This window comes from Pseudomonas sp. 44 R 15 (genome assembly GCF_900004965.1).
Taxonomy (GTDB): Bacteria; Pseudomonadota; Gammaproteobacteria; order Pseudomonadales; family Pseudomonadaceae; genus Aquipseudomonas; species Aquipseudomonas orientalis_A.
Window position 1 is genome coordinate 1 of the sequence record NZ_CVTU01000090.1, and the last position, 57,671, is coordinate 57,671.

The window sequence follows — 57,671 nt, forward strand, 5'->3', positions numbered from 1 at the left end:
CCACATTGGACCGGGATCGACACTGACATCCTGGTCGGCCCGGATGCCGCCATCGGGGGCAAGCCCCCTCCCACATTGGACCGGGATCGACACTAACATCCTGGTCGGCCCGGAGGCCGCCATCGGGCACTAGCTCCCTCGCCACATGCCGGTGTCATATCAAAGCTGCGTAGATACCTACGCCCCATACGCCCGCATAAACAACCCCACCACCTCCCGAACATGCTCTTCGGCCGCTTCTTCGCTCAGTTGCCCCCCGCAGCCATACAGCAAACGGAAATTCGCCGTGCCTTTGAGCAGGCAAAAAAAGTGCTCCGCAGCCTTGAAGGGTTTGTCGATGCTCAGGGCGCCGCCCTGGTCAATCTTGCCGAGCAGGCGCTCCATGCCCTGCAGCATGCGCATGGGACCGGCTTCAAAAAAGATCTGTGAGAGTTTCACGTCCTGATTGCCAGTGGTCATCATCAAGCGATGCAGGTTCACCGACTCCTCACTGTTGATCAACCGATGGAAGCCCCGCGCAATGTTCAGCAACACGGTCTCCACCGGCATGCCTGCAGGCAGCTCGAAGTACATCACCGGCAATTGCTCTTCACACTTGGCCACCACCGCCGCGGTGAACAGGTTCTCCTTGTCGGTGAAGTGGCTATAGACGGTGAGTTTCGATACCCCGGCCGCAAGGGCGACGGCGTCCATGCTGGTGCTTGCGTAACCCTTGCCCAGGAACAGCGATTTGGCCGCATCGAGGATCGCCTGGCGTTTTGCCATGTCCTTGGGACGCCCGGGGCTATTGGTGTTTGCAGGATTGTCGGACATTTTCACCTTTAATACTGGACTGGCGAGTTTGGTATTAATAACATACCGGCCAGTATAATTATTCCAAGCCTCATTTGCGAAAGGTCCCACAGCATGCGCAGCACTTTCCTGCCCTTTGCGTTGCCTGTCAGTCTGATCTTCCTGTTGGCCGCGTGCGGCCATGAAGAAGCGGCCCCCACTGCTCCTCGCCCGGCCATGGTGGTGCAACCCCAGCCCCTGGCGCAGTCGGTGGACAGCTATCCCGGTGAAGTGCGCGCCCGCTATGAGCCGGATCTGGCTTTTCGCATCGCCGGCAAAGTCAGCAATCGCCTGGTGGAGGAGGGCGAGCGGGTCAAGGCCAACCAGCCCCTGGCCGAGCTCGACCCACAGGATGTACGCCTGCAACTGGAAGCCACCCGTGCCCAGGTGGCTGGCGCCGAGGCCAACCTGAGCCTGGTGCGCGCCGAGCGTGACCGCTACAAGACCCTGATGGACCGTCAGATGGTCAGCCGATCCCAGTACGACAATTCCGAAAATCTCTATCGAGCCGGTGTGGCACGCCTCAAGCAGATCAAGGCTGAGTTCGACGTGTCCAGCAACCAGGCCGGGTATGCCGTGCTGCGTGCGCCCCAGGACGGTGTCGTCGCCAAGCGTGCGGTGGAAGTGGGCCAGGTCGTCGCCGCCGGCCAAACCGTGTTCACCCTGGCCACCGATGGCGAGCGTGAAGTAGTGATCAGCCTGCCGGAGCAAGGCTTCGGCCGCTTCAAGATCGGCCAGCCGGTCTCGGTTGAGCTGTGGAGCCAGCCGGATCAACGCTTTGCCGGACGCATTCGCGAGCTGTCGCCCGCCGCCGATCCGAAGTCGCGCACCTTCGCCGCACGGGTGGCGTTCACTGGCGGCAAAGTCCCGGCAGAACTCGGGCAGAGCGCTCGGGTATTCATACCGGTTGACGGGGTGATGCCGTTGTCGGTGCCGCTGTCTGCCCTGAGTGCGGAGAACGGCGCGTCTTATGTCTGGCGTGTGGCGCCGGACAACACCCTCAAGCGCACCCCCGTGCGCATCGGCGCGTTTGGCGAAAAGAGCGTGCCGGTACTGGAAGGCCTGGCGCCCACCGACTGGGTGGTTGCGGCGGGCGTGCATGTGCTCCATGAGGGCCAGCAGGTGCGCCCGGTGGATCGCGCCAACCGCGTGGTGAATCTGGCGGCCAAGGAGTAGTCCCCGATGGGTTTCAATCTTTCCGAGTGGGCGTTGCGTAATCGCCAGATTGTACTGTTCCTGATGATCCTGCTGGCGGTCGTCGGCACCTTGTCCTACACCAAACTGGGACAAAGCGAAGACCCTCCCTTCACCTTCAAGGCCATGGTGATCAAGACCAACTGGCCAGGGGCAACCGCCCAGGAAGTGTCACGCCAGGTCACCGAGCGCATCGAGAAAAAGCTCATGGAGACCGGCGAGTACGAGCGCATCGTCTCGTTCTCGCGCCCCGGCGAGTCCCAGGTGACCTTCATCGCGCGCGACGCCATGCACTCGGCGCAGATTCCCGAGCTGTGGTACCAGGTGCGCAAGAAGATCAGCGATATCCGTCAGACCTTGCCACCGGATATCCAGGGGCCGTTTTTCAACGATGAGTTCGGCACCACGTTCGGCAATATCTACGCCTTGACCGGTGACGGTTTCGACTACGCCGTGCTCAAGGACTACGCCGACCGCATCCAGATTCAGCTGCAACGGGTGCCGGATGTGGGCAAGGTCGAGCTGCTCGGCCTGCAGGATGAGAAGATCTGGATCGAGCTGTCCAACCTCAAGCTCGCCACCCTCGGCCTGCCATTGGCCGCCGTGCAGCAAGCGTTGCAGGAGCAGAACGCGGTGTCGACCGCCGGCTTCTTTGAAACCCCGAGTGAACGGGTGCAACTGCGGGTGTCGGGCAACTTCAAGAGCGTGGAAGAGATCCGTAACTTCCCTATTCGGGTGGCGGACCGGACTTTCCGGATCGGCGATGTGGCCGATATCCACCGTGGTTTCAACGACCCACCGGCACCGCGCATGCGTTACATGGGCGCGGACGCCATCGGCCTGGCGGTGGCCATGCGTGAAGGTGGCGATATTCTGGTGCTGGGCAAGGCACTGGAGCGTGAATTCGCACGCTTGCAGAAGAACCTTCCGGCGGGCATGGAATTGCGCAAGGTTTCGGACCAGCCCGCCGCGGTGAAGACCAGTGTCGGCGAATTCGTCCAGGTGCTGGCCGAAGCCCTGGCCATCGTGTTGCTGGTGAGCTTCTTTTCCCTGGGGGTACGCACCGGCATGGTAGTGGCACTGGCGATTCCGCTGGTGCTGGCCATGACCTTTGCCACCATGTACTACCTGGGGATTGGCCTGCACAAAATTTCCCTGGGCGCCCTGGTGTTGGCCCTGGGCTTGCTGGTGGATGACGCGATCATCGCGGTGGAGATGATGGCGATCAAAATGGAGCAGGGCTACGACCGGATCAAAGCCGCAAGCTTCGCCTGGACCAGCACCGCCTTCCCCATGCTGACCGGCACGTTGATCACCGCCGCAGGCTTTTTGCCGATTGCCACCGCGCAATCGAGTACCGGCGAGTACACCCGGTCGATCTTCCAGGTGGTGACCATTGCTTTATTGGCCTCATGGGTCGCTGCGGTGGTGTTTGTACCGTACCTGGGGGAAAAGCTGCTGCCGGACCTGGCGAAAATACATGCGGCCAAGCACGGCACCGACGGTCCGGACCCCTACGGCACGCCCTTCTACCAGCGTGTAAGACGTTTGGTGCAGTGGTGTGTCCGTCGGCGCAAGACGGTTATTGTCCTGACCCTGTTGCTGTTTATCGGCTCGGTTGGGCTATTTCGTTTCGTGCCGCAACAGTTCTTCCCGGCCTCGGGTCGCCTGGAGCTGATGGTCGACCTGAAACTGGCCGAAGGCGCTTCCCTGAGCAACACCGCCGACCAGGTCAAACGCCTCGAGACCTTGCTCAAGGCACACGCAGGCATCGACAACTACGTCGCCTACGTGGGCACCGGTTCGCCGCGTTTCTACCTGCCGCTCGACCAGCAACTGCCGGCTGCCAGCTTCGCGCAGTTCGTGGTGTTGGCACACACCATCGAAGAACGCGAAAGCCTGCGCACCTGGCTGATTGAAACCCTTGACGAACAGTTTCCTGACCTGCGTTCACGCGTTACCCGCCTGGAGAATGGCCCTCCCGTGGGCTATCCGGTGCAGTTTCGCGTGACCGGCGAGCACATCGAAGAAGTTCGCGCGTTGGCGCGCAAAGTTGCGGCCAGGGTTCGCGAGAATGCCCACGTGGTCAATGTGCACCTGGACTGGGAAGAGCCGAGCAAGATCGTTTATCTGAATATCGACCAGGACCGCGCCCGGGCGCTTGGCGTAAGCACCGCCAACCTGTCGAAATTCCTGCAAAGCTCCCTGACCGGCTCCACCGTCAGCCAGTACCGGGAGGACAACGAGTTGATCGAGATTCTCCTGCGCGGCACCGTGCATGAACGCACCGAGTTGTCGCGGCTGCCAAGCCTGGCGGTACCGACCGACAACAGCAGAAGTGTGGCCCTGGCACAGATTGCAACCCTTGAGTATGGCTTTGAAGAGGGCATCATCTGGCACCGTAACCGCTTGCCGACAGTGACCGTGCGCGCCGATATCTACGGCAAGGAACAACCTGCGACCCTGGTCCAGCAGATCCTGCCGACCCTGGAGGGCGTGCGCGCCGAGTTGCCGGACGGCTATTTGCTGGAAGTCGGCGGCACGGTTGAAGACTCTGCGCGCGGACAGAACTCGGTGAAGGCCGGCGTGCCATTGTTCATCGTGGTCGTGCTGACCTTGCTGATGCTGCAACTGCGCAGTTTCTCACGCACGGCGATGGTGTTTCTGACCGCGCCCCTGGGCTTGATCGGCGTCACGTTGTTCCTGCTGGTGTTTCGTCAGCCGTTTGGTTTCGTGGCCATGCTCGGCACGATTGCCCTGTCGGGGATGATCATGCGCAACTCGGTGATATTGGTGGACCAGATCGAACAGGACATCAAGGCGGGGCTGACGCCATGGCAGGCGATCATTGAAGCGACTGTTCGGCGTTTCCGCCCGATCGTTCTGACGGCACTCGCGGCGGTGCTGGCGATGATTCCACTGTCACGCAGCGTATTCTTCGGGCCGATGGCGGTTGCAATCATGGGCGGGCTGATTGTGGCGACGGCGCTGACGCTGCTGTTTCTACCGGCGCTTTACGCGGCGTGGTTCAGGGTCAAACAGGAATGACGGTGCTTATGGCGAGGAACGTTTCTTAACGTTTCGCCACTCATGGACTACCTGATGACAGGTATTCGGTCCGACGGTCTTCACGCCGTCTGGCCGGATCTCAAATCTGATGATTCAAGGAGTAACCCATGGGACTATTCATCGGTAAGTCGTTGAGCGTTTCGGTCAACAGCAGCTTTGGTGCCGGCAACTGCGCCAAACCCAAGCCACCGGCAGATGACTGCAACGACAAATGCAAACCCAAGCCCGATTGCAATGGCGGGGGCGTAGGCGGCGCAATCAAGTTCGGCGTAAGCGTGATGCCACTGGGCGCGGTGATCTTTGGCGGGCTGGGCGCCAAGCTGTTTTAAAGGTGTGGTAAGCGCTCCCGGGCAGGTGATCCTTCCCCACCTGCTCGGGTGCACAGAGGCGTCTACAGGGCGCCGAACACTTTCTTGGCGAGGCTGGTGGCGGCCGCTGCCGGATTCTTGCGAATCGTTTCTTCCTGCTGCGCGATCATCTTGAACAAGCCGTCCAGCGCCTGTTCGGTCACGTAGTTTTCAACGTTGGCGCTTTTGGCGTCCACTGCACCAAACGCCGCCGCCTTGCCGGCCAGGGCGTTGTACTGCTGGGCCACGCCGACCTTGTCGGTTGCAGCCTTGACGATGGGCAGGAACTTGGCGCGGATCTGTTCGCGACTGCTGGTGTTCAGGTATTGGGTGGCGGAATCCTGACCACCGCTGAGGATGCCCTTGGCATCGGTCACGCTCATGTTTTTCACGGCATTGACCAGGATCGGCTGAGCCTGGGTTACGGCGGTTTCAGCCGCTTTGTTCATACTGGTTTCCAGCTGGGTGACTTGATCGCCCATGCCGAACATCTTCAGCTTGTCAGCGATCTTGCCCAGCTTGCCCGGCAGGCCGATTTTGACCTCGGGGTTGTTGCTGAAACCGCCTGGCGTGCCCAGTTGTTTCACGGCGATCTGTGCGCCCTGGGTCAAGGCATCCTTCAGCCCGCCACTGGCGTCGCCCTGGGACAGGCTGCCAAGGTCCAGCGCCATCGCGTTGGCACCCAGCAGCAGTCCGGTGAACAGGGCAGTGAGGCGAAGAGGGTTACGGAGCATGGGCGCTTCCTTATGATTGAATTCAGTGGGCTACCGCGTCGACACGCAAGCGCAGTGGCTGTGGGTCCTGGCCATTGAGCTGTACCGCATGGCGCTGCGTGGTGATGAACAGTAGCTTGCCATCCACCTCGATGCGAGCGCTGACCGAGTAGCTGTGGCCAGGCTTGACCTGCGCCGGGTCATAGCTCAGGTGAAACGGCAGCGGCACCTGGCCCTTGATCGGGCCTTTCTGTTCGGCGAGGGTCACGGCCGGGGCGTCCATCAAGGACACGTCCTGCAGGCTGACGCTCAAGGTGGCGGCAGGCGGCAACGCGATGCGTTGCAGGTAAAACACTTCGCCGTCGAGGCTGGCCTTTGGGGCGGGTGTCATGGGTTGGCAGGCTCCGAGCAGGGCCGTGAGGCCCAGGAGGATGATCTTTTTCATGGTGCAACTCCTTTTCAACGGCGCCGCAAACTTCCCGGCGCCTTGTTCAATCTAGCGGGTTTGCGCGGGGTCCACCGCTTGCTCGGCCGCGCCATCGACGCGATGCAGCGCCACCTGGCGAATCGACAGGCGAATGTCCGCCGGCAGTACGCGTTTGGCCGCGCCTTCCGCCAGTTCGCCGAGCAAGTCGCGATAGCTCAGCTTGCCGGCTTCGTCGCGGCGCAGCACATCTTGCTCCAGCAAGGTCTGGATGAAATGTCGGAAAAGGCTCTTATCGAAGAATTCCGGGGCATTGAGGCCATGCAGGATCGACAGGCGCTGGGCCATGATTGTGCACAGGTCTTCCAGCTCTTCGGCGCTGATGCTGTTCTGACCGCTGTTGAGCAACAGCGAAATCGCCATGTAGAAGCGTTGCAAGGTTTGGGCGATGCTCTTGGACAGCAGCGTCAGCAGTACAAAATGCCGCGAACTCGGCGCCGCGCGCAGATACACGCCGTTTTCAAAACGCAGCAGGCCCTGTTCGACAAAAGCCTCCAGCCACTGGTCGACCACGCCATCGAGCTCTTCCAGTGACCAGCGGATAAACAGCTCCGATTGCAGGTACGGATAGAGCGCCTGGGTATAGCGCAGGATCTGCTCGCGGCTCATCCGCGAACTGCTCTGGAAAAAGCTCGCCAGCAGCGCCGGCAGGGCGAAGATGTGCAGCACGTTGTTGCGGTAATAGGTCATCAGGACGGCATTCTGCTCATCCAGATAGACAATCTTGCCCAGGGCATCGCTTTGCTCCGACAGCAGGTCCATGTCCTTGACGTGCTTGATCAGCGCCAGACCATCGCCTTCCGGCAGGGTGGTGTGGGGTGAATAGGGCACGCGGCGCAGCAGCGCCAGGTACAAGTCCAACTGGCGGGCCATGGCTTGTTCGTCCAGGGCCAGGCGGGTGGTCGACAGCAGCGCCAACGCCACCAGGTTCACCGGGTTGACCGCGGCGGCTTCGTTGAGGTGGCGGGCCACCTTTTCGCTGAGGCGGTGGGTGGTTTCATTCAGCCATGCCGGCTTGAAGTTCGGGCCCAGTTCCTGGGCGCGCCAGTCCGGTTGCTCGTGGTCGAGAAACTCCGCCAGCTTGATCGGCTCGCCGAAGTTGACCGCCACCTGGCCGAAGCGCTGCTTGAGCGCGCCGACGACTTTGAAGATATCGAAGATCGACTCTTTCTTCTTGCTCGCACCGCGCAGTTCGCCCAGATAGGTGCGGCCTTCGAGCACGCGTTCGTAACCGATGTACACCGGCACGAACACGATGGGCATGCGCGAAGAGCGCAGGAAACTGCGCAGGGTGATGGCCAGCATCCCGGTTTTCGGCTGCAGCATGCGACCGGTGCGCGAGCGTCCGCCTTCGACGAAGTACTCCACCGGGAAGCCCTTGGTAAACAGGGTGTGCAGGTATTCGTTGAACACCGAGGTGTACAGGGGGTTGCCCTTGAAGGTACGGCGCATGAAAAACGCACCGCCACGGCGCAGCAGGCTGCCGATCACCGGCATGTTCAGGTTGATACCGGCGGCAATGTGCGGCGGGGTCAGGCCATTCTTGAACAGCAGGTAGGACAGCAGCAGATAGTCGATATGGCTGCGATGGCACGGCACGTAGATCACTTCGTAGCCTTGGGCAACCTGTTGCACGCCCTCGATGTTATTGACCTTGATGCCGTCGTAGATCTTGTTCCAGAACCAGCTCAGCACCACTTCCAGAAAACGGATCGCCGTGTAGGTGTAGTCCGAGGCGATTTCGTTGCCATAGCGCAGGGCCAGGGCCTTGGCTTTTTCCGGCGAAATCTTTTCACGCTCGGCTTCATCGGCAATCGCCTGGCGCACCAGGGGCATATTGACCAGACCCTTCACCAGGTTGCGTCGGTGCGACAGGTCGGGGCCGATCACGGCGGTCTTGAGGTTACGAAAGTGCACACGCAGGATGCGCTGGGCCATTCTTACGGTGCGTTCGTGCCCTTTATTGTGCTCGATCAATTCACGCAGGTTGATGGGCGCGGAGAATTGCACGCGGGTCTTGCGACCGAGGATCAGGATGCTCAACAACCGGCGCAGACGCCCGGTGACCGCCCAACTGTCGGCGAACAACAGCTTCCAGGGGCTGGACTCGCTTTCGGGGGATTGGCCCCAGAACACGCTGACCGGAATGATTTGTGCATTCTCTTCGGCATGTTCGCTCAGGGTGTTGACCAGGCGCGTCAGGGTGGGCGGTGCGCCGCGCTTGTCCTGGCGGCCGAGCCAGTCCGGGTCGGGCGTGAGGTAGAAGAACGCCGCGGGTTCCATCAACGGGCCCACCGAGACGGGCAGCACCGGGCGCGGCAGGCCGGCCTTGGTGCACTCGGCATCGACCACGGCCAATTCGGTCATTGAGGGCGATTGCAGGACGTAGAACACCGGTCGGCTGCGGTCCAGGTTAAGGGTTAGGGACGACTGGTTGATCGTCTCCGAGCGAACCCAGAGATACAACAGTCGGCGCAAGGTGCCAAACACCAGACGGCGGAACGGGGAGCGGGTCATAGGCGAACTGCTTCAAGTGGAAAAAACCGAGCAGGCGCTCGGGCGGGTAGTGTGCCGTATTCACCGAAAATCGGCAAAAAAGCAGCGATGTAAAGTTGAGTTGATGGTTTTTGAACCTGTCTTATACTCGGCAGTTCAACGCCAGCGACTCAATAATAAAAACCAGTGGGAGTGAACAGATGACAACGCGCGAAACCGGCAACGTGAAGTGGTTCAACGATGCAAAGGGCTACGGCTTTATACAGCGTGAAGATGGCAAGGATGTGTTCGTGCACTACCGCGCCATTCGTGGTGACGGGCACCGCTCGTTGGCCGAGGGCCAGCAGGTGGAGTATGCCGTGGTGACCGGTGAGAAAGGCTTGCAGGCCGAGGATGTGGTGGGCCTGTAAGTTCACCACTGAACCCCTGTGGGAGGGGGCTTGCCCCCGATTGCAGTGTGTCAGTCACCAGCTATATTGACTGATCCACTGCTATCGGGAGCAAGCCCCCTCCCACATTTGATTGGGTTCGCAGCTCAGGTCAGGCGGTTTTCCAAGTGATCTCTTCTTCACCGTCGGCACTGATGCGCATCCAGCGGTCAGCACTTTCCTCACCCTCTTCCTCGACCCAGGTCCCCGGTGCGCAGCGCACTTCAACGTTCAGCGCGGCAAACGCGGCGCGGGCGCAGGCGATGTCGTCGTCCCATGGGGTCTGGTCGCTTTCCAGGTACAGGCTGTTCCACTTGCCCACGGCTTTTGGCAGCCAGGTCACTGGGACGTTGCCGGCCTTGCACTTGTAGGTCTGGCCCTTCTGGACCCAGTCGGTGCATGGGCCCAGGGCCGCGCCCAGCCAGGCGGCGATGGCCTTGTGGTCGACGTCGGCGTCCTTCAGGTAAATCTCGATATCGGGTTGGCGCATGGATGTTCCTCGTTGCGGGATTCGAAAATCCATTCGCGGATGCTGAAAAAAGGTTATTGAAGCACGAAATAATCGTAGCGCATCGACACGGTGACCTGCAGCGGCTCGGCGGCTTCGATGACCTCGCTGCGCCGCTCGGCACTGGCGCGCCAGCCGTGCGGGGTCATGGCCAGCAGGTTGGCGCGGTCCCCGGGTTCGGCCAGGCTCAGGCTGAACTCAAGGGTTTCGCTGTGTGCCAGGTGCATGCCATCCGGCACCAGAGCCAGGTGTTTGTCGTCGGTGTACTCGCGCACTTCATCGTACAAGCGTTCGCGCAGCTCCATCAGATGGCCACGTGTCGGACCGACCTTCATCAGGCCGCCGCCCGGGCTGAGCAGGCGCTTGGCTTCCTGCCAGTCCAACGGGCTGAACACGCTGGCGAGAAACTGGCAACTGGCGTCGGCCAGCGGTACACGGGCCATGCTGGCGATCAACCAGGTCAGCGCCGGGTTGCGCTTGCACGCACGCTTGACCGCTTCCCTGGAAATATCCAGGGCGTAGCCGTCGGCGTGGGGCAGGGCATCGGCGATCTGCGCGGTGTAGTAACCCTCGCCACAGCCGATGTCGACCCAGCGTTGCGGTGCGCGTTCAGCGGCCAGTTCAGCCAGGCGCCTGGCCACCGGGGCGTAGTGGCCGGCGTTGAGGAAATCACGGCGTGCCTCGACCATGGCGAGGTTATCGCCTGGGTCGCGGCTGTTCTTGTGCTGCACCGGCAGCAGGTTGAGGTAACCCTGGCGTGCGCGGTCGAAACGGTGCCCGGCGGGGCAGGCCACGCCATTGTCCACCGCAGTGAGCGGGGCAGTGCAGAGGGGGCAGGCAAGCATCAGGCGAGCAACTTGATCAGGGTCTGGTAGTAGATTTCGGTCAACACATCGAGGTCGCTGGCAAGGATGCGCTCGTTGACCTGATGGATCGTCGCATTTACCGGGCCCAACTCGACCACCTGGGTGCCCAGGGTTGCAATGAAACGGCCGTCGGACGTACCGCCACTGGTGGACGCCTTGGTCTCGCGCCCGGTGATCGCCTTGATGCTGGCCGATACCGCGTCGAGCAATGCGCCCGGCTCGGTGAGAAAGGGCAGGCCCGACAGCGCCCAGTCCACATGCCAGTCCAGGCCATGTTTATCCAGAATCGCGGCGACCCGCTGCTGCAAGCCTTCCACGGTGGACTCGGTGGAGAATCGGAAGTTGAACACCGCCGTCAGGTCGCCGGGAATCACGTTGGTGGCGCCGGTGCCGGAATTGAGGTTGGAGATCTGGAAACTGGTCGGCGGGAAGAAGGTGTTGCCGTCATCCCAATGCTCGGCGGCCAGTTCAGCCAGGGCCGGCGCGGCGAGATGGATCGGGTTCTTCGCCAGGTGCGGGTAGGCCACGTGGCCCTGTACACCGCGTACCGTCAAGGTGGCGCCGAGGGAGCCGCGACGGCCGTTCTTGACCACGTCGCCCACCAGGGTGGTGCTCGACGGTTCGCCGACGATGCACCAGTCCAGGCGCTCCTTGCGCGCGGCCAGGCGCTCGATCACAGCCTTGGTGCCATGGTGCGCCGGGCCTTCTTCATCGCTGGTGATCAAAAAAGCCACCGAACCCTTGTGGTCCGGGTAATCCCTGACGAAGCGCTCCGACGCCACCAGCATTGCCGCCAGGCTGCCTTTCATGTCCGCCGCGCCACGCCCGCACAGCATGCCGTGCTCGTCGATCAGCGCGTCGAACGGGTCGTTCTGCCAGGCCTGCACCGGGCCGGTGGGGACCACGTCGGTGTGGCCGGCGAAGCACAGCACCGGGCCGTCATGTTGGCCATGGGTGGCCCAGAAGTTATCCACGTCCTCGATGCGCATCGGCTCGAGCGCGAAACCGGCGTCGCCCAGGCGCTGCATCATCAGCTTCTGGCAATCGGCATCGATCGGCGTGACCGATGGGCGACGGATCAGGTCGATGGCGAGTTGAAGGGTCGGCGAAAGGTCGGCATGGGCCGTCATGGGGAAACTCCGGAAATCGAGACAGCGACGTTCTAATGGTAGGAGCGAGCTTGCTCGCGAAAAACGCAAGGGCACCGCGTTTATTCAGGGTGCCCGCTTCATCGTTAACGATTTTCGCGAGCAAGCTCGCTCCTACAGTAATGTGTGCAAGGCGTCTAAAACGGCCGTTATCTTATAGCAAAACGGCGGCCAGAGGCCGCCGTTTAGTGCATGACGCAAGTTTTTACACCGCCGTGACAGGCTCGGCCTTCGGTGCCGGTTTGGGCAGCGACGACAGGAACGCCATGATCAACGCGGCCACATATGGCAGCGACTGCACCAGCAGCATCACCACCCAGAAGCGTATGTCATTGCTCGGCAGGCCTTGCACCAGGTAGATGCCCAAGGCTGCGCCCCACAACAGCAGCATGATGAACATTTCTTCGCGGGCCTCGGAAATCGCCACCCAGAAGCCATGGTTGTCGGCGTTTTTCGGTGTACGAAAGAACGGAATGCTGGTGGTGAAGAAACCGTACAGCACCGCCTTGGCGATGGTGTGCGACAACGCCAGGCCGGCCAGGGCCGCGCAGAATGCATCCTTGAGGTTCACCCCGACCGCACGGCGGTACAGGAAGATGATCTTGCCCACCTTGAACACGAACAGCGCCAGCGGCGGGATCGCGAAGATCAGCAACGGCGGATCGACGCGGGTCGGTACGATGATCATCGCCGCCGACCACAGCAGCGCGCCGACGGTGAAGAAGATGTTCATGCCATCGGCCACCCACGGCAGCCAGCCCGCGAGGAAGTGATAGCGCTGGCCACGGGTCAGCTCGGTGCCTTTGCCGCGCAGCAGGCTGGCGGTGTGGCGCTTGATGATCTGGATCGCACCGTAGGCCCAGCGGAAACGCTGTTTCTTGAAGTCGATAAAGGTATCCGGCATCAGGCCCTTGCCATAGCTGTCGTGGTAATACGCCGCCGACAAGCCTTTCTCGAACACGCGCAGGCCAAGTTCGGCGTCTTCACAGATGCACCAGTCGGCCCAGCCCAGTTCTTCGAGCACCGAGCGACGGGTCATGGTCATGGTGCCGTGCTGGATGATCGCGTCACGGTCGTTGCGGGTGACCATGCCGATATGGAAAAAGCCTTTGTATTCCGCGTAGCAGAGCTTCTTGAAGGTGCTTTCGTTCTGGTCGCGATAATCCTGCGGCGACTGCACCACGGCGATTTTCGGGTCGGCGAAGTGCGGCACCATGTGCTTGAGCCAATTGGGCGACACGCAGTAATCGGAGTCGATCACCGCAATCACTTCGGCGTCCTTGGCGGTGTGCGGGATCAGGTAGTTCAGCGCGCCACCCTTGAAACCGGCCAGGGGCGCGACGTGGAAGAACTTGAAGCGCGGGCCGAGGGTCTGGCAATAGTCGCGCACCGGCTCCCACACCGCCGGGTCCTTGGTGTTGTTGTCGATGATCAGGACTTCGTAGTCCGGGTAATCGAGCGCCGCGAGGGCGTCGAGGGTCTGTTTGACCATCTCCGGCGGCTCGTTGTAGCACGGCACATGGATCGACACTTTGGGTCGGTAGTCCGATTCCCCCTCGACCGGCAGGAATTCACGCCGGCGCTTGTGGGTCCACACCGCTTCGGCCAGTTCGTGGGCTTCGGTCAGCAGCACGATAAACACGCCCAGGGCGCCGAGGGCCAGGAGGATGCCGACGGTGACGCTGAACCAGGTGCTGTATTGCTGGCTGTAGTCGTAGCCGATCCACACCAGTACCGATCCGCACAGGAATGCGATAAACGTGAGAAAGGTGCGGCCACGCTGGCGCAGGGCCGAACCGTCGATCATCAACAGCGTCAGGGACAGCAGGGCCAGCACCACCGAGCCGATGGCCAGTACGCGCCATTGCGGGATGGCGACCACCGGGCCTTCAAAGTTGAATTTCTGCTGGCGCGCGGCGTTGAACACGCCCCAATAGGCGCCGGCCGAGCCTTCGTCGCTGACCTTCCAGGGCTGGTCGAAGGCTTCGATGACGAAGTAGTTGAACCCTTGCCGGTTCAGTTTGTTAACCAGTGTGCGCAGGTAAACCGCCTGGTCCGCTGGCGACGTTTCATTGCCACCGCGCATGCGCCCGTTGCTCGGCCAGCCAACCTCCGACAGCAGCAGCGGCTTTTTCGGGAACAGTTTCTTCAGATCCCTGGCGCGGTCGAGTACGTACTGGCCGGCCTTGTCCATCGGAATGAATTCCCAGAACGGCAGGATGTGCGCGGCAATCAGGTCGACGTGCTTGGCCAGTTGCGGGTTCTTTTCCCAGATGTGCCATTGCTCGGAGGTGGTCACCGGTACTTTCACGGCGGCACGCACGCGGTCGAGCAGCACGATCAGGGCTTCGGGGGTGATTTCCTCGCGGAATAACGCTTCGTTGCCGACCACCACGCGCACGACGCTGCGCGACGTGTTGGCGATCTCGATGGCGCGCTGGATCTCGCGTTCATTGCGTTCCAGGTCCGGGCTGATCCAGATACCGAGGGTCACGCGCAGGCCGAACTCTTCCGCCAGCTTGGGGATGTCCCCCAGAGTGCCATCGACCGAGTAGGTACGGATGTTGTCCGTCAGCTTGCTCATGATCGCAAGGTCCTGACGCATCTGCTCGTCGGTCGGATACTGATCTTTCTGCGGGTATTGGCCTTGTTGAAACGGCGAATAGGAAAACCCCGAGATCTGCTCGGGCCAGTTGGGAGCGGTGACCGGGCGGTTGATCAGCGCCCAGAAACCGGTGAACAGCGCGGCAATTGCCAGCACCACCACCAGGTTGAGTCCAAATTTACGCGATGCCATGGTTATGTCGGGTTCCAAAGGGTGTGGAACGAAAAGAGGTGTCGGCCTACGCCAACCGGCGCGCATCCTACACTGGCCTTTCACTGAGCGTACAGCAAGCCGAGAAAAACCGGACATTGGGCAGCGAAAGTGCATCTAAGTTCTTAACTTGTAGCTGATGGCTTAAAACTTGTCGCTGCGTAGCCCATAATGCGCGCCGGTTTTTAGGGTAATGGTCATGAGCACAGAAGATCCGCGGTTTGCAGGCGTCGCCCGCTTGTATGGCATTGAAGGCCTGGAACGCTTGAAAGCGGCCCATGTGGCGATCGTCGGTGTCGGCGGCGTGGGCTCGTGGGCGGCGGAAGCCATGGCCCGTTGCGGGGTGGGCGAGATTTCGCTGTTTGACCTGGACGACGTCTGCGTCAGCAACAGCAACCGCCAGTTGCATGCATTGGACAGCACCGTAGGCAAACCCAAGGTTGAAGTAATGGCCGAACGCCTGCGCAGCATCAACCCGGCGTGCACGGTGCATGCGGTGGCGGACTTCGTCACACGTGACACCATGGCCGAATACATCACGCCAGACATCGATTGCGTGATCGACTGCATCGACGCGGTCAATGCCAAGGCGGCGCTGATTGCCTGGTGCAAGCGCCGCAAGATCCAGATCATCACCACCGGTGGCGCCGGCGGGCAGATCGATCCGACGCTGATCCAGGTGTGCGACCTCAACCGCACCTTCAACGACCCGCTGGCCTCGAAAGTGCGCTCCACCCTGCGCCGTGACTACGGTTTCTCACGCACGGTGACCCGCCATTACAGCGTGCCGTGCGTGTTTTCCACCGAGCAACTGCGCTATCCCAAGCCGGACGGCAGCATCTGTTTGCAGAAGAGTTTTGTCGGCGATGGGGTCAAGCTTGACTGCGCGGGAGGGTTTGGCGCGGTGATGATGGTCACCGCGACATTTGGCATGGTGGCGGCGACCAAGGCGGTGGACAAGATTGTGGCAGGGGTGCGCAGACCGTCGGAGCGCATCAAGCCCGCCTAGACCTCACTACCTTGCACACATCAAAATGTGGGAGGGGGCTTGCCCCCGATAGCAGTGGGTCAGCCAACTTATCCAGTGACTGGCACTCAGCTATCGGGGGCAAGCCTCCTCCCACATTTAGTATTGCGTACGGCTTAATTCGCGCATGCGCTGCAAGACCGCATTCAAGCCATTGCTGCGCGACGGCGATAACTGGCGCGACAAGCCCAGTTGATTGAACCAGTCAGGCAGGTCAACCGCTTGCAATTGATCAGTCGACAAGCCGTTGACCCGGGCCAGCAGCAATGCCACCAGCCCACGAATCATCCGCGCCTCGCTGCTGGCGGCAAACTGCCAATGGCCGTCCTGCAAGTGGCCCACCAGCCACACCAGGCTTTCGCAGCCGTGTACCAGGTTGGCGTCGACCTTGTCTGCGTCCGCCAGCGCCGGCAGTTGCTCGCCCCATTGCATCAACAGGCGCGCACGTTGCTCCCAGCCGCCTACGGCCTGGAACGCCTCCAGTGCTGCCGTTGCGTCGGTTGGCAAGCTCATCGCAGCATGTCCAGCGCCTGGTCCAGCGCTTCAAAGAAGCGCTCCAGATCATCGGAATCGTTGTACAGCGCGAGAGACACACGAATCGCGCCCGATAGCTGCAATGTCTTGAGCAACGGCATCGCACAATGATGACCGGCACGCACGGCAATCCCCTGCTCGGTCAGCAGGTGCGCAAGGTCGGCGTTGTGCACGCCCTCGACCACAAAGCTGGCCAGTGCCACTTGCGGCGTACCCAATACGCGCACGCCATTGCGCGCTTTCAAGCCGCGCAATAAATAGTCGTGCAGCGCCGCTTCGTGGCTGACCACCGCCTGTTGATCCAGCGAAGCCAGGTAATCCAGCGTCGCCCCCAGGCCGATCACGCCGGCAATCGGCGGCGTGCCGGCTTCAAACCCCAGTGGGGCAGGGCGGAAGCTGGCGCTGTGGTAGTCCGCCTGTTGCACCATCTCGCCGCCGAACTGCCAGTGGCGCAGGTGATGCAGGGCTTCGTGGCGACCGTATAGCACGCCGACACCGTCTGGGCCGTAGAGTTTGTGACTGGAAAATACATAGAAGTCGCAGCCCAGGGCCTGCACGTCGTGGCGACCATGGACGATGCCTTGCGCGCCATCCACCACAGTAAGGGCGCCGTGCGTCTTAGCCATTTTTGATAAGGCTTCCAGCGGCTGCCACGCGCCGAGCACGTTGGACAACTGGCTCACTGCCAGCAACCGCGTGCGCGGGCCGATCAAGGTGGCGGCGGCTTCAAGGTCAATCACGCCGTCATCGTCCAGGGGCAATACCACCAGCGTGAGCGCGCGACGTTTTGCCAGTTGCTGCCAGGGCAGCAGGTTGGCGTGGTGTTCCAGGGCGCTGATGGCAATCTCATCGCCCGCATTGAATAAATGCTCCAGGCCATAGGCCAGGAGGTTCAGCGCAGAGGTTGCGCCGTGGGTAAACACCACCTGCCCGCTGTCGCCCGCATTCAACCACTGCGCCACCTTGCTGCGACTGTCCTCAAACGCCTGGGTCGCATGGGCCCCCGGCAAATGCTGGGCACGGTGCACATTGGCGGCGCCATTGGCGTAGTAATGGCTGATCGCGTCCAACAGGGCTTGAGGTTTCTGCGTGGTAGCGGCGCTGTCCAGGTAGGTCTGGTCTTGCCGTTGCAGGGTGGCGATGGCTGGAAAGTCAGCGCGCCAGGGGGAGGGCACAAGCATGATGTTCAAAACTCGTATAAGCGAGCCGCAACCAAAGGTGCGACCCGCCAGGGGGCATCGAGTGGCTGCTTAGTTGTGAGCGTGCAGCGCTTCGTTCAGTTCGATGGCCGATTTGTGGGTTTTGCACTCCACGGCACCGGTCTCGGAGTTGCGGCGGAACAGCAGGTCCGGCTGGCCGGCCAGTTCACGCGCCTTGACCACTTTGACCAGTTGGTTGTTCTCGTCCAGCAACGCCACTTTGGTCCCGGCGGTCACATACAGGCCGGACTCCACGGTGTTGCGGTCGCCCAACGGGATACCGATACCGGCATTGGCGCCGATCAGGCAGCCTTCGCCGACCTTGATCACGATGTTGCCGCCACCCGACAGGGTGCCCATGGTGGAGCAGCCGCCGCCCAGGTCGGAACCCTTGCCGACGAACACGCCCGCCGATACACGGCCTTCGATCATGCCCGGGCCTTCGGTGCCGGCGTTGAAGTTGACGAAACCTTCGTGCATCACGGTGGTGCCTTCGCCGACGTAGGCGCCCAGGCGCAGGCGGGCTGCGTCAGCGATACGCACACCGCTCGGCACCACGTAGTCGGTCATTTTCGGGAACTTGTCCACCGAGAACACTTCCAGCAGCTCGCCTCGCAGGCGCGCTTCCAGCTGGCGTTCGGCCAGTTCAGCGATGTCGATGGCGCCCTGGCTGGTCCACGCCACGTTCGGCAGCTGCGGGAACACACCGGCCAGGCTCAAGCCGTGAGGCTTGACCAGGCGATGGGACAGCAGGTGCAGCTTGAGGTAAGCCTCAGGCGTGGAGGTCAGTGCGGCGTCTTCAGCCAGCAGCGTCGCGACCAGCGGGGTGTGGCTCTCGGCGAGCCGATTGAGCAGCGCGGCTTGGGTCGCATCGACATTTTTGAGCGCATCAGCCAATTGCAGCGCCTGGCTGATGGTGAACGTGATCGCTTGATTGCCTTCGGTGTAACCCAGGATCGGCGCGATGGCCGCGACGATTTCAGCCGACGGGTTGAGCAGGGGCTGTGCGTAAAACACTTCCAGCCAAGCACCTTGGCGGTTCTGAGTGCCGACGCCGAAGCCCAGGCTGAACAGGGAATGGGACATGCTGTTACCTCTACAAAAATGGAAGGCTGGCCTACTTGAGGGCCGCCGAATAACTATCTGGCTTGAAGCCAATCAGGGTTCTGTCACCGAGATCGAGCACCGGGCGCTTGATCATCGAGGGTTGTGCGAGCATCAACTCAATGGCTTTCGACTGATCGAGATCGGCTTTGCGTTCGTCTTCGAGTTTGCGAAAGGTGGTGCCTGCACGGTTCAACACCACCTGCCAACCGTGCTCGTTGCACCATTGGGTCAAGTGTTCGCGGTCGATACCGGCCGTTTTGTAGTCATGGAACTCATAGGTCACCGCATGCTCATCGAGCCAGGTGCGCGCCTTTTTCATGGTGTCGCAGGCTTTGATGCCGAAAAGGTGCAAGGTTTTGCTTGAAGCAGTCAAGGAATTGCCCTCCTCTGGACGAATGAAAAATGGAAGATCGCGGATTATGCCACGCCCGGCGCGTTTCGGCTCCGCTCGTCAGCAGGATGCGACGTTTGTGTAAGCGCCAGTGCGCGGTACAGGCGGGTAACATAGCGGAGTAATAAGGCACTTCAACGGCCAGTTGTTGCCTGATGTGTGTCATTGCAAGTCGATTGTCCGGGAACCCCGCGTTATGCAAACCGCCTACACCGTTCTTATCCTGCTGATGCTGGTCAGCGTTTCGCGCCTGGTCGGGCGCATTATCCCACTGCCGTTGCCGTTGCTGCAGATTGCCGCCGGGGCCTTGCTGGCCTGGCCTACGTTGGGCCTGCACGTGGCGCTGGACCCGGAGCTGTTTCTGTTCCTGTTCCTGCCGCCGTTGCTGTTTTCCGATGGCTGGCGCATGCCCAAGCGTGAATTGTGGCGCTTGCGCGGGCCGATCCTCACATTGGCGGTGGGGTTGGTGCTGTTCACCGTGGTCGGTGCCGGCTACTTCATTCATTGGCTGTTGCCCTCGATTCCGTTGCCCGTGGCCTTTGCCCTGGCAGCGGTGCTGTCGCCCACGGACGCCGTGGCGGTGTCCGCCATTTCGCAGAATCGTTTGCCCAAGCCGCTGATGCACATGCTTCAGGGCGAGGCCTTGATGAATGACGCATCGGGCCTGGTGACCTTCAAATTTGCCCTGGCGGCGGCGTTGACCGGTGTGTTTTCGCTGGCTGATGCCAGCCTGACTTTTGTGCTGGTGGCTGTAGGCGGGCTGGCGATCGGGGTGGCGTTGAGCTGGTTGGTCGGCCGCCTGCGCGCCTGGATGATTGCGCGGGGCTGGGATGACCCGGCGACCCATGTGGTGTTCATGTTGTTGCTGCCCTTTGCTGCCTACGTACTGGCTGAGCGCCTGGGCGCGTCCGGCATTCTCTCGGCGGTGGCGGCAGGCATGATGCAAAGCTGGCTCGATCTGTTGCCGCGCCAGACCAGCACGCGCCTGCTCAACCGCAGCGTATGGTCGTTGCTGGAATTTGCCTTCAACGGCTTGATCTTTTTGCTGCTCGGCCTGCAGCTGCCGGACATCATCAAGGCGGTGGTCAGCCATGAAACCACGCTGTGGCCCACCTTGATGTATCGCTGCCTGGAGGTGATGGCGATCTTCCTGGTGCTGGTGGTATTGCGCTTTATATGGGTGCAGAGCATCTGGCGGCTGTCGGGTCTGCTGCGCAGGCTGCGCGGCAAAAGTGCGCTGACCCTGGTACCGACGGCCCGTTCCTGCTGGTTGTTGACCGTTGGCGGTGTCCGCGGTGCGGTGACGTTGGCGGGTGTGATGTCGGTGCCCTTGCTGCTGGCACCGGGCCAGAATTTCCCCGAGCGTGACCTGCTGATCTTTATCGCTGCCGGGGTCATCCTGTTGTCCCTGGTCGCGGCCTGTATCGCCCTGCCATTGCTGCTGCGGGGTGTCGAGAAAGGTCCGGATGAGAGGCGCCATAACGAAGTGCGCGAGGCCTGGAAAAAGACCGCCGTGGCGGCGATCCATGCGCTGGAGGTCGAAGAACCCGCCGAAGCCGAAACGCCGGACGCCGCTCAAGCGGCATTGGCCACCGAGCTCAAGGCTCGACTGATGGCGGAGTATCGTCATCAGTTGGACGTATTCAATGACTCGGCCGAGGCTCAGGCATTGGCGCTGCAAATGGATCAGTTGGAGCGCAGGCTGAGGCTCAAGGCACTACGCGCGCAGCGCCTGGAGCTCTACCGTTTGAGTCGCCAGCACCAGATTGGCGACGATGTACTGCGCGAAGTATTGGCGGACCTGGACATGAGCGAAGCGAACTTGGGAAGTGTCAAGTAGTGGTGGGGCTGATCATTGCCAGGATGCTTGAATTGAGCAGTTTGCCCACGAAGGTTTTATCTTCTGGATAAAGCGACTGGATGAACGTTTTATCGTCTTCAGACAATTTGAAGTTACGCGGGATGGGGGGGGCACTGTTGAGTCTTGAAGCAGAAAAGCCATAGTGCATGATGGATTTGTCATCATAGTTTGCAGAGGCCTGTACCTGGTGACGTGAAAAAGTCCTGACGATATCGTTATCGGCCTCATAGCTGAATCGCCCCCGTTTTTCGTATTCGTCGTAGATGTTCTCCCTGTTTAAGTCCAATGTCCGGTCAGGGTGCTGATGCTCATGTTTGAGGCCCAGGGCATGGCCGAATTCATGCTGGATTGTGGCGGCAATACTAGCGTCAGACCGTGTGAAGCTGATGCCCATGGTGGGCCTGGACAATGGAACCTTCTTGGCGTCGGTACCCACTTTTGACCATCCAGGGCCGGTGTCATTGTCTACCGTGATGCGTATATCGCCGTCGGGACTGTCAATGAACTTGAAGTAGAGATTGGTGTGCGGGGCCCATTTGTTGATGTTGTGCTTTACCAGATCCTTTTGTTCCTGCGTCATGTTCAGTCGCGAGATGGTCAGCACCGAATGTTGAGGCCATAGTTTGTCCGGCATGGCGACGCCGCGTTTACTTCTACTCAGAGGTGCGCTCATGACGTGCGCAGGGGCGGGGTTGGCTGGAATCGTGAGGGGCATGTCGTTCACCTGAGTGTGTGTACCAGATGAGCGTGGGTGGAACATTTAAGAAGCTTTGTTCCCATTTATGGGTTGCAAGATACATCAGCCATGACCGCCCCACGTTGTGGGAGCGGCGACCCATGCGCTTAGATCAAGACGCGGCTGATGGATGAGTGAGGCGAACCTTGGGCTCAAGAAATAGCAGGCGTCGTTTTTGGGTAGGCCTTTTTGGCCCAGGCTATGTCTTCGTCGCTCAGCGTCCAGCTTTCGGATTGGCCCCAGCCTCCATGGGTGAGGGCGGGATTGATTTCATAGTGCATGACCGAGTCGCCATCGTAGGTCGTGAAGTCGTATTTGCTGGACCGAGGCAAGGGAAGCAAGTTGCGTTCTACCTCTTGCTGGCTGAGTCCGACCATACGATTGACCTTCTCCATATCCCATGGAATGTTGGCGTCGGGGTGTTGATGAGCATGATGAGCGCCAAGCATATGGCCGAACTCGTGCCTCACTATGTAAGCGAATCTGGGATGCCTATGGTCCCGTGGGAGCGCCATGGTGGGGTGCGCTGGAGATCTGTCGAGTGCGTCCGTGCCTATGGCTGAGCTGCCTTCGGAGTTGTTGTTCACATTTTGTGTGATACGAACATTGCCCTCTTCTCCAGCTACGAACTCGAACTTCAGATTGATATGGGGCAGCCATTCGCTGGCGGCTTTTTTGACGGCCAACACATATTCATCGTCCATGTCGTAGTCGTACATCGCGATTTTTATCGTGCTGTTTTGAGGCCAGTATTTGGCTGGCTCACCAATATTTCGCCGGCTTCTGGAAAGGGAGTGTGCGCTGCCCGTATCATCTTCGATGGACGGGGTGGTTTGGTGGTGTAGAAAAACGGGCTGGGAAGCGGGATTTATCATGTGATCTTTCCTGCGATGAGAATGGACGAATGTATTGGCTTATTCATCCACGTCGCAGGAACGTTCCTAACGTACTGTTAGAGTATGTAAGCCCGCGTTTATCTGAGGTAAACACGGGCTGGGTGTTCAGGAACGACGTTGAATGAAGTCCCTGACCCGTTCAGCCGCTTCCACACACTCCGCCAGCGGTGCAACCAGCGCCAGGGTTGAAACCGTCCACGTCACGCGACAGGTATGAGCCCGGTACCACAGTCAGGTGTTCTTCCACGAACAAATCGCGGCAAAAGGCGTCGTCGTCGCCATTCACACTCGGCCACTGATAGAAATCACCGTCCGGGCTTTGCTTCAAAATGGCTGCGTACCAGTGTCGAGAAGAGCCAGGTACGGATGATGTCTTGTTCGCCGACAAAACTATTCGGTTGACCACGTTGCTCTGGTAGATACCCTGGTGGCGTATCCAGATCTGATTACTACGGAATAAGAACGACGCAAATGAATGTGGTGGGCGAAGGCATGTATTGATTTTTTTATCATAGGGAGTATCAGTTTAATAATCCGGTCAGGAAAGCTTGAACAACGGCGGCAGTCTTATTCGATGCGCTCAATTTTAATATGGAGTTTTTGATATGAAAGTTAACGGTGTTTTCTGAAATTGCCAATAGGCAGGAGATTTCAAAAGAGGTTTTTCCACTGCCTGTCCATTTGAGAACCTCCTTTTCACGAGACGTGAGCTTCACTTCGTGGGGATTGGCGAGTCGGGTACATATGCGTCTCGAAAGTGTGATGTGAGCCACATTAACCAACCAACGCATTTTTATTTCATTGGCCTCCAGTTCCAGGCGAGTGATGGGTTGTGAAGAGCGACTGAGCGTTAACATGCTGGCAACACCCGCCGCGTCAGTGATCGATTGTGCCCACCCGACCTTCAGCCCTGCCGCACGGGCCTCCTCCCAAAAAGCCTTGGTGTTGCGAAAGAGTTCATCGCTCCATATCAACGGTTCCTGGCTCTGTCTCCCTTTAGCAACGCTCGGGTCGATAGCCAAATAGTTTTCGGACTCGTAGCGCCTTTGCCACTGCTGAGGATAGTTGTTGAACATGACGACTTTTTCCTCGGGAAAAATAAGCTGTAGCCCGTAAGCGCAATACTCGAACTCAAGCTTCACTGCAGTATCTTGAATGTGTTTGATTATCTGTGATTCGGACAACTTTGCGTCCGTTATCATCAGTAAATCTTCTTGCCAGTTGTTCATCAATGCACTCATCGTAGTTTTACCTTGCCACGCATCGGGGGACGCCAAGCAGCGCCGTAAATCTGATCAGTTTTACGATAGAAATCAAATGAATACACAAGCTGCTAAAGAGGCATAATCCTGGCGCCATAAAATTATTTTGAGTGGAAATGCTCCCTATTTGAACTCGACGGTCAACTTGGCTGACAGCGCTTTATTGGGTGAAGAATAATGATTTCGGATCATTAGTGTACCTACCAATAGTGGTAGTTACAGAAGGGATCCACTTTCTATAGATTGCCGATGAGTCGATGCAACGCGACGCCTGGAAGAGTCGAAAGTCCGGATGTGCGGCCAATGGAATATGAACGATTCAATGGAGGGACCTGCCCGTGCTTAAGAAAGTACTTGTCAATGTTGAGGCGACTCCATCGTGCCCTGCTGCCTGCAGTATGTGTCCCCGTTCGGTGATCAAGGACTATGGTTTTATCTCGCTGGAGACCATGGATAAGATCGTTTCTCAAGTAGATCCATCCTATGTATGGGAACTGGACCTGGCCGGCCGAGGTGAGCCGACCATACACCCCGAGTTTCATGAACTTCTGAGAATGATGCGGCGCTCGGGGGTATTAACTGATGTGACGACCACCGCCGTTACTTTCAATCAGCGCAATCTGGACGCGTGCGTACAGAATGTTGATGTCATACGATTGTCTGTCAGCTCCATTCAAAAAGAAGTGTTCGACAAGGTCCATATCGGCCTGAACCATGAAAAAATCTGGAGAAATATCGCAGCGTTGGCTGAGGCCGCTGCCGATAAAGTCATCGTCCACTTAACGGGCGGACCGTTGATCTACAGCACCTTGCCGCAAACCGTGGCACACCTGCGCGCCCTTGGTTTCAAGCGGATCTATTTGTTTCCTCTGTGGAATAGAGGAGGGGACATCAATGCAAAACTGGAAAGTGAATATCGGCAAAAGCTGGTGCATGAACTGGATTTGAATTTGTCTGAAAGCGAATACAAAACCGGTATGGGCAAGGTCAAGTTCATGCTGAATGCCGTATTGGGAACCTTGGAAAACAGGAACTTCTGTGCCATTGGCGACGGCAGTGTCAGCGTGAGCTATAAAGGCGACATCCTCGGCTGCTTCCAGGATTTTGGACACGTGTCCAATATCGGCCATATCGACAACGACAACCTGAAAAAAATAGTTAAAAGCAGAGTCAAACAGCTCGGCAATATGGCTATTTGCCAAGGATGTAATTCACGCAAGGCCGTGTTCAAGTTACCGATGTTTTTGACCAATTAGTCAGTGCATAGGCACCGGTAGACAAGGCGATACGCTGTGAAAAACCAGGAAATTGATTTTCTATTGTTAAACTGTTGCAACTTGCCTTGGCGGCCAATATATCCGTACGCCTTTGTACAGATCAGTGAAATCGCCAGACGATTTGACCTCAGTGTCAGACGCATTGATCTGTTATACGTTGAGCATTGGTATGAATACCTGAAAAACGTGATAAAGACCCAGCGCCCAAAAATGATTGGGATACACCTGCGACAAGGAGATTCGCTTGACCTCTCCAATTATGATGTGGTTGACGGAGCACCGGGCAGCTTCTTTAGAACCTACTTCCCGGTTGAAGACAGTAAAAGGCTGATTCGCTTAGTCAGGGAACTGACGGATGCACCTATTATCATGGGCGGTTTTGGTTTTACTACCCATGCCAGGAAGTTGGCTAATTACCTTGAGATTGATCTTGGGTTGCAGGGATGTCCGGACGGTTTTTTCCGTGCCTTTAATGACACGCTATCCGGTCGCAATCTTGGGACAATACCTGGGCTGATTCACAAGAACGGCGCCGAGTATATCTATAACGATGTGGGCTTCTATAAACCCGCTGAAACCACAGAGTATCGGCCTGAAATCGTCAGTGAGATCAAGGCGTTTTATGGCCCCGCTTTGCTGTCTAAAACGCCGCCGACAATCGCCGTGGAAGTATCACGTGGGTGCCCTTTTCAATGCTATTTTTGTGTCGAGCCCGACGTCAAGGGCAAGCGAATTGATAAGCGCAATCTTGATGTCGTTGAGGCCGACTTAGAGTTTCTGTTAAAAAATGACCTGTATGATTTTTGGTTCATTTGCTCGGAGCTAAATATCGGCGGTGCCGGTTTTGCTTTGGAACTGGCTGAGCGCGTCATTAGACTCAATGAACGTTATAAAAAACGTCAGATCAAGTGGTCGGGGTATTCCCTACCTTCCTTGGGTTACGACGAACTGAAGACGATGATGCGTGCCGGTTACACCGGTGCAATGAACGATATTCTTTCTTTGGACGAGGCCAATCTAAGGCGGGCGACGGTGCCTTACAAAAGAGAACAGGCAGTAACGTTTCTTAAAAGCCTGTCTTCGATTCGTGCAGAAATTCATGAAGAAAAGAATCGTAAGGTAAACCAAGATACGAAATTCACCGCCAGCGCGCCGATAGAATATTCAAACCTCATATCCTTTTTTCTCGGGAATGCTCATGCTGATAAATATACGATAGCGCGCACGCTGTCATTCCTGGAGGAAAGTGGCTTAACCAATAAATACGAAGCCGGCTACGTCATTCCGAGCACGCGGGTATTTGGTATCGGCAGAACAACGGAATTTGTTCAAAGGGACACCACCTATTCATTTGACCGTGAAGGGGTTATTGCAACGGACTCGAAGTGGCCCACGTTCCATTTTCCAAGTTTTTTGGTGGACGCCTTGGGAAGCCGAGAAGAGATTTACAGCTTCTTTAGCTATGTCTCGAACACGTTGATGTGCCAGGCACACCGAAAAAACAAATCCTTCAGCGAGTTTTTGGTGTTGTACCTGGATCAGTATATCGATGACTGTTCAATGCATTGGAAAGCCCTGGGTCGATTGCTGGAGGAGGACACGCAAGTGGAGCTTACAGCCAGTGAGGTTAAGGCCAGACTGGTCGCGGTGGCTAAAGATGATAGAGCATCACAGGAGGGTATCTACCATGCCTGGCTGCTTGAATTGTTCTCTGAGCACCTTGATAGCCTGCAACCGATCATTTCGTTGTTTGGGCAGCAGCACTTCACCGGGGCCGGGCTTAAGTCCAGTGACTATAGGTTTACCCAACTGTTTTATGAAAAGTTTTCCAGTTCGGGGGATTGGCTGAGTGTCGCTGTGAAGACAGATCCACTAAAGCTTGGTTACGCACCTCTCTTTATGCGTTACATCGAATATGCAATAGGTCTTGTGTTTAGAAAAGAATACAGGAATTTATTATTTGAGCTTTGATATGGCTTGGCATGGAGCTTATGTGATGTTAGTGAATACTGTCTCGTCTCTGCGACTGATTGAGCAACTGAGCGAAAGAGTTCCAGCGTGGGCGTTGAACGGTCTGCAGGGGCGGTATCATTGGCAACTGGAAACGGGGCTCAGGCTGAGCACTGTTGATGTGACTGACACGCTTTGCTGGACGGCGCAGGGCGCGGATAGCCCCTCACGAGCTAGGATTATAGTGAGCGAAGATGCCTTTCATGCGTTGGCGAATAAGGCGGATGATCCCTTAACCCTGTTCAATACCGGTAAATTGAACATCGTGGGTAACATCGACGATCAGGATGTTGAAGTCGATGTGATGAAACTGTTGAATCTGATATTCAATAGCGGGGTTGTTGATCGTCAGCGTATTGCACAGTTAGAAACTCACAGCGTTCAAGGCAAAGATTTTTCAATGTGTCGTTCGATTACAGGCGAAGATAAGATTGAACCCTATCTGGCGCGTGGCGAACCCGTTATTGTAAAAAAGGCAGGCGTTACCTGGCCCATCTTCAATATGTCTGTCGCGCAACTGGTGGACACGGTGGGGATGCTGGATGTGAGTGTTCTTGTTGAAGAATATGATTTGGAAAAAGGCAATCCACCGAAGTACCTGAAAGCCACGTTTGCCGAATACATTAATAGCTTGTATACCTCCGCATGCGCGGCTGACGGCTACATGGCGGCCAATACCGTGCCGTCGGTACTCGAAGATACTTATTGTTTTCCAAGCGTTTTTGAACGCGAAGTATTTAATAGCCCACGGTGGTGGATTGGTCCAGCCAATACGGGGCTGAAGTTGCACAGGGATATGGTGGACAATTTTCTCGTACAACTTAAGGGTCGAAAAAGAATACGCTTATATTCACCCAGTGAAACGCGCTTTCTCTACCCTGCGACCGTTGGCGGAAACCTGATGTATGAGCCTAGTCGAGTGGATCCTGATCATTATTCGACAGAGAAGTTTCCAGATTTCAAACAGGCTGTTTATACAGTATGCGAATTGGAACCAGGCGATATGCTGTATTTACCGGCGGGTTGGTGGCATCACGTATTGAATCTTGAAGTGTCCTGGTCACTTAACTTCTTCGCCGTGAATGGCGAGCCCAGAGTGCTGTCGGTTAATCGTGGTAACTATGAGAGTGTGCAGCTATGAAGAGCGTGAATAACGGCGACTTGATGGATTCGAAGGAGGTGGCACTGTCGACCCAGGCTGGATTTGATGTCGTGCCTGGCAGCCTGGACCGTTCTCCCGAGCTAAACGATCCGTCTTATATGCTGAAGGACCCCTTGGGGGTGACCACACTCGCCTTGGAAAAATATGGAAATATCGTTTACTTGCCGGGTATAGAGGGTTACCTCATTGCGGATGCCCCGTTTATCGAGGATATGTTGATCACCCATGAGCGCTTTTTTTCCAAAAGCGCTGAAACCATGGAAAAGATTAGCCCCGCCATTGGTAATGGTCTTTCAACGTTGATCGGTGACGAGTGGAAGCGCCAACGAAAAATTGCCAACCCCTCATTCAGCAAACGCAGTGTCGACGCATTCGGCGACGTCTTTCATGAGTGCATCGATGAAATGTTTGATGAATGGGACGCTCAAGGTGCCGCCGTACTCGATGCAACTCAAGAGATGAAAAAACTCACTCTGAGGATTGTCATCAAATGCCTTTTTTCCACCGATATCTCGCGTTTTACAAATGATGTAACAAACGCCCTTGAGGTTTTGCAGGAGTACTCTCTGTTAAAACTGTGGTCGCCAGCCAGCATTACCGCCTCTAATGAAGAGGCTTATGAAAGTGCCAAGGAAAAAATAGACTCGATTATTTACAAAATTATTCGCGATCGTCATCAACATAAAGATGTTCAGCACACCGACTTGTTGTCGATGTATATGTCTGCTGTCTATGAGGATACCGGGCAGGGGATGACGGATATCCAACTCAGGCACGAGGTCATGAACCTGTTTTTGGCCGGCCATGAAACAACAGCCAATGGCGTCGCATTTGCGCTATATCTGCTCTCAAAACATCCGCAAGAGCAACAGCGACTTTGGTCCGAGATCGAGGCGGCCCTGGGCAACGGTATTTGTACATTGGAAGATTTAAAGCGCCTGGACTACACGGACTGCGTGTTCAAGGAATCGCTAAGGCTTTATCCCTCTTCATGGGGCATGAGTCGGGTGGTGCTGGAAGATTATCAATACAAGAATTACCTTTTTCCTAAAGGCTCTGACTTTATCGTCGCTCAATGGGGCTTACATCGCAGTGCCGAATATTGGCATGAACCCTTGAAATTCGACCCGGAGCGTTTCACGCCGGAACGAATCAAGCGAGTGCATAAATATGCGTATTTACCCTTTGGCGCCGGGGCGCGAAAGTGTATTGGCGTTCATTTGGCAGAGGCAGAGGGTAAGACGATTCTGGTGCGGATTGCACAACGTTACGAGCTTCGTGCAGTGGCAGGGTCAGAGCCGGTCTTGAAAGCTCGGTTATTTATGACGTCCGAGCCGGGCGTGTCCCTTGAGTTTATAAAACGTACCTGAGGTAACTGTATGCAAACAATCGCTTTTGCCGTTCCCTTGTCCAGCGATAAAAAGGAGAGATTCCTGAATTTCGCCAAGTTGATCAGAGATGAACGCAATGCTGAATTTCGCGCTTTTCTGGGGCGCATGGAGACCACCGAGGAACACTGGTTTTTGCAACAGTTTGGCGAGATGCAGCTTTTTATTTGTTATTTGGCTTCACCCGACTTGAAGGCTGCTTTTGAAAAGTTGGCCGTCTCCCAGCATCCCTTCGATAAATGGATAAAGCAGGAGAATAAAGAAATCTTCGGTATGGACTTTGAGTCACCCAGCGAGGATCCGATGCCTGAAGTTTTACTTCAGTGTCGACTTAACCCCGTTCATTCATTCAGTTGGTAATAAACATGAGCCTGACAGTCATTCGAGAACGTTACCTGGCCGCTGTGCGCGCTAAAGATTATAAGTCTCTGGCGTCTTTATACGCTGCCGATGCGATTCGCAAATCGCCTGGGCAGCCGGATCGTATTGGTGTCTCACAGATTCTTGAACACTACGAGGACTGGCAGAATACCTTTGTGGATATGCAATTGGCTGATCAGATGCTGTTTCTGAAGGACAATGTGCTCATCGCGGTTTGGGGTTGGAAGGGTAAACACGTCCAAGCTTACATGGGGGTGGAGCCTGAGCAAAAAAAAGTTGGACTGATCGCGGCAAGTCTGTTCTGGTTTGATAGCGACCTCAGGATTACCAAAGAACACACTTATGAAGACCCTTACACCTTGCTTATTCAGCTGGGTGCTATTGACGACCAAGGGCGTGAGGTGCCTTCGTTAACCGAGCCGTGCCAGATATACGACTGCAAAACGCTGAAACCGCAGTTTGAGAACCTGGCAAAAATGCGTCATTACAACGAATTGTTACTGAGCAAGCAATTGGAGCCCTGGCTCGATTGCATGAGTGAAGACATTGAGTGGGATGACCAGATGGTTCCAGGTCTGGCTGTAGGCAGGGAGCATTCGCGCGATGATTTCGTGATGCTTGCCGAAGCTTTTCCCGATGCGTCCATTAACATGACCAATATGTGGTCGGTGGGGAGCTTCGTCATTCACCAAGGCATTTTCACCGCTACTCACAAGGGCCCGCTCAAAGGCATTCCCGCCTCACATCGTGTCGTCAACGTGGACAACATGGATATCGCTTATTTCGATGGCGAGGTGATCCGCAAGGGATGGACGTTCGGCAATACATTGGATATGGGTTCGCAAATGGGGTTGGGTAAATGATAAACACCACTATGAAGTTGATCGGTAACGAAAATAGCGCCTGTACGCGCAGTGTTCTTATGGTGCTGAAGGAAAAGAACATCCCGATTGAATTTATCAGCATCGACTTGAGCACGGGGGCGCATAAGTCGGATGAACATTTGGGCTTGAATCCGTTCGGTAAAGTCCCGGTACTGGTGCACGGTGACCTGACGCTTTACGAGTCGCAGGCCATTAATCGTTATCTGGCTGCCATATTGCCCGGCACTCCATTGGTACCTGAAGCGCAGGAAGATATTGCCAGGATGGATCAGTGGTTAAGTGTAGATTCCAGCTATTTCACACCGCAGGCTTTCGCGGTGGTATGGCAGAAAATCTTTTTACCCATGTATGGTGGAGAGACTGATTTAGCGGTGGTGAAAGAGGCGGAGGAAAAGCTCGACGCTATTTACGCCGCCATCGATCGTGCCATTGGTGAGGAGGGCACTTTTCTTGTGGGGCATTCGCTTTCGCTGGCAGACTTGGCGTTTGTTCAATACACGGATTACATCCTCAAGGCGCAAAGCGAAAGCATTGTATTTAAATATGAAAATGTTCGTCGCTGGTGGTACAACCTCACTCAGCGTGATTCGTACAAGGACCCCTTGTCGGTCATTCTCTGAACTGCCCTTGGTGCGCTTTCAGCGCACCATACTCATGATGAATCATTAAATATAAGCGCGGAGATTCTGCGATGAATACTTCAGTCAGCACTCGTCGTTCGGTCATCCTGTGGATGTATGAAAATGATAACGGCCATGTTCCCAAGCGAGTGCTGTGTCAGTTGCTTGAGGACAAAGGGTTTGTCGTTTTTTCCGAGTTTGATATGCGCGAGTGTTATGTGATCTCAGGCAAGGTTTATTCAGCCTGTGGGCGTTGCCTTAGTGATTTTGATGCACTGTTTCATATGAATGCCGATGAACAATCTGCCTACCAGGCGGATATTCTTCGGGCACTCCAAGATAGTGGGGTGGCAGTGGTGAATGAATGCGTTTCGTTTTTCAATTGCCGTGATAAATTCAAAGCCAATCAGTTGTTGCGCAAGCAGGGTGTTACCGTTCCGGATGCTGCGTTGCTGGGAACGTCGGTTGCGGATTCTGTTATTCATGAGTTGTTTGCGCGCTGGGGGAGTCTCGTTTACAAACCGCGCTCAGGGCACGGTGCGGTGGGGATCATGCGCTTCGTGGATGCCGAGCAGTTCATTGATTTTATTCAGGCCACCGGCCATTTTCTGTCCGATTATTATGTTGAGCAATACATAGAGTTCGGTGATTACGATCGCCGTGTCGAAATTTTCAACGGCGAGTTGATGGGCGGCTACAGTCGCAAGAAGAAACACAGTTTTAAAACAAATATATCTGCTGGCGGCGAAATGACGCCTCGAATTCTGGGAGGCGAAGTGGAAGTGGCGCTTGAGGCCGCCAAGGTCTTGGGGATAAATGGAACTATCGTCGATATGGTGCAATCCGCTGTGGATGGGAAATTCTATGTGCTTGAGGTGAATCCTCTACTAGGGATTTTTGTAGAGTCGGCAATGCGTGCAGGCACCAAGATGCCTGATACCGAGCCGGATCAACGCTATTCATATGACAGGTTAAAGTTGGACTCCATCGCCGATTACATTGATACATTGCCGGTCCGCGCTGATCGATAAATTCCATACTGCGCGCCTTTCGCAACGTGCTTACTATTAAACAGTCCACTTATCCAGGGAGGTGAATGATGCAGCCCGTCATTCTCATCAGCGCCGCGCGCCAGCGATTAGCAATAAATCACTCGGCTGCCTTGTCAGTGAACGTGGTCAATAGCAGCTTTATCGATCTTCTGATTTCGTTGAAGTGCCTGCCTCTTATTCTTTCGCCTGGCATGTCCACCGAGTGTGTCGAGCGCTTGTTTGAACTGGCAAGCGGCTTGCTGTTACCGTCCGGTCAGGATCTGTGTCCCAGTAGTTATGGAGAGGCGCTCGAAGTCACTTATACCTCCCAGGTTACGGGCGTAGGAGAGGCCTACAAGCGCCCCATGATGTTGAGTCCCGACAAAGACCGTGACGCACTGGAGCTGCTGTTGTATCGGGAAGCCAAGGCCCGCAAGCTTCCCATTCTAGGGGTGTGCAGGGGCATGCAACTGATTAACGTTGCAGAAGGGGGAACGCTCTTTCAGGAGATTCCTTATCGGGGCGTCGACCACAGTATAGATAATGACGGTTGGATCAACTATCACCCTGTTGACGTGGACCCCACCAGCCAGCTTTACGCGATCACGCAGAGAAGCACGCTCACTATTTCATCTGTGCACCATCAAGCAGTCAAGCGTTTGGCACCTTCGTTGAAGGCCAATGCGATATCGGACGACGGGTTGATAGAGGGCTTGGAACTTAACGGTGATGATCATTTCGTTCTGGGATTGCAGGGGCATATTGAAAAGACATTAGTTAATCACCCGGAAAACATGCAGATATGGAAACGTTTCGTCAGTGAAGCTGCTAAAAGGAGCCTAAGGGATGTCGATTAACCATTTTCAAGTCCCCCTCTATCAGCGCGTGGTCGGGAACCTTGGTCGCTTTTTTGAAAAGGGCGAGCCCGGTGATATTCCGTTATTGAGTAAACAGGAAATCATTTCCGGATTTCCGCAAAACTTTATGACGGATGCGATGCGCATGGGCATTGAGGGAGGAGATGTTGAGTTCGCCAGTACATCGGGTAGCAGCCATCAAATTCTTCAGATCATTCGATATAAAGGCTGGTGGAGCCGTGAGTTCACGTATGCCTATCAATGCGTGAGTGATATGGCCGGCTACTCAATACAGCATGATAAAAAAGCAGTGTTGACCACCGCGGCATGTTCTGCGGTCTCGTGTTTTTTGGATAATCCTGACTATAACGAAAGAATACACAACGGCGTACTGAACCTTAACACTCACCCGGACCCTACCCGCTGGACCATGACCGACATCAAGCGGATCGGCGCGGAACTGTGGATGTTTGCTCCAAGGTTGCTGGAGATAGATCCAACTTACCTGGCAATTTTCCTGGTCAAACGGGCTGAGTATAAAATCGATGAGCCCTTGTATATCCCTGATTACATCGCCGCTTCTTATGAGTACCTGACCGCTACTGTGCGCAGGCTGATTGAACGCGCTTACGGTAGGCCAGTATTGAGCATGTATGGCTCTACGGAATTAGGCGTTATGTTTATGCAAAATCGGGCGGGCACCTTTGTGCGCTGTGGCCATGAAACCATTATAGAGCTCAAACCGTATTTACCTGAGCGCAATATATTCGAGCTGATTGTCACATCCTGGAAAAACCCGCTTATGCCTTTTTTGCGTTACGCCACCGGAGACTTGGTTGAGCTAGCCGATGGAGACTGGGCAGGGCATGCCTTCAAGCCGTCAGAGACTATTCCTCTATTAAAGTTACACGGCAGGGTCAAGGATGCGATCGTGACCGATGAGGGCGATATCAAGACGCTTGCTGACCTCGATGAAGTGCTTACGGTTTGCGCACCCTGGGTACGGCAGTATCAACTGCAGGTAACCGACGCCTGCGTCACGTTGCTCTATGTGATGAATGCCTCGAATGACGCGGTGGATATGTCAGTCGTTCACGCCTCACTACGCCATTGGTTTGGCCGTCAGCGTGTGGTTGAACTGCTTGCTGTTCCAAGTATAGCGCCTGAATCATCGGGTAAATTTGCGATCGTCAAATAATCCTGTTCGGGATTAAAAATGACGTGCTTATAAAGAGAATATGTTATGCAAACGTCAAATATGAGAAGCCTGGTGTTGCCCGATCCGCGTAATGACTTTCCGTTTCTTCAAGATAATCAGCGTATTTATTTCGACAGCTCATCAACATCGTTAAAACCGACGCCGGTCATTGAGGCCATCACTGATTATTATCGGAATGCTGCCAGCAACGTCGGACGTTCGAATCATCAATATGCCCAGTTGTCCTCTCAGCTCTATGAGTCTTCTCGAAATAAAGTTGCTGGTTTTCTGGGCGGCAGTGCTGATGAAGTGATATTCACCGCTAATTGTACGGACTCGATCAATCTGGTGGCTAATGCGCTGTCGCTGGGAAAGGACGACCATGTCGTGGTTTCGCCCCTGGAGCATCATTCCAATCTGTTGCCTTGGCTGTTTAGATGCCGAGTGACCGTGGCCAGGCTGGATCAAAGCGGTTGCATAGACCTTGATCATCTGGATTCGCTGCTCGCCGCTGACCCTGCGAAGTTGGTTGCCGTTTGTCACGCCTCGAATGTCACCGGTAATGTGCAGCCGGTGCGCCAACTGTGTGCTATCGCCAGGGCACGAGGAGCGTTGAGCTTGGTTGATGCTGCGCAGACCGTTGGTCATATCCCGGTCAACGTAGGGCATATGGCCTGTGATTTTCTCGCTCTGTCCGGGCACAAGATGTTTGGGCCATCAGGAATAGGGGTGCTTTACGTTCGACGGGACTTGCAGGCATCCATGAAGTGTCATCGCTACGGCGGTGGCATGGTCAATAAAGTGGGCAGTGACGATATCAGCTTTCAATCCGGGCCCGGCCGTTTCGAGGCTGGAACGCCGAACATTGAGGGCGCCATAGGTCTGGGGGCCGCAGTCGACTATATAAACAGCTTGGGTGTCCAGTTGGTTCATGACCACGATAAGGACTTGGAGCGTTATTTTTCGTCGCAGATTCGTACGGTGCGCAATATTGAGATGGCTTTCCCTTTAGCGCCTCAACACCTGCCGATTTTCCCTATCGTTCCCGCAGGCAACGTGGAGCTCGGGTTTGTTTCAAGGATTCTTTCCGATCGTTACGACATCGCAGTGAGTTCCGGATTTCAGTGCAATCAGCCGCTGTATAGAAGTAGCGGTATTAACGGTGCTTTGCGTGTCTCGATGCATCTTTACAATACCCGGCAAGATATCGACAGGCTGATGACAGCATTGCGTGATCTTGAAGACCTGTTGGCGTAGTGCGAGTGGACAATCAATATGGCCGGTGAGCTGCTTGAAGTGCAGGATGAGAGAACCATAATAAAGGACGATTGTGTTGCCTATTTTCATCGGCACATCAAGTCCAGGACGTCGTCGTTGATTGGGCTTGAATATGAGTTGATCCTGATTGATCGAACGACCTCGTTGAGCGTGCCTTTTTTTGGCGTGCGCAGCTTGTCGAGTATCTTCAAAGGCTTGTTAAGCTACGGATATGCGCCTGTTCATGACGACGGCCTGATTGTTGGGTTGAAGCGCAGGGCCACGGTTGTAAGCCTTGAACCCGGCGGGCAGATGGAGTTTTCTTCTTCTCCGCTTCGTCTTGTTTCTGACATCCTTGTTGAACTCGAGATTTTCTTGCGCGAACTTGATGAGGTCTGTAACAGGCTGGCCATTTCTTTATTACCCATTGGGTTTAGACCGTTCGGCGATGTGTCGTCGGTTGCGACGGTGCCGCGTAAACGCTACCTGCATATGATGCCCATTTTGGAGAAAGTCACGGGCGCATCGGCGGGTCAAAAGATGACAGCGTCAATGCAGGTATCTGTCGATTACTTCTCTGAACGACATGCCGGAAAACTCTTGAAATTGGGGGTTGCGTGCCAACCCTATATTGTCGCGCTATTTGCCAACTCACCTTATTCTGCTGCCGTGTCCAGCCGCTATAAAAGTCACCGTATGCATGCGTGGACATTATTTGATCAACAACGCGCAGGTATCCCGGATTTCATGTTGAGCGCCGAGTTCGTTCCAAACGCCTTTGAACACTATGTCGAATGGGCACTGGATAAGCCGGTTCTGTTCATTCAACGTGAGGGCGAGCTGATCCATATGAATGACTTGAGTTTTCGGGATTACATGCGTCTAGGCGCTCGCTCAGGTGGCGCAACACTCCAGGACTGGGTCATGCACCTAGGCACGCTGTATCCAGAGGCACGGCTGAAAAATGTCGTCGAGTTTCGTTCTGCCGATACCTGTGCGTCGCCATTTGCCGCTTCACTTGCAGCGTTCTGGAAGGGGTTGGCCTATAGCGAGGAAGCCCTGGATGGCGCATTGGATTTTCTAGGGGGGCAAGCGCTGAATGAGTTGAATATAAAATATGCTCAGGCTGCGGAGTTTGGCATGAAGGGCGTCGACTCTTCCGGAATCTCACTCGCCTCGGGTATACAGCGACTTGTCGAGCTTGCCTCTGAAGGGTTGGATTGCCAGGGGGCGGCGGATACGGAGAGGGAGTATCTACGATCATTGCAGCGGATGATTTCGGCGGGCTATTCCCCGGCTGACCTAATGCTCAAAGAGGGGGCGCCATTACGGTTTTCTACAGCCCGAAAACGGGGTGACCCAAACGATATATGCCTTCCTTAAATTAACCCGCAGCGCGTTGCGAATAGCGCTCGATTGTAATATATTTCCCCTCTCGGAAAATTGGGTGTCTGCGGGTTTTTAGGAGTTGTTCATGCAAATAGATAGTATAAGGAAGATTGAAGAAAAATGGCTCGCGCGCTGGGAAAATGAAAAACATTACTCCGTTAAACTAGACACTTCGCTGCCTAAGTACTATTGCCTTGATATGTTTCCTTACCCATCGGGTGCAGGCCTGCACGTTGGCCATCCCCGGGGTTATATTGCCACCGACGTGTACAGTCGCTTCAAGCGGATGTTAGGGTTCAATGTATTGCATCCGATGGGCTTCGACTCGTTTGGATTGCCCGCAGAACAATATGCGATCGAGACCGGACAGCACCCCAGGATTACAACCGACAAAAATATAGCGACTTTTAAGGCGCAGCTCAGGAAGTTGGGTTTTTGTTACGATACGGATCGTGAAATAAAAACCTCCGACGCTCAATATTATCATTGGACACAATGGATATTTTGCCAGTTGTTCGACAGTTGGTACTGCCTTGATTCCCAGAAGGCTCTTCCTATTAGTGTACTGATTGAAAAGTTCGAGCACGCCGGCAACACAGCAGTCAATGCCTGGTCGGATGTTCGGACTTCAGTCATTACTGCGGCGCAATGGGCCAGTTTCTCGGCACTGGAACAATCGGCGTTTCTGATGAACTACCGATTGGCTTATCGTGCCGACTCTTACGTCAATTGGTGCCCGGCCTTGGGCACTGTTTTGGCCAATGATGAAATCAAGGAAGGTTTTTCCGAGCGCGGCGGTCACCCCGTTCAGAAAAAGATGATGAAACAATGGATGTTGCGCATTTCAGCTTATGCCGACCGGCTGCTTGAAGGGCTCGATGGGCTGGAGTGGCCTGAAGCGCTCAAGGATATGCAACGCAACTGGATTGGCAAGTCACAGGGCGCTGAAATAGATTTTCAGGTTCGCGACTCTAAGTGTTCCATCAAGGTCTTCACGACGCGCCCTGATACGCTTTTCGGCGCTACTTTTCTGGTGGTGGCGCCCGAGCACGAAGTCGTTGAGGCGATCACCCCTCAATCATTCAAGAGCGAGGTGACGGGCTATCGCAATGAGGCAGCCTTGCGTTCCGAGCGTGATCGCATGGCCAAGACAGATCGTGTGACGGGCCAATTTACCGGTGCCTATGCGATCCACCCGTTGACCGGCGAGAACCTCCCGATCTGGATTGCTGACTATGTCCTGGCCGATTACGGGACTGGCGCCATCATGGCGGTACCGTCCGGCGATCAGCGCGATCTCAACTTTGCTCAAACATTCGATCTGCCCATCACGTATATCTACGAGGGGGCAGAGCAGGCGAGCAAGCCGTTTTTGGTAACCGAGGGCAAGCTGATCAACTCTGGTGAGGTCACAGGCCTGTCTCGTACAGAGGCTACCGAGTGGATCTTGAACCGCTTGGTGTCGAGCGGGGTAGGTAAGCGCGCCTTCAGCTATCGCATCAGAGATGCGATTTTTGGACGCCAGCGTTATTGGGGTGAGCCGATTCCGATTTATTACGACGAGCAGGGTGTTCCTCGCGCAGTGCCTGAGGAGGACCTGCCCGTAACGTTGCCCGATGTCGAGGCCTTCTTGCCGACCAGTGAGGGTGAGCCGCCGTTGGAGCGCGCCAGTAGCTGGCGTTATGGCGGTCATAAGTATGAAACGACCACGATGCCGGGTTGGGCCGGATCCAGTTGGTACTTTCTCAGGTATATGGATCCGTCCAATACCAACGAACCCGTTTCGAAGGCTGCGTTGGCTTATTGGCAGTCCGTGGATCTCTATGTGGGCGGTGCCGAGCATGCTAATGGCCATCTGCTTTACTCGCGTTTCTGGACTCACTTTCTTAAGGACCGCGGTCTCATCACATTTGATGAGCCGTTCAAGAGAGTCCTGTGCCAAGGCATGATTCTTGGGGTTTCGGCGATCATTTACCGAGACAAATCGACCCATGAGTTCGTGTCCGCCGATCTCAAGGGAGCGCGCGATCTCCAGCCGCTGTATGTGGATATCAGCTTTGTAAATGACAAGAACCAGGTTGATGTCGAGGCGCTTCGTTCATGGCGTCAGACATATACCCAGGGCGAGTTTATCTATTCGAACGGTACCTTTCTGTGTGATCGTTTATCGGAAAAGATGTCCAAGTCCAAATACAACGTAGTCAACCCGGATGACTTGATCGATGTGTATGGGGCCGACACCTTCCGCCTCCACGAGATGTTTCTCGGTCCGATTGATCAGACCGCCATCTGGTCGACGCAATCCATTGATGGGCCGCACAAGTTCTTGCAGAAGATATGGCGGCTTTTTCAGGATGAGCACGGTGCTGCCATCGTGCAGGACCTCGCTGCCACTGGCGAAGAGCTCAAGGTGCTGCACACGGCCATCGCCAAGGTGCGCCGAGCGACCCATGAGATATCCTACAACACCGCTATTGCAGCGTTGATGATCTGCGTGAATCAGCTCAGCGCATTGCACTGCCATAAGCGGGAAGTGTTGGAGCTGTTGCTCAAGTTGCTGCATCCCTATGCTCCATTCATTACCGAGGAGTTGTGGTCTGAGGCCCTTGGTCACAAGGTATCCATTCTGGACGCCGGTTATCCAACCGCCGATGAAAGCTTGCTGTATGAGGCTGAATTCGAGTGCCCGGTGTCCATCAACGGAAAGCTGCGGACCCGCATCATGCTTCGGCGCGGTATGAGCGAAGACGCGGTAAAGTCACTGGTATTGCTGGATGCAACAGTACAGCGCTGGCTGTCGGGGGGGCGCGTGGATAAGTTCATCTTCGTCCCGGATCGTATCGTCAACATCGTGTGCTCTTCGGGCGCCGAATAAGGCGAAGCGCCTGTTAAAAACAACGTCTGGCCCAGTAATCGCGGCGGGTCCGGCGTTGTTTTCGGCTGCGTGGATCAGGCGTCAAAGCCACTGTCGGCGGGAAGGCTGGCGCCGCTGATATAGCCGGCATCCGGCCCTGGCAAGTACCCGCTTAATGGCTGCGCGTCGCAGCCAGGTCGATTTCCAGGGCCATGATGCTAACGCCTTCGCTGATGCTGGAAGGGCCGAGTCGACGAATGCTGAAGTTCTTTTTAAGCAGTAGTCTTGCTATAGCGCTCGGCGAAACGGTCAGCAGTTGGCGAGCTCCCAGAGACTTGGCGTATTCAATGGCTGCAAGCAGCAGAGACATTGAATGGGAGGAGGAGTAGGTGCTAAGCGCGTCAGTGTCCTTTTCGAGCGCCACTGCCGCAAATCTGGAAAGCTCCCACACATGTTTTTGTGACGGCGGTTGGGTTGCGCCTAACAAGTACGGGAAAATCTCTGATAAAAGATAGGGACTGGTCGTCGGCAGGAGGCGCGCGGTGCCAACGATTTTGCCTGCCTCATCTTTGGCCGTGATATAGAACGTGTCATCCCGGTCAAACTCGTCCAACTCCAGTTGATTAGGGCAATCCAATGGCCAGCCGAGTTTTTCCACGAATACTTTATAGCGGTAAGAAGCAATATCTTGTTTGAGCGCGGTGCCTAATGCTCCGCCATTTCCAGAAATAATACGCATCATCCATCCTTGGCATTTAGAGTATCGCGCGATTTTATAGTGGATAAGCGGTCCGGGTGGCTACCATTATCGGTAGGTGGGCGAACGTTTCCTGCGTTGGACACAACCCAATGTCTTCTGTTTGAGGAGAAGTCTCCTATGCCGAGCCTCTCCCGTACGAGCGAAAATTGCCCCCTCAGCAATTGCGGTTATACAGCCTGATTCGTCATCACCGGATGAGAGAAAACGTTTCAGCACACGTGTGGGTGGATCTGAATGTGAGTGAAGCGAATTCGGGTCACTTGAAGTGCCCCCCCCTGGCCATTATCGGCGACGCTGAATAAAGGCACGAATCCGTTCAGCCGCTTCCATACACTCCGCCAGCGGCGCAACCAGCGCCAGGCGCACGCGCCCCGCGCCCGGGTTGAAACCGTCCACTTCACGCGACAGATACGAGCCCGGTACCACCGTCACGTGTTCTTCCACGAACAAATCGCGGCAAAACGCTGCATCGTCGCTATTCACATTCGGCCACAGATAAAAGCCACCGTCCGGGCTTTGCACATCCAGCACCGGCTTGAGGATCGCCAGCACGGCGTCGAATTTTTCGCGATACAGGTCACGGTTGGCCAGCACGTGGGCCTCGTCCTTCCAGGCGGCGATGCTGGCCAGTTGGGTTTGCACCGGCATCGCGCAGCCGTGGTAGGTGCGGTACAGCAGGAAGGCCTTGAGGATATCCGCGTCGCCAGCCACAAACCCGGAGCGCAGGCCCGGCAGGTTGGAACGCTTGGACAGGCTGTGGAACACCACGCAACGCTTGAAGTCCTGGCGACCCAGTTCAACGCAGGCGCTGAGCAGGCCCGGCGGCGGGGTTTGTTCGTCAAAGTACAGCTCGCTGTAGCATTCGTCGGCGGCAATCACGAAGTCGTGCTCGTCGGCCAGGGCGATCAGCTTTTTCAGGGTGTCCAGCGGAATCAGCGCACCGGTCGGGTTGCCTGGGGAGCACAGGAACAGGATCTGGCAACGTTTCCAGATGTCCGGTGACACGGCATCGAAGTCCGGGTTGAAACCATTAGTGTCCAGGCATGCCAGGTAATGCGGCTTGGCCCCTGCGAGGAACGCGGCGCCTTCGTAGATCTGGTAGAACGGGTTCGGGCTCACCACCAGCGCGTCGTCACCGCGATTGACCACGGTCTGGGTAAAGGCAAACAACGCCTCTCGCGTACCGTTGACCGGCAGGATGTTGCGCGCCGGGTCCAGCCAGCCGTGCGGGACGTTGAAGCGGCGCTCGCACCAGGCCCCAATCGCTTCGCGCAGTGCGGGGATACCCAGCGTGGTCGGGTACACGGCCATCTGATCGAGGTTGTTACTCAGCGCCTCAGCGACAAACGTCGGAGATTTGTGCTTGGGTTCGCCGATGGACAGCGCAATCGGGCGTTTGTCCGGGTTTGGTTTGACGCTGCCGAGCAGTGCGCGCAGTTTCTCGAACGGGTAGGGCTGCAGCTGGTTCAGGGCGTTGTTCATCGAAAGTCTCGTCAAATTCAGTTGCCGGCGAAAATTAAATGTGGGAGGGGGCTTGCTCCCGATTGCGGTGTGTCAGTCAGCTGATTGTTATCTGATCCACTGCTATCGGGAGCAAGCCCCCTCCCACAGAGCCGATGTTCATAGGGTCAAGCGTGTCAGCTCGACGCCGGGTTCCTGGGTCACGCTCAATTGCTCCACGATCGCTTCCTGCAAGCGGCGGCACAGCTCAGGGTCGGACAGCGGCTGGTTATCGGCGTCGGTGATGAAGAACACGTCTTCCACGCGCTCGCCGAGGGTCGCGATCTTGGCGTTTTGCAGCGACAGGTCGAACTCCAGGAAAATCCCGCCAATCCGTGCCAGCAGGCCCGGGCGATCCGGCGCGCTGAGCTCCAGCAAAGTGACCGGGCGCTGGGCGTCGTTGGAAATAGTCACCTGGGGTGCAAAGGCAAAGTGCTTGAGCTGGCGCGGTACGCGGCGCTGGATGATGGTTGGATAGTCATCCGGGTTGCGCAGGGCTTCGGTCAGGCCTTCGCGGATCTTCTTCACGCGCAGCGGGTTATCGCCAATCGAGTCGCCATCGGTGTCGAGCACAATATAGGTGTCGAGGGTGAACTGGCTGCTGGAGGTGATCACCCGGGCGTCGTGAATGTTCAGGTTGAGCTGGTCCATGGCCGCCACGGTTACGGCGAAGAAGTCGTGCTGGTCCGGCGCGTAGATGAAGATCTGCGTGCCACCTTCGAATTCGCGCTGGGTGGTTTCCTTGATCAGTACCAGTGGGCCACCGTCGGCCGGCTGCTGAAGGATGGCGTCGGTGTGCCAGGCGACGTCGCCGGCGGTGTGGCGCAGGAAGTAATCGTCACCCAGTTGCGACCATAGTTGTTCGACGTCATCCGGGTCGTTGCCGCCGCGCACCAGGATATCCAGCGCCGCGCTTTGGGTGCGGCGGATCTGCTCTTCGCGGTCCACCGGGTTTTCCAGGCCGCGGCGCAGGGCGCGCTTGGTCTCGGTATAGAGCTGGCGCAACAGGCTGGCGCGCCAGGAATTCCAGAGCGTGGGGTTGGTGGCGTTGATGTCGGAAACGGTCAGCACGTAGAGGTAGTCGAGGTGGGTCTCATCGCCCACGATCTGCGCGAAGTCGTGGATGACTTGCGGGTCGGACAAGTCCTTGCGCTGGGCCGTGGTCGACATGACCAGGTGGTTCTGCACCAGCCAGACGATCAGGCGGCTGTCCCACACCGGCAACTGGTGGCGCTGGCAGAACGCTTCGGCATCGACCGCGCCGATCTCCGAGTGATCGCCATGTCGACCCTTGCCGATGTCGTGGTAGAGGCCGGCCAGGTAAATCAGTTCCGGCTTGGGCAGCTTGGCCATGAGCTTGCTGGCCAGCGGGAATTTCTCTGACACTTGGGTGTACTGCAACTTACGCAAATGCTTGATCAGGTTCAGGGTGTGCGCGTCCACGGTGTAGATGTGGAACAGGTCATGCTGCATCTGCCCGACGATAAAGCCGAACTCCGGCAGGTAGCGCCCGAGGATGCCGTAGCGGTTCATCCGCCGCAGGTTGCGGTGGATGCCGATCTTGCACTTGAACAGTTCGATAAACAGGCTGGTGTTGCGGATGTCGTGACGAAACGCGTCGTCGATCAGATGACGGTTTTCCCGCAGCAGGCGGATGGTGTCGGCGCGCACGCCTTTGATTTCCGGCTGCTGGGCCATCAACACGAAGATTTCCAGCATGGCGAACGGCGTGCGGCGGAACACGTTGTCGTTGCGCGCCTCGATATAGCCATCATGCAGCTGGAAGCGTGCGTTGATCGGCTGCGGCGGCGCTTCGTCTTCGGGCGCCAGGATCACTTCTTCGAAGTGCTGGATGATCAGGTCGCTGAGCTGGGCGATGCTCATCACCACCCGGTAATACTGCTGCATGAAGCTTTCGATGCTGGTCTTCGCATCTTCGCCTTCAAAACCCAGCAGGGTGGCGATGGAGCGCTGATGGTCGAACAGCAGGCGGTCCTCGGAGCGCCCGGCAAGCATGTGCAGGGCGTAGCGCACCTTCCACAGGAACTCCTGGGACGAGGCCAGCAGGGTGTTTTCGCTCTCCACCAGAAAACCCTCGCCGGCCAGGGCGCGCAGGTTCAGGGTGCCGTACTGACGACGGGCCACCCACAAAATCGTCTGGATATCGCGCAGCCCGCCCGGCGAACCCTTGACGTTGGGTTCCAGGTTGTATTCGGTATCGTTATATTTGTGGTGCCGTGCCTTTTGCTCGGCGCGCTTGGCCAGGAAAAACTCCTTGCTTGGCCACATGTGCGCGGTGCTGGTGACTTCGAGCATGCGCTGGCGCAGGCGCTCGGGGCCACAGATGGTGCGGCTTTCCATCAGGTTGGTGACAACCGTCAAGTCGGCGCGGGCCTCTTCGGCGCACTCTTCGACCGAGCGCACGCTCTGGCCGACTTCCAGGCCGATGTCCCACAACAGGGTCAGAAAACGCTCGATGGAATCGCGAAACAACTCATGGTCGGCGCTGTCCAGCAGGATCAGCAGGTCGATGTCGGAGTAGGGGTGCAACTCCCCGCGCCCGTAGCCGCCGACCGCCACCAGGGCGATATCCGCCTCGGTGCTCCAGTCGAACTGTTCCCAGGCTTTTTGCAGGATATTATCGACGAACCAGGCACGGTCCTCGATCAGCCGGCGAATGTCGCGGCCACTGCGAAAGCGCGCATCGAGCACGTCGCGCGCCTGGCGGATCGCCTTCTTGAACGCAGCGATGGGGCTTGCCTTCAACGCCAGTTCGGCCTGGAACTGGCCACGGTCGAAGAGTTCTGGATCCACCTGGGGCATCGATCGGCTTTCCTTTCTATCTGTCAGTCAGTCATTACACCGTTGGGAAAACCTGCCCGGCCTTTACGCCGATACGCGTGGAATCGTGTCATCGGCGCGCAGGGTAAAGATCTCGTAGCCGGTCTCGGTGACCAGCAGGGTGTGTTCCCACTGCGCCGAGAGCTTGCGGTCCTTGGTGATGGCGGTCCAGCCGTCGCCCAGCACCTTGGTATCGGCCTTGCCCTGGTTGATCATCGGCTCGATGGTAAAGGTCATGCCGGCCTTGAGTTCCATGCCGGTGCCGGCGCGGCCGTAGTGCAGGATCTGCGGTTCTTCGTGGAACACGGTGCCGATGCCGTGGCCGCAGAATTCGCGTACCACCGAGAAACCGTTCTTTTCGGCGTGCTTCTGGATCACTTCGCCGATATCGCCCAGGCGGCAGCCAGGCTTGACGATCTCGATGGCCTTGTACATGCATTCCTGGGTCACCTGGGACAGGCGCTCGGCCCACGGCGCCACGGTGCCGACATGGAACATGCGGCTGGTGTCGCCGAAGTAACGGTCCTTGATCACGGTGACGTCGATGTTCAGGGTGTCGCCATCCTTCAGCGGCTTGTCACCCGGAATCCCGTGGCAGACCACGTGGTTGACCGAGGTGCAGATCGACTTGGGGAAGCCCTTGTAGTTCAGCGGCGCAGGGATGGCGCCTTGCACGTTGACTATATAGTCGTGGCAGATCTGGTTCAGTGTCTCGGTGGTGACGCCGGGCTTGACGTGCTCGGCGATCATTTCCAGCACGTCGGCAGCCAGTTTTCCGGCAATGCGCATGCCGGCGATGTCTTCGGCGGTTTTCAAACTCACGGTCATACAGGCTCTCTCTAGCGCAATACGCTGAAATCAATTCGGTTGACGGGCGTGCGACAAAAGGTTGCGAAATTCGCACAAGCCACAAAAAACGCGATTCTAGCAGACGATGGTGTCAAATCATGAGCCTCTGATGATCGCTTCTCTCTATAAGGTAGGGGTAGGTCGGCTCTATTCAAGGGGTTACGTGAGCGCGTCGCGCGGCAAACGTGAATGCGTGTTCCGTTTTTGCCGATGCTGTGGTATAAAATGCGCCGCTTTCCGGGGATACCCCGCAGAGCTTAAATCCACACACGTGTCGACACGATGACCTGGGTGCCGGAGGCCTTGAAGCCGCTGGTTGGTCATTGGGATACGTGGAGGCCAAACCCGACTTATTAAGGAACTATCATGTCCCAAGTCAACATGCGCGATATGCTGAAGGCCGGTGTGCACTTCGGTCACCAGACCCGTTACTGGAACCCGAAAATGGGTAAGTACATTTTCGGCGCACGTAACAAGATCCACATTATCAACCTTGAAAAAACCCTGCCAATGTTCAACGAAGCGCTGACCTTCGTAGAGCGCCTGGCTCAGGGCAAAAACAAGATTCTGTTCGTCGGCACCAAGCGTTCCGCTGGCAAGATCGTTGCTGAAGAAGCAGCACGTTGCGGTTCGCCGTACGTCGATCACCGCTGGTTGGGCGGCATGCTGACCAACTTCAAAACCATCCGTGCTTCCATCAAGCGTCTGCGTGACCTTGAAGTGCAAGCCGAAGACGGTACTTTCGCCAAGCTGACCAAGAAAGAGGCGCTGATGCGCACTCGCGACCTGGAAAAGCTCGATCGTTCCCTGGGTGGTATCAAGGACATGGGCGGTCTGCCTGACGCACTGTTCGTTATCGACGTTGATCACGAGCGCATCGCGATCACCGAAGCCAACAAGCTGGGCATCCCGGTTATCGGCGTAGTCGATACCAACAGCAGCCCGGAAGGCGTTGACTACATCATCCCAGGCAACGATGACGCAATCCGCGCTATCCAGCTGTACATGGGTTCGATGGCTGACGCTGTAATCCGTGGTCGCAACCACGTTGCTGGTGGTACCGAGCAGTTCGTTGAAGAAGCTCCGGTCGCTGCCGCTGAGTAACTGACGCCCTGGCGTTGACTCAGTAAGCAAAAAGGGGGCTTGGCCCCCTTTTTGCCACCTCGAAAACCGTTTGTCGGCGCCCACTTGTGGCAGCGCAACATGGCAACTGTAACGTGCAGCGGCCTACAACGGTGGTTCGGGAAGAATTGATCCCCCGTTCGATCGGGTGGAATGGTTGAAAACCTATCCAAGAGGAATTTGAAAATGGCAGCAATTACTGCAGCGTTGGTTAAAGAACTGCGTGAGCGTACCGGCGAAGGCATGATGGATTGCAAGAAAGCCCTGGAAAAGGCTGACGGCGACATTGAAAAAGCCATTGATGACATGCGTGCTTCCGGCGCGATCAAGGCTGCCAAGAAAGCAGGCAACGTAGCTGCTGAAGGCGCTATCGCTCTGAAAGAAGACGGCAAATCCGCCGTTCTGCTGGAAGTGAACTCGCAGACCGACTTCCTGGCTCTGCAGGACGACTTCAAGGCATTTGTTGCTGCCAGCGTTGATAAAGCGTTCGCCGACAAGCTGACTGACGTCGCTCCGCTGATCGAAGCTCAGGAAGCTGCACGCCTGGTACTGGTCGGCAAGGTTGGCGAAAACGTCAACATCCGTCGCCTGACCCGTGTGGAAGGTGATGTTGTTGGTGGTTACCTGCACGGCAACAAAATCGGTGTAGCGGTTGTTCTGAAAGGCGGCGACGTTGAGCTGGCTAAAGACATCGCCATGCACGTTGCCGCGAGCAACCCTGAGTTCCTGCTGCCTTCGGAAGTGTCCGCCGAAGCGATCGAGCGTGAAAAAGCTGTGTTCCTGCAGCTGAACGAAGAAAAAATCAAAGGCAAGCCGGAAAACATTGTTGAAAATATGGTCAAGGGCCGTATCAGCAAGTTCCTGGCTGAAGCAAGCCTGGTTGAGCAGGCGTTCGTCAAGAACCCTGAAATCAAGGTGGGCGAACTGGCCAAGAAAGCCGGTGCTGAAATCGTTTCCTTCACCTACTTCAAAGTAGGCGACGGCATCGAGAAGCCGGTCGACAACTTCGCTGAAGAAGTTGCTGCCCAGCTGGCTGCCGCCAAGCAATAAGACAGTTTTCAACTGTCGCCCGAAAGAGGCTGCCCGCTCACGCGCGCAGCCTCTTTTCAAATGGGAACGCTAATTTTATTTGGCTTCCCCTCGGAACTGGCTTACAAAGCCGTGTTCCGATGGCGCTGTGATAGCGTCCAGCTAGAGTGAACGCAAGCCGTAAACGGCTCGCCAAGAATTTTTTAGAACATACGCCGCAGGAGAGATTCGCAATGGCTCAGCAGGGCAGTGGTTATCAGGCTCGCTATAAACGCATTCTACTCAAGCTCAGCGGCGAGGCCCTGATGGGCTCGGAAGAGTTCGGGATCGACCCCAAGGTGCTTGACCGCATGGCGCTCGAAGTCGGCCAATTGGTCGGTATCGGTGTTCAGGTGGGCCTGGTGATCGGCGGTGGCAACCTGTTCCGCGGTGCGGCACTGAGTGCTGCGGGCATGGATCGGGTCACCGGCGACCACATGGGCATGCTGGCCACTGTGATGAACGCCCTGGCCATGCGCGACGCCCTGGAGCGCGCCAACATCTCGGCCATCGTGATGTCGGCGATTTCCATGGTCGGCGTGACCGATCACTACGATCGCCGCAAAGCCATGCGCCACCTGAACGCCAAGGAAGTGGTGATTTTTGCCGCAGGCACCGGCAACCCGTTCTTCACCACCGATTCGGCCGCGTGCCTGCGCGCTATCGAAATCGACGCCGACGTGGTGCTGAAGGCGACCAAGGTGGATGGCGTATACACTGCAGATCCATTCAAAGACCCGCATGCCGAGAAGTTCGATCATCTGACCTACGATGAAGTGCTGGATCGCAAGCTGGGTGTGATGGACCTGACGGCTATCTGCCTGTGCCGCGACCACAAGATGCCGCTGCGCGTATTTAACATGAACAAGCCCGGCGCCCTGCTGAATATCGTACACGGCGGCGCGGAAGGGACTCTGATCGAGGAAGGCCAACAATGATCAACGAAATCAAGAAAGACGCTCAAGAGCGTATGCACAAATCCCTGGAGTCTCTGAACCATGCGTTCGGCCAGATTCGTACCGGCAAGGCGCACCCGAGCATCCTGGGCAGCGTGATGGTGCCGTACTACGGCACGGACACGTCCATCACCCAGGTGGCCAACATCACCGTAAAAGACTCGCGCACCCTGCAAGTCGTGGCCTTCGAGCGCAACATGCTCGGTGCTGTCGACAAAGCCATCCAGAGCGCCGGCCTGAACCTCAACCCGACCAACCTGGGCGAGTTGCTGCTGATTTCCATGCCTGCCCTGACCGAAGAAACCCGCAAGGGCTTCACCAAGCAGGCGCGCAGCGCGGCTGAAGATGCACGCGTGGCCGTGCGCAATATCCGTCGCGATGCCTTGGGTGATCTGAAGAAGCTGGTCAAGGACAAGGAAATCAGCGAAGACGAAGAGCGTCGCGCCGTCGCCGATATCGATAAGCTGACCAAGGATGCGGAGGCCCAGATCACCAAGGCCACCGAGGAAAAAGAAAAGGACCTGATGGCCGTATAAGGGGTCAGGACGCCTTCATGGAAAAGACCAAGCAGACTGTGCCCTCTGTGGTGCCGCGCCATGTCGCGATCATCATGGATGGGAATAATCGCTGGGCGAAAAAACGCTTTATGCCGGGTGTTGCCGGGCATAAAGCGGGTGTCGATGCGGTGCGCGCTGTCATCGAAGTGTGTGCCGAAGCCAAGGTTGAAGTGCTGACGCTGTTTGCCTTTTCCAGTGAGAACTGGCAACGGCCCGCCGAAGAGGTCAGCGCCTTGATGGACCTGTTCTTCAAGGCGCTGCGTCGCGAGGCCAAGCGCCTCAATGACAACAACATCAGCCTGCGTATCATTGGTGACCGCTCCCGCTTCCACCCGGAGTTGCAGGCGGCCATGCGTGAAGCCGAGGCCATCACTGCCGGCAGCAACCGTTTTGTGCTGCAGATCGCAGCCAATTACGGCGGCCAGTGGGACATTGCCCAGGCTGCGCAGCGACTGGCCCGCGAAGTGCAGGCCGGTCATCTGCGGCCCGACGACATTACGCCCGAACTGTTGCAGACCTGCCTGGTAACCGGCGACCTGCCGTTGCCGGACTTGTGCATTCGTACCGGTGGTGAGCACCGCATCAGCAATTTCCTGCTGTGGCAGCTGGCCTATACCGAGCTGTACTTCTCCGACCTGTTCTGGCCGGACTTCAAACACGATGCCATGCGCAATGCGCTGGCCGATTTCGCTTCCCGTCAGCGTCGCTTCGGTAAAACGAGCGAGCAGATCGAAGCTGGAGCCCGGGTTTAAATGCTTAAACAACGAATCATCACGGCACTGATCCTGCTGCCGATTGCCTTGTGCGGTTTTTTCCTGCTTGAAGGTTCCGGTTTTGCGCTGTTCATCGGCCTGGTCGTCATGCTCGGAGCATGGGAGTGGGCGCGTCTGGCGGGGTTCAGCGACCAATTGCAACGTATGGCCTACGCCGCCATCGTCGCGCTGTTGCTGTTCCTGATGTACATCCTGCCCGATATCGCGCCCTGGGTGCTGGGTGCGGCGGTACTGTGGTGGGCCACGGCGACGTTCCTGGTGCTCACCTATCCACGGACCAGCGGCCAGTGGTCCAGTGTGGCGTGCAAGCTGGTAATTGGTTTGCTGATCCTGCTGCCGGCCTGGCAAGGGCTGGTGGAAATCAAGCGTTTCCCCAACGGCAACGAATTGATCCTGGCCGTCATGGTGCTGGTCTGGGGGGCTGACATCGGCGCCTACTTTTCCGGCCGTGCTTTTGGCAAGCGTAAGCTGGCGCCGGCCGTCAGCCCGGGCAAGAGCTGGGAAGGCGTATACGGCGGTCTGGCGTTTACGCTGCTGATTACGTTGGTGGTCGGTGTGCTGCGTGACTGGTCGGTGAAGCAGATCTTCCTGGCCTTGCTGGGGACCGCCGTGGTCGTATTCATTTCGGTGGTGGGCGACCTCACCGAAAGCATGTTCAAGCGTCAGGCCGGGATCAAGGACAGCAGTAACCTGCTGCCGGGTCACGGTGGTGTGCTGGACCGTATCGATAGTCTCACCGCTGCATTGCCGATCTTTGCCGTGTTGCTGTGGATGATCGCTTCGTGAGCCGCCTGCAACAGGTCACGGTGCTGGGCGCAACGGGCTCGGTCGGGCTGAGCAGCCTGGATGTGATCGCCCGTCATCCTGATCGTTATCAAGTGTTTGCCCTGACTGGCTTCACGCGTATGAGCGAGCTGCTGGCGCTGTGCGTGCGCCACTCGCCGCGTTTTGCGGTGGTGCCGCAGGCAGTTGCCGCACGTGGCCTGCAGGATGATCTGCGCGCTGCCGGTCTCGCCACCCAGGTGTTGGTGGGTGAGGAGGGGCTGTGCCAGGTGTCGGCGGATGCCGAGGTGGATACGGTGGTGGCGGCGATCGTCGGGGCAGCGGGTTTGCGTCCCACGCTTGCCGCAGTCGATGCGGGCAAAAAGATCCTGCTGGCCAATAAAGAAGCCTTGGTCATGTCCGGTGCGCTCTTCATGCAGGCCGTGCGCAAGAGCGGTGCGGTCCTGTTGCCCCTCGACAGCGAGCACAACGCGATCTTCCAGTGCATGCCCGTCGATTTTGCCCGTGGCTTGAGCCAGGTGGGTGTGCGCCGGATTTTGCTCACGGCTTCCGGTGGCCCCTTCCGGCAAACGCCGCTGGATGAACTGGAGCATGTATCGCCGGACCAGGCGTGTGCGCATCCCAATTGGTCCATGGGGCGCAAAATCTCCGTGGATTCGGCAAGCATGATGAACAAGGGGCTGGAGCTGATCGAGGCGTGCTGGTTGTTCGATGCGCGGCCTGACCAGGTGGAAGTGGTGATTCACCCACAAAGTGTGATTCATTCCCTGGTCGATTACGTGGACGGCTCGGTGCTGGCGCAATTGGGTAACCCCGATATGCGCACGCCGATCGCCAATGCCCTGGCGTGGCCGGAACGGATTGACTCCGGTGTGGCGCCGTTGGACCTGTTTGCGATTGCGCGCCTGGATTTTCAAGCACCGGACGAGCAGCGCTTTCCATGCCTGCGTCTGGCCCGGCAGGCGGCCGAGGCGGGTAACAGCGCGCCAGCCATGCTTAATGCAGCCAATGAAGTCGCCGTGGCGGCGTTTCTCGAACGGCGCATCCGCTTTCCGCAGATCGCGAGTATCATCGAGGACGTCCTGAATCTTGAGCCGGTAGTGGCTGTGAATGATCTGGGAGCCGTGTTCGAAGCGGATACCAAGGCCCGGGCCCTGGCCGAGCAATGGCTGGACCGCAACGCGCGTCAGGCTGTGGGCGGGTGAGCGCCTTCAGGCATCGGATTGAAATGCGGAGAAATTAGATGAGTGCGCTCTACATGATTGTCGGCACCCTGGTTGCTCTGGGTGTGCTGGTTACCTTCCACGAATTCGGCCACTTCTGGGTGGCGCGTCGTTGCGGCGTCAAGGTACTGCGCTTTTCCGTCGGTTTCGGCATGCCGCTGGTTCGCTGGCATGATCGTCGAGGCACCGAGTTCGTGATCGCAGCCATCCCGTTGGGTGGCTACGTGAAGATGCTCGACGAGCGCGAAGGCGAAGTGCCTGCGGATCAGTTGGACCAATCCTTCAACCGCAAGACCGTTCGTCAGCGTATCGCCATCGTGGCCGCCGGCCCGATTGCCAACTTCCTGTTGGCGATGGTGTTCTTCTGGGTGCTCGCCATGATGGGCAGCCAGCAGGTGCGCCCGGTCATCGGCGCGGTCGAGTCAGGCAGTATTGCGGCCAAGGCCGGGCTGGTGGCAGGGCAGGAAATTGTTTCCATTGATGGCGAGCCCACCACCGGTTGGGGCGCGGTCAATTTGCAGCTGGTGCGTCGACTGGGTGAAAGCGGTACCGTCAATGTGGTGGTGCGCGAGCAGGACTCCAGCGCCGAAAGCCCGCGTGAGCTGGCTTTGGACCGTTGGCTGCAAGGTGCTGACGAGCCGGATCCGATCAAATCCCTGGGTATTCGTCCCTGGCGTCCGGCGCTGCCGCCGGTATTGGCCGAGCTGGACCCGAAAGGTCCGGCGCAGGCCGCAGGCCTTAAAACCGGTGATCGGCTGTTGGCCCTCGATGGACAGGCACTGGGTGACTGGCAGCAAGTGGTCGACCTGGTGCGTGTACGTCCTGATACCAAAATTGTGCTGAAAGTTGAGCGTGAAGGTGCTCAAATCGACGTCCCTGTGACCTTGTCGGTTCGTGGGGAGGCCAAGGCCGCCGGGGGTTACCTGGGTGCCGGGGTCAAAGGTGTCGATTGGCCGCCATCGATGGTGAGAGAGGTCAGCTTCGGGCCGTTGGCCGCGATTGGCGAGGGTACCAGGCGCACTTGGACCATGAGCGTGCTGACCCTCGAATCCCTCAAGAAAATGTTGTTCGGCGAGCTCTCGGTAAAAAACTTGAGTGGACCGATAACCATTGCTAAAGTGGCGGGCGCTTCTGCCCAGTCGGGTGTCGCGGATTTCCTGAATTTCCTGGCTTATCTGAGTATCAGCCTTGGAGTTCTGAATTTGCTGCCCATTCCTGTATTGGATGGGGGGCATCTGCTGTTTTATCTGGTCGAGTGGGTGCGTGGTCGCCCCTTGTCGGATCGGGTGCAGGGTTGGGGGATACAGATCGGTATCAGTTTGGTGGTCGGAGTGATGTTGTTAGCTCTGGTCAACGATCTGGGACGACTGTAACGCTTCGCTGAATTGCGAATCTGCCGCATTTTGCGGCAGTTTGTTTATTGCCAGTTGGAATAAGAAAGGACTTCATGAAACGTCTGCTGCTAACTGCGGTTCTCACCGTATTGATGATCGCCGAAGTTCACGCCGAGTCCTTCACCATCTCCGATATTCGCGTCAACGGCCTCCAGCGGGTTTCCGCGGGTAGCGTCTTTGGTGCCTTGCCGTTGAACGTCGGGGAACAGGCTGATGATCGTCGCCTGGTGGAATCCACTCGTGCGCTGTTCAAAACCGGGTTCTTTCAAGATATCCAACTGGGTCGCGAAGGCAATGTCCTGGTCATCACCGTCGTCGAGCGGCCTTCGGTTGCGAGTATCACGATCGAGGGCAACAAGGCCATCTCCACTGAAGACCTGATGAAAGGGTTGAAGCAGTCGGGCCTGGCCGAGGGCGAGATCTTCCAGCGCGCCACCCTTGAAGGTGTGCGTAACGAACTGCAACGCCAGTACGTTGCCCAGGGCCGCTACTCGGCGAGCGTGGACACGGAAGTGATTCCGCAGCCGCGTAACCGGGTAGGCCTGAAGGTCAACATCAACGAAGGCACCGTGGCGGCCATCCAGCACATCAACGTGGTGGGCAACACCAAGTTCGCTGATGAAGACCTGATCGGCCTGTTCGAACTGAAGACCACCAACTGGTTGTCATTCTTCAAGAATGATGACAAGTACGCCCGTGAGAAATTGTCCGGCGACCTGGAACGCCTGCGCTCCTACTACCTGGACCGTGGCTACATCAATATGGACATCGCATCGACCCAGGTGTCCATCACCCCGGACAAGAAGCACGTCTACATCACTGTCAACGTCAACGAAGGCGAGAAGTACAAGGTTCGTGACGTCAAGCTCAGCGGTGACTTGAAAGTACCTGAAGACCAGGTCAAGTCCCTGTTGCTCGTCCAGAAGGACCAGGTGTTCTCGCGCAAGCTGATGACCACCACGTCCGAGCTGATCACCCGTCGCCTGGGTAACGAAGGCTACACCTTCGCCAACGTCAACGGCGTGCCGACCCCGAACGATGAAGACCACACCGTGGACATCACGTTCGTCGTGGATCCGGGCAAGCGTGCCTATGTCAACCGCATCAACTTCCGTGGCAATACCAAGTCCTCGGACGAAGTGCTGCGTCGTGAAATGCGCCAGATGGAAGGTGGCTGGGCGTCGACTTACCTGATCGACCAATCCAAGACCCGACTCGAGCGCCTGGGCTTCTTCAAGGAAGTCAACGTTGAAACCCCGGCCGTACCGGGTGTGGATGACCAGGTCGACGTGAACTACGCCGTTGAAGAACAAGCCTCGGGCTCGATTACCGCCAGCGTCGGTTTCGCACAGAGCGCCGGTTTGATCCTGGGCGGTTCCATCACCCAAAACAACTTCCTCGGTACCGGTAACCGTGTCTCCATCGGCCTGACCCGAAGCGAATACCAGAGCCGATACAACTTCGGCTATACCGACCCCTACTGGACTGCAGACGGTGTGAGCCTGGGCTACAACGCCTTCTATCGCACCACCGACTACAAAGACCTCGACGTTGACGTTGCAAGCTACGCGATCGACAGCCTCGGCGCCGGTGTGAACGTGGGTTACCCGATCAGCGAGACCTCGCGTCTCACCTTCGGCCTGACCGCGCAGCAGGATGAGATCAAGACCGGTGTGTACACCGTGGACGAGATCTTCGACTTCACCCGCCGTGAAGGCGACAAGTTCCTGAACTTCAAGGCGTCTGCCGGCTGGTCCGAGTCGACCCTGAACAAGGGCGTACTGGCAACCCGTGGCCATTCCCAGAGCCTGACCGCGGAAGTCACCACGCCGGGCAGCGACCTGTCGTTCTTCAAACTCGATTATCGCGGCCAGTTGTTCCAGCCGTTGAGCGACAACTACACCATGCGCCTGCACACCGAGCTGGGCTATGGCGACGGTTATGGTTCGACCGATGGCTTGCCGTTCTATGAAAACTATTACGCGGGTGGTTTCAACTCGGTACGTGGCTTCAAGGACAGCACCCTGGGTCCGCGTGGTACGCCGAGCCGTGGCCAGGACTTTACGGGTAACCAGGGCACGCGAGTGGACTCCGACAACAAGCCGCTGCCATTTGGCGGTAACGTTCTGATCCAGGGCGGTGCAGAAATTCTGTTCCCGCTGCCATTCGTGAAAGATCAACGTTCCCTGCGTACTTCGGTCTTCTGGGATGTGGGTAACGTGTTCGACTCCAAATGTGAGCAGATCACCAACCCGAACGGTTCGCGGTCCAACACCCAGTGTAACGACGTGAGTCTCAGCAATCTGGCGAGCTCCGTGGGTGTGGGTGTGACCTGGGTGACCGCGCTGGGCCCATTGAGCTTTGCTCTGGCCATGCCGATCAAGAAACCGGATAACGCTGAAACCCAGATTTTCCAATTCTCCCTTGGCCAGACGTTCTAAGCGTCTGACCTAAGATAACGACAACGGATTCTGTAGGAGTACATCGTGCGTAAGTTGACTCAATTGGTCCTGCTGGCCACTGTGCTGGTAACCACCCCGGCCTTCGCCGAAATGAAAATTGCCGTGCTGAACTATCAGATGGCCCTTCTGGAATCTGACGCGGCCAAGCGTTACGCCGTGGATGCTGAGAAGAAATTCGGTCCGCAACTGACCAAGCTCAAGACTCTGGAAAGCAGCGCCAAGGGCATCCAGGACCGTCTGGTTGCCGGTGGCGACAAGATGCAGCAAGGCGAGCGCGAACGTCTGGAGCTTGAGTTCAAGCAAAAGGCCCGTGACTACCAGTTCCAGTCCAAGGAGCTGAACGAAGCCAAGGCGGTTGCCGACCGCGAAATGCTCAAGCAGCTCAAGCCCAAGCTCGACAGCGCCGTGGAAGAAGTCATCAAGAAGGGTGCCTTTGACCTGGTGTTCGAACGTGGCGCCGTGATTGACGTCAAGCCTCAATACGACATCACCCGCCAGGTGATCGAGCGCATGAACCAGCTGAAGTAAACCATGACTGCGACTATCAAGCTCGGCGAGTTGGCCGAGTTCCTGGGGGCCACCTTGCGTGGCTCCAAGGAGAAGGAAATCACTGGGCTAGCCACCTTGCAGGAGGCTGGCCCAGCTCAGTTGAGCTTCCTGGCGAAGCCCCAATACCGTAAGTATCTGGTCGACTGCCAAGCCGGCGCCGTGTTGCTTACGGCCGTCGATGCCGAAGGGTTTACTGGGGACGCGCTGGTGGTGGCTGACCCTTACCTGGCTTTTGCCCGGGCGTCGCACCTGTTCGCTCCAAAATCCAAGGCCAGCGCTGGTATTCATCCGTCTGCGGTGATCGCCGATGATGCCCAGGTTGATCCCTCGGCCAGCATTGGTGCCTTTGCGGTGATCGAGAACGGCGCACGTATTGGCGCGGGTGTAACGGTCGGCGCTCATTGCTTTATCGGCGCGCGTTGTGAAATCGGTGTCGATGGCTGGCTTGCTCCTCGCGTGACCCTTTACCACGACGTGCGTATCGGTGAGCGGGTGGTTCTGCAGTCGGGCGCTGTGATCGGTGGTGAAGGTTTTGGTTTTGCCAATTCCAAAGGTATTTGGCACAAGGTTGCCCACGTCGGCGGCGTATTGATCGGCGATGACGTGGAAATCGG

49 protein-coding genes and 1 pseudogene (1 of these 50 running past the window's edge) are annotated in these 57,671 nt (G+C 57.0%); 30 read left to right on the forward strand and 20 right to left on the reverse strand.

Features of this window, described 5'->3' with window-relative positions; all coding sequences use genetic code 11:
• Nucleotides 1-177: 177 nt before the first annotated feature.
• A complete protein-coding gene (locus tag BFP93_RS12320; RefSeq protein ID WP_065893340.1) occupies nucleotides 178-813 on the reverse strand; it encodes a TetR/AcrR family transcriptional regulator in 636 nt (211 codons plus the stop codon).
• Nucleotides 814-906: 93 nt separating this feature from the next.
• Here BFP93_RS12320 and BFP93_RS12325 point away from each other — a divergent pair, with 93 nt between their 5' ends.
• From BFP93_RS12325 to BFP93_RS12335, 3 genes are all read left to right on the forward strand, one after another.
• Complete coding sequence (locus BFP93_RS12325; RefSeq protein WP_065893341.1) at nucleotides 907-2,007, forward strand: efflux RND transporter periplasmic adaptor subunit; 1,101 nt, start codon at nucleotides 907-909, stop codon at nucleotides 2,005-2,007.
• A gap of 6 nt (nucleotides 2,008-2,013) precedes the next feature.
• Entirely contained in the window at nucleotides 2,014-5,073 is a 3,060-nt protein-coding gene (locus BFP93_RS12330; RefSeq protein WP_065893342.1) for an efflux RND transporter permease subunit, read from the forward strand.
• A 128-nt stretch (nucleotides 5,074-5,201) separates the two neighbouring features.
• The gene (locus tag BFP93_RS12335) at nucleotides 5,202-5,423 is read left to right on the forward strand and encodes a hypothetical protein (RefSeq protein WP_065893343.1); all 222 of its coding nucleotides are present in this window, start codon (nucleotides 5,202-5,204) and stop codon (nucleotides 5,421-5,423) included.
• A gap of 62 nt (nucleotides 5,424-5,485) precedes the next feature.
• On the opposite strand, the gene BFP93_RS12340 is transcribed toward BFP93_RS12335, so the two are convergent.
• The 3 genes from BFP93_RS12340 to plsB are packed head-to-tail and all read right to left on the reverse strand — an operon-like array spanning nucleotide 5,486 to nucleotide 9,155.
• Nucleotides 5,486-6,175 carry a DUF4197 domain-containing protein gene (locus BFP93_RS12340; protein WP_065886071.1) on the reverse strand — a complete coding sequence of 230 codons (690 nt, stop codon included), beginning with the start codon at nucleotides 6,173-6,175 and terminating at the stop codon, nucleotides 5,486-5,488.
• Nucleotides 6,176-6,197: 22 nt separating this feature from the next.
• Nucleotides 6,198-6,599 (reverse strand): YbaY family lipoprotein, encoded by a 402-nt coding sequence (locus BFP93_RS12345; protein WP_065893344.1) that lies wholly within the window; start codon nucleotides 6,597-6,599, stop codon nucleotides 6,198-6,200.
• A 51-nt stretch (nucleotides 6,600-6,650) separates the two neighbouring features.
• On the reverse strand, nucleotides 6,651-9,155 hold the full coding sequence (gene plsB, locus BFP93_RS12350; protein WP_065893345.1) for a glycerol-3-phosphate 1-O-acyltransferase PlsB: 2,505 nt from the start codon (nucleotides 9,153-9,155) through the stop codon (nucleotides 6,651-6,653).
• A gap of 179 nt (nucleotides 9,156-9,334) precedes the next feature.
• On the opposite strand from plsB, the gene BFP93_RS12355 reads away from it, so the two are divergent.
• The gene (locus BFP93_RS12355) at nucleotides 9,335-9,544 is read left to right on the forward strand and encodes a cold-shock protein (RefSeq protein ID WP_065886074.1); all 210 of its coding nucleotides are present in this window, start codon (nucleotides 9,335-9,337) and stop codon (nucleotides 9,542-9,544) included.
• 130 nt (nucleotides 9,545-9,674) lie between these two features.
• Here BFP93_RS12355 and BFP93_RS12360 read toward each other — a convergent pair whose 3' ends face one another.
• The 4 genes from BFP93_RS12360 to BFP93_RS12375 all read right to left on the reverse strand — a co-directional run bounded on the left by BFP93_RS12360 (nucleotide 9,675) and on the right by BFP93_RS12375 (nucleotide 14,881).
• A complete protein-coding gene (locus tag BFP93_RS12360; RefSeq protein WP_065893346.1) occupies nucleotides 9,675-10,052 on the reverse strand; it encodes a hypothetical protein in 378 nt (125 codons plus the stop codon).
• A 53-nt stretch (nucleotides 10,053-10,105) separates the two neighbouring features.
• The gene (locus BFP93_RS12365; RefSeq protein WP_065886076.1) at nucleotides 10,106-10,915 is read right to left on the reverse strand and encodes a putative RNA methyltransferase; all 810 of its coding nucleotides are present in this window, start codon (nucleotides 10,913-10,915) and stop codon (nucleotides 10,106-10,108) included.
• Nucleotides 10,915-12,066 (reverse strand): succinyl-diaminopimelate desuccinylase, encoded by a 1,152-nt coding sequence (gene dapE / locus BFP93_RS12370; protein WP_065886077.1) that lies wholly within the window; start codon nucleotides 12,064-12,066, stop codon nucleotides 10,915-10,917. The genes BFP93_RS12365 and dapE overlap by 1 nt, the downstream gene beginning before the upstream one ends.
• A 223-nt stretch (nucleotides 12,067-12,289) precedes the next feature.
• Nucleotides 12,290-14,881 (reverse strand): glycosyltransferase, encoded by a 2,592-nt coding sequence (locus BFP93_RS12375; protein WP_065893347.1) that lies wholly within the window; start codon nucleotides 14,879-14,881, stop codon nucleotides 12,290-12,292.
• Nucleotides 14,882-15,098: 217 nt separating this feature from the next.
• Here BFP93_RS12375 and tcdA point away from each other — a divergent pair, with 217 nt between their 5' ends.
• Nucleotides 15,099-15,908, forward strand: coding sequence for a tRNA cyclic N6-threonylcarbamoyladenosine(37) synthase TcdA (gene tcdA, locus BFP93_RS12380; protein WP_163002860.1), 810 nt, complete (start codon nucleotides 15,099-15,101; stop codon nucleotides 15,906-15,908).
• 117 nt (nucleotides 15,909-16,025) lie between these two features.
• On the opposite strand, the gene BFP93_RS12385 is transcribed toward tcdA, so the two are convergent.
• From BFP93_RS12385 to BFP93_RS12400, 4 genes are all read right to left on the reverse strand, one after another.
• Nucleotides 16,026-16,439, reverse strand: coding sequence for a SufE family protein (locus tag BFP93_RS12385; RefSeq protein WP_065893349.1), 414 nt, complete (start codon nucleotides 16,437-16,439; stop codon nucleotides 16,026-16,028).
• Complete coding sequence (locus BFP93_RS12390) at nucleotides 16,436-17,641, reverse strand: aminotransferase class V-fold PLP-dependent enzyme (protein ID WP_065893350.1); 1,206 nt, start codon at nucleotides 17,639-17,641, stop codon at nucleotides 16,436-16,438. The genes BFP93_RS12385 and BFP93_RS12390 overlap by 4 nt, the downstream gene beginning before the upstream one ends.
• Nucleotides 17,642-17,710: 69 nt before the next feature.
• The gene (gene dapD, locus BFP93_RS12395; protein ID WP_065886081.1) at nucleotides 17,711-18,745 is read right to left on the reverse strand and encodes a 2,3,4,5-tetrahydropyridine-2,6-dicarboxylate N-succinyltransferase; all 1,035 of its coding nucleotides are present in this window, start codon (nucleotides 18,743-18,745) and stop codon (nucleotides 17,711-17,713) included.
• 31 nt (nucleotides 18,746-18,776) lie between these two features.
• On the reverse strand, nucleotides 18,777-19,085 hold the full coding sequence (locus BFP93_RS12400; protein ID WP_232790536.1) for an arsenate reductase: 309 nt from the start codon (nucleotides 19,083-19,085) through the stop codon (nucleotides 18,777-18,779).
• Nucleotides 19,086-19,353: 268 nt separating this feature from the next.
• Between BFP93_RS12400 and BFP93_RS12405 the strand changes: the two genes are divergently transcribed.
• Nucleotides 19,354-20,997 carry a Na+/H+ antiporter gene (locus BFP93_RS12405; protein WP_065893351.1) on the forward strand — a complete coding sequence of 548 codons (1,644 nt, stop codon included), beginning with the start codon at nucleotides 19,354-19,356 and terminating at the stop codon, nucleotides 20,995-20,997.
• On the opposite strand, the gene BFP93_RS12410 is transcribed toward BFP93_RS12405, so the two are convergent.
• The 4 genes and pseudogenes from BFP93_RS12410 to BFP93_RS12425 form a co-directional block, all read right to left on the reverse strand.
• Nucleotides 20,990-21,733, reverse strand: a complete 744-nt coding sequence (locus BFP93_RS12410) for a M12 family metallopeptidase (RefSeq protein ID WP_065893352.1) — start codon at nucleotides 21,731-21,733, stop codon at nucleotides 20,990-20,992. The genes BFP93_RS12405 and BFP93_RS12410 overlap by 8 nt on opposite strands.
• Nucleotides 21,734-21,906: 173 nt before the next feature.
• On the reverse strand, nucleotides 21,907-22,629 hold the full coding sequence (locus BFP93_RS12415) for a M12 family metallopeptidase (RefSeq protein WP_065893353.1): 723 nt from the start codon (nucleotides 22,627-22,629) through the stop codon (nucleotides 21,907-21,909).
• Nucleotides 22,630-22,755: 126 nt separating this feature from the next.
• Nucleotides 22,756-22,972: pseudogene (locus tag BFP93_RS12420) on the reverse strand (succinyldiaminopimelate transaminase); the annotation flags it as partial.
• 199 nt (nucleotides 22,973-23,171) lie between these two features.
• The gene (locus BFP93_RS12425) at nucleotides 23,172-23,891 is read right to left on the reverse strand and encodes an autoinducer binding domain-containing protein (protein ID WP_065893355.1); all 720 of its coding nucleotides are present in this window, start codon (nucleotides 23,889-23,891) and stop codon (nucleotides 23,172-23,174) included.
• A 359-nt stretch (nucleotides 23,892-24,250) separates the two neighbouring features.
• Between BFP93_RS12425 and BFP93_RS12430 the strand changes: the two genes are divergently transcribed.
• From BFP93_RS12430 to leuS, 13 genes are all read left to right on the forward strand, one after another.
• Complete coding sequence (locus BFP93_RS12430) at nucleotides 24,251-25,168, forward strand: radical SAM protein (RefSeq protein WP_205928375.1); 918 nt, start codon at nucleotides 24,251-24,253, stop codon at nucleotides 25,166-25,168.
• A gap of 36 nt (nucleotides 25,169-25,204) precedes the next feature.
• Nucleotides 25,205-27,160: a hypothetical protein gene (locus BFP93_RS12435; protein ID WP_083203240.1), complete on the forward strand. Its 1,956-nt coding sequence runs from the start codon at nucleotides 25,205-25,207 to the stop codon at nucleotides 27,158-27,160.
• Nucleotides 27,150-28,340, forward strand: coding sequence for a cupin-like domain-containing protein (locus BFP93_RS12440; RefSeq protein WP_130138517.1), 1,191 nt, complete (start codon nucleotides 27,150-27,152; stop codon nucleotides 28,338-28,340). Before BFP93_RS12435 ends, BFP93_RS12440 begins: the two co-directional genes overlap by 11 nt.
• A complete protein-coding gene (locus tag BFP93_RS12445) occupies nucleotides 28,337-29,731 on the forward strand; it encodes a cytochrome P450 (protein WP_205928376.1) in 1,395 nt (464 codons plus the stop codon). The genes BFP93_RS12440 and BFP93_RS12445 overlap by 4 nt, the downstream gene beginning before the upstream one ends.
• Nucleotides 29,732-29,740: 9 nt before the next feature.
• On the forward strand, nucleotides 29,741-30,109 hold the full coding sequence (locus tag BFP93_RS12450; protein WP_065893358.1) for a hypothetical protein: 369 nt from the start codon (nucleotides 29,741-29,743) through the stop codon (nucleotides 30,107-30,109).
• 5 nt (nucleotides 30,110-30,114) lie between these two features.
• Entirely contained in the window at nucleotides 30,115-30,993 is an 879-nt protein-coding gene (locus BFP93_RS12455; RefSeq protein ID WP_065893359.1) for a nuclear transport factor 2 family protein, read from the forward strand.
• On the forward strand, nucleotides 30,990-31,634 hold the full coding sequence (locus tag BFP93_RS12460) for a glutathione S-transferase family protein (protein WP_083203242.1): 645 nt from the start codon (nucleotides 30,990-30,992) through the stop codon (nucleotides 31,632-31,634). The genes BFP93_RS12455 and BFP93_RS12460 overlap by 4 nt, the downstream gene beginning before the upstream one ends.
• A gap of 71 nt (nucleotides 31,635-31,705) precedes the next feature.
• Nucleotides 31,706-32,665, forward strand: a complete 960-nt coding sequence (locus BFP93_RS12465; protein WP_083203243.1) for an ATP-grasp domain-containing protein — start codon at nucleotides 31,706-31,708, stop codon at nucleotides 32,663-32,665.
• 68 nt (nucleotides 32,666-32,733) lie between these two features.
• On the forward strand, nucleotides 32,734-33,522 hold the full coding sequence (locus BFP93_RS12470) for a gamma-glutamyl-gamma-aminobutyrate hydrolase family protein (protein WP_163003342.1): 789 nt from the start codon (nucleotides 32,734-32,736) through the stop codon (nucleotides 33,520-33,522).
• On the forward strand, nucleotides 33,512-34,720 hold the full coding sequence (locus BFP93_RS12475) for a hypothetical protein (protein WP_065893361.1): 1,209 nt from the start codon (nucleotides 33,512-33,514) through the stop codon (nucleotides 34,718-34,720). Before BFP93_RS12470 ends, BFP93_RS12475 begins: the two co-directional genes overlap by 11 nt.
• Nucleotides 34,721-34,765: 45 nt before the next feature.
• Entirely contained in the window at nucleotides 34,766-35,977 is a 1,212-nt protein-coding gene (locus tag BFP93_RS12480; protein WP_083205659.1) for an aminotransferase class V-fold PLP-dependent enzyme, read from the forward strand.
• Between the two features lie 18 nt (nucleotides 35,978-35,995).
• Entirely contained in the window at nucleotides 35,996-37,360 is a 1,365-nt protein-coding gene (locus BFP93_RS12485; RefSeq protein WP_065893362.1) for a glutamate-cysteine ligase family protein, read from the forward strand.
• A gap of 91 nt (nucleotides 37,361-37,451) precedes the next feature.
• A complete protein-coding gene (gene leuS, locus BFP93_RS12490) occupies nucleotides 37,452-40,241 on the forward strand; it encodes a leucine--tRNA ligase (protein WP_065893363.1) in 2,790 nt (929 codons plus the stop codon).
• 151 nt (nucleotides 40,242-40,392) lie between these two features.
• On the opposite strand, the gene BFP93_RS12495 is transcribed toward leuS, so the two are convergent.
• The 4 genes from BFP93_RS12495 to map form a co-directional block, all read right to left on the reverse strand.
• Nucleotides 40,393-40,959, reverse strand: coding sequence for an acyl-homoserine-lactone synthase (locus tag BFP93_RS12495; protein WP_065893364.1), 567 nt, complete (start codon nucleotides 40,957-40,959; stop codon nucleotides 40,393-40,395).
• 303 nt (nucleotides 40,960-41,262) lie between these two features.
• On the reverse strand, nucleotides 41,263-42,462 hold the full coding sequence (dapC, locus tag BFP93_RS12500; RefSeq protein ID WP_065893365.1) for a succinyldiaminopimelate transaminase: 1,200 nt from the start codon (nucleotides 42,460-42,462) through the stop codon (nucleotides 41,263-41,265).
• Between the two features lie 138 nt (nucleotides 42,463-42,600).
• Nucleotides 42,601-45,303: a [protein-PII] uridylyltransferase gene (locus BFP93_RS12505; RefSeq protein WP_065893366.1), complete on the reverse strand. Its 2,703-nt coding sequence runs from the start codon at nucleotides 45,301-45,303 to the stop codon at nucleotides 42,601-42,603.
• 63 nt (nucleotides 45,304-45,366) lie between these two features.
• Entirely contained in the window at nucleotides 45,367-46,149 is a 783-nt protein-coding gene (gene map, locus BFP93_RS12510; RefSeq protein ID WP_065893367.1) for a type I methionyl aminopeptidase, read from the reverse strand.
• Between the two features lie 387 nt (nucleotides 46,150-46,536).
• Here map and rpsB point away from each other — a divergent pair, with 387 nt between their 5' ends.
• The 11 genes from rpsB to lpxD form a co-directional block, all read left to right on the forward strand.
• Nucleotides 46,537-47,274, forward strand: a complete 738-nt coding sequence (rpsB, locus tag BFP93_RS12515; protein WP_003219330.1) for a 30S ribosomal protein S2 — start codon at nucleotides 46,537-46,539, stop codon at nucleotides 47,272-47,274.
• Between the two features lie 204 nt (nucleotides 47,275-47,478).
• Nucleotides 47,479-48,342: a translation elongation factor Ts gene (gene tsf, locus BFP93_RS12520; protein ID WP_065886087.1), complete on the forward strand. Its 864-nt coding sequence runs from the start codon at nucleotides 47,479-47,481 to the stop codon at nucleotides 48,340-48,342.
• A gap of 212 nt (nucleotides 48,343-48,554) precedes the next feature.
• Nucleotides 48,555-49,298: a UMP kinase gene (pyrH, locus tag BFP93_RS12525; protein WP_003172271.1), complete on the forward strand. Its 744-nt coding sequence runs from the start codon at nucleotides 48,555-48,557 to the stop codon at nucleotides 49,296-49,298.
• On the forward strand, nucleotides 49,295-49,852 hold the full coding sequence (gene frr / locus BFP93_RS12530) for a ribosome recycling factor (RefSeq protein ID WP_065886088.1): 558 nt from the start codon (nucleotides 49,295-49,297) through the stop codon (nucleotides 49,850-49,852). Before pyrH ends, frr begins: the two co-directional genes overlap by 4 nt.
• Before the next feature lie 17 nt (nucleotides 49,853-49,869).
• The gene (uppS, locus tag BFP93_RS12535; RefSeq protein ID WP_017137143.1) at nucleotides 49,870-50,625 is read left to right on the forward strand and encodes a polyprenyl diphosphate synthase; all 756 of its coding nucleotides are present in this window, start codon (nucleotides 49,870-49,872) and stop codon (nucleotides 50,623-50,625) included.
• Nucleotides 50,626-51,432 carry a phosphatidate cytidylyltransferase gene (locus BFP93_RS12540; RefSeq protein WP_065893368.1) on the forward strand — a complete coding sequence of 269 codons (807 nt, stop codon included), beginning with the start codon at nucleotides 50,626-50,628 and terminating at the stop codon, nucleotides 51,430-51,432.
• Complete coding sequence (gene ispC, locus BFP93_RS12545) at nucleotides 51,429-52,634, forward strand: 1-deoxy-D-xylulose-5-phosphate reductoisomerase (protein ID WP_065893369.1); 1,206 nt, start codon at nucleotides 51,429-51,431, stop codon at nucleotides 52,632-52,634. Before BFP93_RS12540 ends, ispC begins: the two co-directional genes overlap by 4 nt.
• 38 nt (nucleotides 52,635-52,672) lie before the next feature.
• Nucleotides 52,673-54,025 (forward strand): sigma E protease regulator RseP, encoded by a 1,353-nt coding sequence (gene rseP / locus BFP93_RS12550; RefSeq protein WP_065893370.1) that lies wholly within the window; start codon nucleotides 52,673-52,675, stop codon nucleotides 54,023-54,025.
• 74 nt (nucleotides 54,026-54,099) lie between these two features.
• Nucleotides 54,100-56,487: an outer membrane protein assembly factor BamA gene (gene bamA / locus BFP93_RS12555; protein WP_065893371.1), complete on the forward strand. Its 2,388-nt coding sequence runs from the start codon at nucleotides 54,100-54,102 to the stop codon at nucleotides 56,485-56,487.
• 45 nt (nucleotides 56,488-56,532) lie between these two features.
• Entirely contained in the window at nucleotides 56,533-57,036 is a 504-nt protein-coding gene (locus BFP93_RS12560) for an OmpH family outer membrane protein (protein ID WP_003189173.1), read from the forward strand.
• A 3-nt stretch (nucleotides 57,037-57,039) separates the two neighbouring features.
• A protein-coding gene (gene lpxD, locus BFP93_RS12565; protein ID WP_065893372.1) for a UDP-3-O-(3-hydroxymyristoyl)glucosamine N-acyltransferase crosses the window boundary here: on the forward strand, nucleotides 57,040-57,671 show its 5' portion. Its footprint extends 424 nt past the window's final position; the window shows 632 of its 1,056 coding nt (coding positions 1-632); it begins with the start codon at nucleotides 57,040-57,042; its stop codon lies off the right edge, out of view.

Bases quoted from the DNA above. Each gene is read 5' to 3' on its own strand.
- BFP93_RS12320 (WP_065893340.1), bottom strand. From the start codon at position 813: ATGTCCGACAATCCTGCAAACACCAATAGCCCCGGGCGTCCCAAGGAC.
- BFP93_RS12325 (WP_065893341.1), top strand. From the start codon at position 907: ATGCGCAGCACTTTCCTGCCCTTTGCGTTGCCTGTCAGTCTGATCTTC.
- BFP93_RS12330 (WP_065893342.1), top strand. From the start codon at position 2,014: ATGGGTTTCAATCTTTCCGAGTGGGCGTTGCGTAATCGCCAGATTGTA.
- BFP93_RS12335 (WP_065893343.1), top strand. From the start codon at position 5,202: ATGGGACTATTCATCGGTAAGTCGTTGAGCGTTTCGGTCAACAGCAGC.
- BFP93_RS12340 (WP_065886071.1), bottom strand. From the start codon at position 6,175: ATGCTCCGTAACCCTCTTCGCCTCACTGCCCTGTTCACCGGACTGCTG.
- BFP93_RS12345 (WP_065893344.1), bottom strand. From the start codon at position 6,599: ATGAAAAAGATCATCCTCCTGGGCCTCACGGCCCTGCTCGGAGCCTGC.
- plsB (WP_065893345.1), bottom strand. From the start codon at position 9,155: ATGACCCGCTCCCCGTTCCGCCGTCTGGTGTTTGGCACCTTGCGCCGA.
- BFP93_RS12355 (WP_065886074.1), top strand. From the start codon at position 9,335: ATGACAACGCGCGAAACCGGCAACGTGAAGTGGTTCAACGATGCAAAG.
- BFP93_RS12360 (WP_065893346.1), bottom strand. From the start codon at position 10,052: ATGCGCCAACCCGATATCGAGATTTACCTGAAGGACGCCGACGTCGAC.
- BFP93_RS12365 (WP_065886076.1), bottom strand. From the start codon at position 10,915: ATGCTTGCCTGCCCCCTCTGCACTGCCCCGCTCACTGCGGTGGACAAT.
- dapE (WP_065886077.1), bottom strand. From the start codon at position 12,066: ATGACGGCCCATGCCGACCTTTCGCCGACCCTTCAACTCGCCATCGAC.
- BFP93_RS12375 (WP_065893347.1), bottom strand. From the start codon at position 14,881: ATGGCATCGCGTAAATTTGGACTCAACCTGGTGGTGGTGCTGGCAATT.
- tcdA (WP_163002860.1), top strand. From the start codon at position 15,099: ATGAGCACAGAAGATCCGCGGTTTGCAGGCGTCGCCCGCTTGTATGGC.
- BFP93_RS12385 (WP_065893349.1), bottom strand. From the start codon at position 16,439: ATGAGCTTGCCAACCGACGCAACGGCAGCACTGGAGGCGTTCCAGGCC.
- BFP93_RS12390 (WP_065893350.1), bottom strand. From the start codon at position 17,641: ATGCTTGTGCCCTCCCCCTGGCGCGCTGACTTTCCAGCCATCGCCACC.
- dapD (WP_065886081.1), bottom strand. From the start codon at position 18,745: ATGTCCCATTCCCTGTTCAGCCTGGGCTTCGGCGTCGGCACTCAGAAC.
- BFP93_RS12400 (WP_232790536.1), bottom strand. From the start codon at position 19,085: ATGAAAAAGGCGCGCACCTGGCTCGATGAGCATGCGGTGACCTATGAG.
- BFP93_RS12405 (WP_065893351.1), top strand. From the start codon at position 19,354: ATGCAAACCGCCTACACCGTTCTTATCCTGCTGATGCTGGTCAGCGTT.
- BFP93_RS12410 (WP_065893352.1), bottom strand. From the start codon at position 21,733: ATGCCCCTCACGATTCCAGCCAACCCCGCCCCTGCGCACGTCATGAGC.
- BFP93_RS12415 (WP_065893353.1), bottom strand. From the start codon at position 22,629: ATGATAAATCCCGCTTCCCAGCCCGTTTTTCTACACCACCAAACCACC.
- BFP93_RS12425 (WP_065893355.1), bottom strand. From the start codon at position 23,891: ATGAGTGCATTGATGAACAACTGGCAAGAAGATTTACTGATGATAACG.
- BFP93_RS12445 (WP_205928376.1), top strand. From the start codon at position 28,337: ATGAAGAGCGTGAATAACGGCGACTTGATGGATTCGAAGGAGGTGGCA.
- BFP93_RS12450 (WP_065893358.1), top strand. From the start codon at position 29,741: ATGCAAACAATCGCTTTTGCCGTTCCCTTGTCCAGCGATAAAAAGGAG.
- BFP93_RS12455 (WP_065893359.1), top strand. From the start codon at position 30,115: ATGAGCCTGACAGTCATTCGAGAACGTTACCTGGCCGCTGTGCGCGCT.
- BFP93_RS12460 (WP_083203242.1), top strand. From the start codon at position 30,990: ATGATAAACACCACTATGAAGTTGATCGGTAACGAAAATAGCGCCTGT.
- BFP93_RS12465 (WP_083203243.1), top strand. From the start codon at position 31,706: ATGAATACTTCAGTCAGCACTCGTCGTTCGGTCATCCTGTGGATGTAT.
- BFP93_RS12470 (WP_163003342.1), top strand. From the start codon at position 32,734: ATGCAGCCCGTCATTCTCATCAGCGCCGCGCGCCAGCGATTAGCAATA.
- BFP93_RS12475 (WP_065893361.1), top strand. From the start codon at position 33,512: ATGTCGATTAACCATTTTCAAGTCCCCCTCTATCAGCGCGTGGTCGGG.
- BFP93_RS12480 (WP_083205659.1), top strand. From the start codon at position 34,766: ATGCAAACGTCAAATATGAGAAGCCTGGTGTTGCCCGATCCGCGTAAT.
- BFP93_RS12485 (WP_065893362.1), top strand. From the start codon at position 35,996: ATGGCCGGTGAGCTGCTTGAAGTGCAGGATGAGAGAACCATAATAAAG.
- leuS (WP_065893363.1), top strand. From the start codon at position 37,452: ATGCAAATAGATAGTATAAGGAAGATTGAAGAAAAATGGCTCGCGCGC.
- BFP93_RS12495 (WP_065893364.1), bottom strand. From the start codon at position 40,959: ATGCGTATTATTTCTGGAAATGGCGGAGCATTAGGCACCGCGCTCAAA.
- dapC (WP_065893365.1), bottom strand. From the start codon at position 42,462: ATGAACAACGCCCTGAACCAGCTGCAGCCCTACCCGTTCGAGAAACTG.
- BFP93_RS12505 (WP_065893366.1), bottom strand. From the start codon at position 45,303: ATGCCCCAGGTGGATCCAGAACTCTTCGACCGTGGCCAGTTCCAGGCC.
- map (WP_065893367.1), bottom strand. From the start codon at position 46,149: ATGACCGTGAGTTTGAAAACCGCCGAAGACATCGCCGGCATGCGCATT.
- rpsB (WP_003219330.1), top strand. From the start codon at position 46,537: ATGTCCCAAGTCAACATGCGCGATATGCTGAAGGCCGGTGTGCACTTC.
- tsf (WP_065886087.1), top strand. From the start codon at position 47,479: ATGGCAGCAATTACTGCAGCGTTGGTTAAAGAACTGCGTGAGCGTACC.
- pyrH (WP_003172271.1), top strand. From the start codon at position 48,555: ATGGCTCAGCAGGGCAGTGGTTATCAGGCTCGCTATAAACGCATTCTA.
- frr (WP_065886088.1), top strand. From the start codon at position 49,295: ATGATCAACGAAATCAAGAAAGACGCTCAAGAGCGTATGCACAAATCC.
- uppS (WP_017137143.1), top strand. From the start codon at position 49,870: ATGGAAAAGACCAAGCAGACTGTGCCCTCTGTGGTGCCGCGCCATGTC.
- BFP93_RS12540 (WP_065893368.1), top strand. From the start codon at position 50,626: ATGCTTAAACAACGAATCATCACGGCACTGATCCTGCTGCCGATTGCC.
- rseP (WP_065893370.1), top strand. From the start codon at position 52,673: ATGAGTGCGCTCTACATGATTGTCGGCACCCTGGTTGCTCTGGGTGTG.
- bamA (WP_065893371.1), top strand. From the start codon at position 54,100: ATGAAACGTCTGCTGCTAACTGCGGTTCTCACCGTATTGATGATCGCC.